The sequence below is a fragment of the Labrys sp. KB_33_2 genome (assembly GCF_052114505.1).
Classification (GTDB): Bacteria; Pseudomonadota; Alphaproteobacteria; order Rhizobiales; family Labraceae; genus Labrys.
Window position 1 is genome coordinate 55,799 of the sequence record NZ_JBFREW010000020.1, and the last position, 54,262, is coordinate 110,060.

A 54,262-nucleotide genomic window follows, 5' to 3' on the forward strand; every position below is an offset into this window, starting at 1 on the left:
GAACGCTACGATTCAGTGGCCAGCCCCATCGGGCAGGCCAGCAGTTCCTCGCCCACCTTCTCGGCCTATACCTTGCAGGCCACGCAGAACGCCCTGCAGAAATATAGCGAGATCGCTGCCCAGGGCGGTTGGCCGCAAGTGACCGGCAAGGGCCGCCTCCAGCTCGGCTCGCGCAGCCCCGACGTCGTCTCGCTGCGCCAGCGCCTGATCGCCTCGGGCGATCTGGCGCCCTCCCTCGGTGGCTCGCCCGTCTTCGATTCCTATCTCGACGGCGCGGCGAAGCGCTTCCAATCGCGCCACGGCATCCTGTCCAGCGGCGTCATCGGCGACACCTCGCGCGCCGCTCTCGCCATTCCGATCGATGTGCGCATCAAGCAGCTTCAGATGAACATCGTGCGCCTGCGCTCGATGGGCAATCTGGGCAACCGCTACATCATGATGAATATTCCGGCGACCGAGCTGGAAGCGGTCAACAATGGCGCGGTCGAGCAGCGTCACTCCACGGTGATCGGCAAGCCCGATCGGCCTTCACCGATCTTGTCGACCGTGGTGCAGAACATCAATTTCAACCCGTATTGGACGGTGCCGCTCTCCATCATCAAGAAGGACCTGATCCCTCTGATGCAGAAGGAGCCGAGCTATCTGGCTGATCACCACATCCGCATCTTTACGCCGCAGGGCCAGGAGATCACGCCCGAGCAGATCAACTGGAACACGGACGAAGCCACGCGCATGCGCTTCAGGCAGGATCCGGGCTTCGGCAATTCGCTCGGCCAGGTGCGCATCAATATTGCCAACCAGTATGGCGTCTACATGCACGACACGCCCTACAAGTCGGTGTTCGGTTCCGATTACCGCTTCGATTCTTCGGGCTGTGCTCGCGTGCAGGACGTCCGCGAACTGGTGGCCTGGATCTTGTCGGGCACGGAATATACCCGCGACCGCATCGACGAGGTGATCCGTTCGGGCGCGCAGACGACCGTGAACCCGACCGCCAAGGTGCCGGTTTTCTGGGCCTACATTACCGCTTGGGCGACGCCGGAAGGCTTGGTCGAGTTCCGCGATGACATCTACAACAAGGACGGCTTCGCCTCGCTTTCCGTGGTCACCAAGGAAGAGCAGGGCTGATCGGGGAACGCACTTTCAACCTCTTGAGATTTGCAACGCCGCAGCCTGTCTGCGGCGTTGTTGCGTTTCAGGCCCACCTCTCCAGCTCTGACGCAACTTTGGTCGCTTGCAGACATGACTTTGCGACGTAAGTCCGTTATGTCGTCTGCCTCTTCTCCAACGAGGCCCGCCAACGATGAATGACGCCCGCTCCGCTTCTCTGTCGAACAGCTTCTTCGCCGCCGATCTCAAGTCTGCCGATCCGGAGCTGGCGCGGACCATCGATCTCGAATTGGGCCGCCTGCGCGACCATATCGAGCTGATCGCCTCCGAGAACATCGTCTCGAAGGCGGTCCTGGAAGCCCAGGGCTCGATCATGACCAACAAATATGCGGAGGGTTATCCAGGCCGCCGCTATTATGGCGGTTGCGAATTCGTCGACATGGCCGAGAATCTGGCGATCGAGCGCGTCAAGAAACTGTTCGGCTGCGCCTATGCCAACGTCCAGCCCAATTCCGGCAGCCAGGCCAATCAGGGCGTGTTCCTGGCGCTGATGAAGCCGGGCGACACCTTCATGGGCCTGAACCTCAATGCCGGCGGCCATCTCACCCATGGCTCGGCCGTCAATATGTCCGGCCGCTGGTTCAATGTGGTGCCCTACAATGTGCGTCCCGAGGACCAGCGCGTCGATATGGACGAGGTCGAGCGCCTCGCCCATGAGCACAAGCCCAAACTGATCATCGCCGGCGGTTCGGGCTATGCCCGCCATTGGGACTTCGCCCGCTTCCGTCAGATCGCCGATGCGGTGGGCGCTTATTTCTTCGTGGACATGGCCCATTTCGCCGGCCTGGTTGCCGGCGATGCGCATCCTTCCCCATTCCCGCACGCGCATGTGGCGACCTCGACCACCCACAAGACCCTGCGCGGGCCGCGTGGCGGCATCATCCTCACCAATGACGAGGAGATCGCCAAGAAGGTAAACTCGGCGGTGTTCCCCGGCCTGCAGGGCGGGCCGCTGATGCATGTCATCGCTGCCAAGGCCGTCGCCTTCGGCGAGGCGCTGCGCCCCGAGTTCAAGGCTTATGCAAAACAGGTAGTGGAGAATGCCGCTGCGTTGGCCGCCAATCTCAAGGGCAACGGCTTCGACATCGTCTCGGGCGGCACCGACAACCATCTGATGCTGGTCGACCTCAGGCCCAAGAACCTGACCGGCAATTTTGCCGAGAAGGCGATGGAGCGGGCCCACATCACCTGCAACAAGAACGGCATCCCCTATGACCCGCAGAAGCCGATGGTGACCTCGGGCATCCGCCTGGGCACCCCCGCAGCTACCTCGCGCGGCTTTGGCGTCAAGGAATTCCAGGAAGTCGGTGATCTCATCACCGAGGCGCTGGAAGGCCTGGCCAAGAACGGAGCCGACAACAATGGCGCGGTGGAAGAAGCTGTGCGCACTAAGGTCAACAAGCTGACGGGCCGTTTCCCGATCTACTGATCGCTGCCGGGAGCGCGGACAGCCTGTCCGCTTCCTGGAAACATATCGTGTGCGGTATAGGAAGTGCGGACATCGCGACATGCGAGCATGTCGTCGAGATGTCCGCGCTCCCGGGAATAATTCATGAAATGCCCTTATTGCGGCGCGCCCGACACGCAGGTGAAGGACAGTCGCCCCACCGATGACGGAACCTCGATCCGCCGCCGCCGCGTCTGTTCCGATTGCGGCGGGCGGTTTACCACCTTCGAACGTGTGCAACTGCGTGAACTGACGGTGGTGAAGCGTTCGGGCCGCAAGGTCACCTTCGACCGCGACAAGCTTTCGCGCTCGATCAGCACGGCCTTGCGCAAGCGGCCTGTTGACGAAGAACGCGTCGAACGGCTGGTCAATGGCCTGGTGCGCCAGATCGAGAGTCTCGGCGAGAGCGAGATCACATCCGAACAGATCGGCCGCATCGTGATGAAGGGGCTCAAGGCCCTCGACGACGTTGCCTATGTGCGTTTTGCCTCCGTCTATCGCAATTTCAGCGAGGCCAAGGATTTCACCGCCGTCCTGGATGAATTGAGCATCGAGGATGAGACGCGGGCAGACGAAGCGTGAGTTCGACCGGCAGGTGACGGCATGGCCGTGCTTTGCTTGCATGACGCGTGCGGCAAGCCTATCTGCTGTTTCGAACAATCAATGCCGGTTTGATGACGTCCCGTGACTATTGCCCTGCCCAATCCCGCCATCGACTCCTTGCGGCGTGACGAGCGCTTCATGCGGGCGGCGCTGGCGCTGGGGCGGCGGGGTCTCGGCAATACCTGGCCCAACCCAGCCGTCGGCTGCGTGATCGTCAGGCGGGTCGGTGACACCGATGTCATCGTCGGCCGGGGCTGGACCCAGCCGGGCGGACGGCCGCATGCGGAGACCCAGGCGCTGGCCGAGGCGGGGCCTTTGGCCAAGGGGGCCACGGCCTATGTCACCCTCGAGCCCTGTTCGCATTACGGACGCACCGGCCCCTGCGCCGATGCCCTGGCGCGAGGCGGTATTGCGCGTGTCGTCGGCGCTTTGCGCGATCCGGACCCGCGCGTGGGAGGGCGTGGCTTCGACATGCTCCGGCGCTATGGGCTCGAAGTCCGTGAGGGGGTGCTGGCCGAGGAAGCCTTTCAGGCCCATGTCGGGCACATCACGCGCGTGACCTTCGGCCGGCCCGGGGTCACCGTGAAGATCGCCGTATCCGCGGATGGCAAGCTGGCCGGTCCCGGTGGACGGCCGGTGCGCATCACCGGTGAGGAGGCGAGCGCCCATGTCCACATGATGCGGGCCCAGAGCGATGCCATCGCCGTCGGCATCGGCACCGTGCTGGCCGATGATCCGATGCTCACCGTGAGATTGCCCGGCATGGCCGCCCAGTCGCCGGTAAGGATCGTCTTCGATTCAAAGCTCCGGCTCCCGCTCGCCTCGCGACTGGTGCAGACGGCGCGCCAGGTACCCGTATGGGTGCTGGCCCGTGCCGATGCACCGGTTGCACCGGAACGGACCCTGGTCGAGACGGGCGTTGAGGTGATGCGGATCGGCTGCTCGGCCTTGCCGCCCGGCGAGGGGGCATCCCTCGATCTCGGCGAGGCCTTGCGCCTGCTCGGCACACGCGGCGTCACGCGCCTCCTGGTGGAGGCCGGGCCCCGGCTGGCGGCCGGACTGGTCGAGGCCGATCTCGTCGAGGAATTCGTGCAGTTCACCTCGCCCGAACCGATCGGCGAGGGGGTAGTAGCTCTGACACCACAGCTTCAGGCGAAAATCGACGGGCAATTGCCCAATCTCGCCGCACGCATGGTCGGACATGATACGATGACCATTCAACGCAGAAACTGAAGGCCCACCATGTTCACCGGCATCATCACCGACATAGGCGAGATCGTCGCGCTGGAGGATCACGGTTCCGCCAAGCGCATCACGTTCGCCTGCTCCTATCCTTCTGACACCATGACGGTAGGGGCCTCCATGGCGGTGGCCGGCATCTGTTTCACTTTGACCAGCCTGGCGCTGCGGCCGGGCGGCGATACGCTCTTCACCGTCGATGCTTCTTCCGAAACGATCGGGCGCACCACGCTGGCCTCCTGGCGCGTGGGCCACAAGCTCAATCTCGAGCGGGCGCTCCGGATCGGGGACGAACTCGGCGGGCATATCGTTTCCGGGCATGTGGACGGGGTCGCCACCGTGCTGGATCGCAAGGACCAGGACGGCACCTCGCAATTCACTTTCCGCGCCCCTGGCGATCTGGCGCGCTTCATCGCCCAGAAGGGGTCGCTGGCGCTCGACGGTACCTCCTTGACCGTCAACAGGGTAGACGGGCAGGATTTCGGCGTGATGATGATCCCCCATACGCTGTGCGTTACCACCTGGGGGCAGGTGCGGGCGGGGGACGAGATCAATATCGAGATCGATACCATGGCGCGCTATGCCGCGCGGCTGGCGGATGTCGGCACGGAGCGCTGGAGCGATCGCGCGGAAGGCTGAGACAGGCTCCGCGCCGCCATGCTTTGCGGTCACATCCCTCCTGCTCAAAACCGGCTTCCCCTTTTCGGCATGATGCTCTAGAGCAAAGCGCGTTCATGACTGAACGCTTGTTTACTCTAGTTTTTCGTTCCGACACGCCTTTGCGATTCGAGACGCTTCCGTCTCATCGCAAAACGCTCTAGGAACGCCGTCAATCCAGTTGTTTTCGGGCAGTCTTCCCTAGGCCTGCCTTTTCCTCCGAGACGAGATTTCCCATGGCCGGTCCCAGGCGTGTATCCAGTTCTTCCGCTCCTTCCTTCGAGAACACCGACTCCGGCCTTGGTGGCCCGCTGCCACCGCATATCCTGATCGTCGAGGCCCGGTACTACGAAGAAATCGCCGACGGCCTGCTCACCGGCGCAACCGGCGCCATCAAGGCGGCCGGCGGCAGCTTCGACGTGCTCACCGTGCCGGGCGCCCTGGAAATTCCCTCAGCCATCGTGATGGCTCTCGATGCCGCCGTGCAGCGCGGCCGGGCCTATGACGGCGCGGTGGCCCTCGGCTGCGTGGTGCGCGGCGAGACCACCCATTATGACATCGTGGCCGGCGAAAGCTCGCGCGCCTTGATGGACATCTCGGTGCAACGTGCCCTGCCGCTCGGAAACGGCATCCTCACTGTCGAGAATGATGAGCAGGCCCGGGTCCGCGCCAGTATTGCTGAAATGAACAAGGGCGGCGGCGCGGCCGATGCGGCCTTGCACATGGTTGCCCTGAAACGCCGCCTGCATGGGGTGGAGGCATGAGCCGGGCCCAGAAACGCTCCGCTGCGCGCCTTGCCAGCGTGCAGGCGCTCTACCAGATGGACATCCGCGGCAGTAGTGTCGTCGAGGTGCTGGCAGAGTTCGAAAACCATTGGATCGGCCAGGAAATCGACGGCGTTGAATATTCGCCTGCCGAGGAGAGCTTCTTTCGCGACATCGTCGGCGGTGTCGTGCGTGAACAGCGCGATATCGATCCCAAGGTCGACCAGGCCCTCGCCGATGGCTGGCCGCTCAAGCGGGTGGATGCCATTCTGCGCGCCATCCTGCGCGCCGGCGTCTATGAACTGCTGCACCGCAAGGACATTCCGCCGAAGGTGACGATCTCCGAATATGTCAGTGTCGCGCATGCCTTCCTCGACCGCGAGGAGGCCGGCATGGTCAATGCCGTGCTCGACAAGATCGCCAGGGCCGAACGCAACGACCATCTCCAGGCTTCCTGATCCAGAGCAAAACGCGTTCATGACTGGACGCTTATTTGCTCTAGTGCCAGGTTTCCAAGCCAATCCAACGGATTGGCTGAAATGTCTTTGCGATTCTAGCGGACTCCGTCAAATCGCAAAACGCGAAGCAGAGTTTCCCGGCGGGGCCCACGGACGGGCCTCGCCGGGAAACTCTGCAAATGTTTGATATCTTGCGGATTCCTCTTGATCGAGCCACGGGCACGATCAAGAGGAATCCGCTTGGGGGTGCTCGCATGACGCGGCTCACCGAAGACCAGTTGATCAGCCGTTTCTTCGCCCCGCTCGCGACCCATCCCGGCGCACGCGGACTGACCGATGACGCGGCGACGCTGAGCGTACCGGCGGGGGCGCATCTGGTTGTCACCACCGATGCGCTGGTCGCCGACATTCATTTTCTTGCCGATGACGATCCCGATCTCATCGCGCGCAAGGCCTTGCGCGTGAATCTCTCCGACCTAGCCGCCAAGGGAGCGCAGCCCTATGCCTATACGCTCTGCCTGGCTTTGCCGCCCGGCTGGCGCGAGGACTGGCTGGTTCGTTTTGCGGAGGGACTGGCGGTGGATGGCCTGGAATTCTCCTTCGCTCTGCTGGGAGGCGACACCGTCAAGACCACGGGGCCGTTGACGATCGCCGTCAACGCCTTTGGCCTGGTGCCCTCCGATCACATTCCCCGCCGGGACGGTGCACGACCGGGCGACACCCTGTATGTCAGCGGCTCCATCGGCGATGGGGCTCTGGGCCTGCTGGCGCGCCGCGGAGCCCAAGCCTTGGCGGGGTTGTCGGAGCTGGAGCGCGATTATTTGGCCAGGCGCTACCTCCTGCCACAGCCGCGCACGGCGTTGGCGCCGGCGGTGCTCTCTCATGCATCGGCCTCGATGGATATTTCGGATGGCCTCGTCGGCGATCTCGCCAAGCTGCTGCGGGCTTCCGGGGCGTCAGCCGATCTCGAACTCGGTGCCGTGCCGCTTTCACCGGCCGCTCAGGCGGCATGCAAGCTCGACTCGGGCCTGCTGGAAACGGCCCTCACGGGGGGCGACGATTACGAGATCCTCTGTGCAGTGCCTTTCGAACAGCGCGTCGCCTTCGAGGCGGCAGCACAGGAGTCCGGCGTGCCGGTCACGCCGATCGGTACGGTGACATCAGGCCACCGCGCCCCGAGATGGCTCGACGACGAGGGTGAGGAACTTCACTTTGCCCGGGGCAGCTTCAGCCACTTCTGAAGCCGCCGGAGAGATAAGTTAGGCCGGGCTCCCTCTCGCGATTCGAGAGAGGGATGGACCCTATTTTCATTCTCACTTTGCCGTCAGAGCCTTGGCGAGATCTTCAGGCAGGGTCAGACGATAGGCCAGCACCAGGGTGTCGTTGGTGAGACCGGCATCATAGCTCTGGCCCTTCATCACCCCCTTGCGGGTGAGAAAGTCGTTGTCGTTGCCGACGAACAGGAAAGCGTCGTTCGGAGCGGCCGGATCGAGGGCCGGCACCAGCGTCATGGCTTCCCACTTCTCCGACAGCGTGAGATCATTGGATTTGGTGTTGTCGATGTTGAGGCCGAACTTGCCGAGCTGGGTGGCGTTCAAGAGGTTGACCAGTACCTGCGAGCGGGCAGGGGTGATGGCAGTGTCCAGGGCGTTGCGCTCATCCTTGGCGGGCGCGATCGGCTTGGTGCCGGTTTCATAGTCCGTGCCCGCGAGGTTGCTGGCGCCGCTGGTGTCGACCACCAGGATGGCCTTGAACATTTCGGGGTTTTTGCAGTCGCAGCCATGGCCGGCGCCATCACGCGCCAGTAGCAGGAAGCGATGATCGTCGAGCGCTACCATCTCGCTCTGGGCCGCGGTGCTGTCGATCTTGCCGTCGCCCTTCTTGGAATAGACCGGAAGCTCGATCGCATAGACGGCCTTGGGGGTCTTGGGTAGCGGGTCGGAGGCCACGTCGTAGACATAGATGCGCGTGGTGGCGCGGTTCGCCTGGTTCTTGCTGGCGGAGCTGTCCTGCAGCGTGCCGCTCTGTAGCACGGCATAGAGTGTCTTGCCGTCCGGTGTCAGCGAGATTGCTTCCAGGCCCTGATTGTTGCGCCGGCCGGTATCGGGCGCGTCCATCGAGGTGAAGTTGATCTTGCCCTTCTTGGTGGGAGTGAGTGCCGGCCCGGGCGGGATGAGGCCCTTCAGCCTGCCGTCGGCACCGAACAGATAGACAGCCGCTGCATATTCGTCCCCGACATAGAAGCTGCCGTCGGAGCGGTAGGCGATCGACTCGGCGTCGAAGGACAGGGAGCCGGCGCCAAGCGCTCCGGCCGGCGGCACGGGCAGGGTATAGCCATTCATCTCGACGGTGTTGTCGGCGGGATCGGCGCCTGTCGTCGGCTTGCCGTCGAGGCCGGTGAGGAAGACGCCCTTGTCGTCGAGTGGCTTGAGTTCGATCTGCTCCTGCGAGGTCGCCGCAGTGGGCAGAGTGGGGCCGGAATAGGGCGTGAAGGCTAAATCAAAGGCGAGGACACGGCCCTGATAATCGAAGAACAGGCCCTTGTCGGGATTGTTGTAGCCACGGTCCGGCAGGGACCGAAGCTGGCCCTTATAGCCGTTGGCGGTCTTGCTCCAGCTCTTGGGATCGATCGTCATGGAGGAGAAGGAACCGAGCGTATCGCCCTTTTCGTCCTTGAGGTCGGCGCTCAGCCGGCCGACGCCGACCAGACCGTGATTGACGAAGCTGCCGCCGGCGAAATCGATCTTCTCCTCGCCCGGGGCGGAGGAAACGAAAGGTTCCTTGACGACGAGTGGCTCGGCCACGGCCAGCGTCGGCAGAACCGAGAGGGTGGTGAGGAGGACGGTCCGGAGAAGGCGCATGAAAATCTCGCTCGGTGGCCAGAACGCCGGCGCGCCAAGAGAAAACGCGCCTTTATTCTCGGTCTTTGTTGTTTCAATGCGTCTTCGCGATTTCGGCGAGGGAGCCAAATCGCAAGACGCGTCAGCGTGGACTTCCTTGGCAAGAGCCGATGACAGGGGCGTGACAGTTTTCCGGCGGGTGACGCACCAGGAGGTTCTTCGAAAGAAACCTGGGATCTTTGAAAGAACTTGCCGCCAACGCACTGCGTCGGTTGCGCTGCCCGTGTGATTTTGGCAGCATCGCGGCAATCCGGACAATCAAACGGCTCCGGTGGGAGGATTCGCCGCACCTGCAATATCCTGGCCTTCGATACGAAGGGCAGGCGTGGTTCGTTCGTGCGATTTGTTCAGCGGCTTGTGAGAGTAAAGAACAAGGAAAATATAGTCCATGCTTTCTCTGTGGGTCATTATTGCGTGCGGGGCGCTTTCCCTCGTTTACGGAGTCTGGGCATTCCAGTCGGTGATGGCGCAGCCTGCCGGCAATGCCCGGATGCAGGAAATCGCCGGTTACGTGCGCGAAGGCGCGCAGGCTTACCTCAGGCGCCAATACATCACCATTTCCGGTGTCGGTATCATCATCTTTGCCCTGGTTGCCTATTTCCTTTCGATCCCGAGTGCCATCGGCTTCCTGATCGGCGCGGTGCTCTCGGGGCTTGCAGGCTTCATCGGCATGAACATGTCGGTGAGGGCCAATGTCCGCACGGCACAAGCCGCGATGAACTCGCTGGGGCAGGGGCTCGAAGTCGCCTTCAAGGCCGGCGCGGTCACCGGCATGCTGGTAGCCGGTCTCGCCTTGCTGGGTGTCTCTGTCTACTACTATGTGCTGACCGGGCCGATGCAGCTCTCCTTCGCTGATCCCAAGCAGGCGCGCGAGATCATCGATTCGCTGGTGTCTCTCGGCTTCGGCGCCTCGCTGATCTCGATCTTCGCCCGTCTGGGCGGTGGTATCTTCACCAAGGGCGCCGATGTCGGCGGCGATCTCGTCGGCAAGGTCGAGGCCGGCATTCCCGAGGATGATCCGCGTAACCCTGCCACCATCGCCGACAATGTCGGCGACAATGTCGGCGATTGTGCCGGCATGGCCGCCGACCTGTTCGAAACCTATGCGGTCACCGTGGTCGCCACCATGGTGCTGGCGGCGATCCTGTTCGCCGGCACACCGGTGCTCTCCAATGTACTGCTCTATCCGCTCGGCATCGGCGCGGCCTGCATCGTCACCTCGATCATCGGCACCTTCTTCGTCAAGCTCGGTGCCAACCAGTCGATCATGGGCGCACTCTACAAGGGCTTCATCGCTTCGGCGGTACTGTCGGTCGGGGGCCTGGCCGTTGCCACGCATTTCCTCATCGGCTGGGGATCGATCGGCACCATCGCTGGGCATGACGTCACCGGCACCGCTCTGTTCGCCTGCGGCATCGTCGGCCTGCTGGTAACCGGCCTGATCGTCTGGATCACTGAATATTACACGGGCATCGGCTATCGGCCGGTGCGCCAGATCTCGCAGGCCTCTGTCACGGGGCACGGCACCAACGTCATCCAGGGCCTTGCCGTCTCGCTCGAGGCGACGGCGCTGCCGACCATCGTGATCGTCGCGGGCATCATCGCGACCTACTCGCTGGCCGGCCTGTTTGGCACCGCCATCGCGGTGACGACGATGATCGGCCTCGCCGGCATGGTGGTGGCACTCGACGCCTTCGGCCCCGTTACCGACAATGCCGGCGGCATAGCCGAAATGGCCGGCCTGCCCAAGGAAGTCCGCAAGTCGACGGATGCACTCGACGCCGTCGGCAATACCACCAAGGCCGTGACCAAGGGCTATGCCATCGGTTCGGCCGGCCTCGGCGCCCTGGTGCTGTTCGCCGCCTATACCTCGGACTTGACCTACTTCGCCGCGAACTCGACACAGTATCCCTATTTTGCCGGGGTGCAGCCGAACTTCTCGCTGGCCAATCCCTATGTGGTGGTCGGCCTGCTGCTCGGCGGCCTGATCCCTTATCTGTTCGGTGGTATCGCCATGACTGCCGTGGGCAAGGCAGCCTCGGCCATCGTCGAGGAGGTTCGGCGTCAGTTCCGCGAGAAGCCTGGTATCATGCAGGGTACCGACAAGCCGGATTACGGCAAGGCGGTTGATCTTCTGACCCGCGCTGCCATCAAGGAGATGCTGGTCCCCTCGTTGCTGCCGGTGCTCTCCCCGATCGTGATCTATTTCCTGGTTCTGTGGATCACCGGCTCGAAGTCCGACGCCTTCGCTGCCGTGGGCGCCATGCTGCTCGGCGTGATCGTCACCGGCCTGTTCGTCGCGATCTCGATGACGGCGGGCGGCGGTGCCTGGGACAATGCCAAGAAGTCCTTCGAGGATGGCTTCATCGACGCCAACGGCACCAAGCACCTCAAGGGCTCCGAAGCCCACAAGGCCTCGGTGACCGGCGATACGGTCGGGGATCCCTACAAGGATACGGCTGGTCCCGCCGTCAATCCGGCGATCAAGATCACCAACATCGTCGCGCTGCTCCTGCTCGCCATCCTGGCCCATCACTGAGTTTTTGCGATAGATTATGGTCGTGTGGGGGAGGGCATTGCCCTCCCTCATTCGTTTTGAAATGGCCGAAGCCGCGGCCAGAATGGTTCTGACCGATGATCGAGACGCGTCTCCTGCACCAGTTCGTCGTCCTCGCCGAGGAACTGCATTTCCATCGCGCCGCCGAACGCCTGCATATGGCCCAGCCGCCGCTCAGCCAGGCCGTGCGCAAGCTGGAGGAGAAGGTCGGCGCACGTCTGTTCACACGCAGCAATCGGCATGTCGCCTTGACCGAGGCGGGGGTCGCGTTCCTGGAGACGGCGAAAGCGTGCCTGGCAAACCTGGAGCAGGGGGCTTTGCGGGCACGCCGGATCGAGGCGGGGCTGACCGGCCGGCTTGCCATCACCTTTGTCGGCACGGCCCGTCGTGACCTGGTTCCGTTGGCACTGCGGACGTTCCGCTCCCGTTTCCCGGATGTGGAACTCATTCTGCGCGAGGCGACAACGGCCAAGCAGATCGAGACCTTGCGAGGCAAGCAAGCCGATATCGGCTTCATGCGCTGGCCGGGGGTTCCTGCCGACGATATCCATTTTGAGCGAATCGAGCGCGAGCCGGTCCTGGCTGCCTTGCCCGACGATCATCCCCTTGCGACTGGTGCGGCGATAAGGCTGGAGCAATTGGCCGGGGAAGGCTTCATCATGACCCCTCGCAACGAGGGGGTGAGCTTTCACGACCAACTGATCGCCTTATGTCGCCACGAGGGATTCGAGCCGCGCATTACCCAGGAAGCCTGCGAAATGCAGACCGTCGTCGGCCTGGTTGCAGGCGGCCTCGGGGTCGCGCTGGTGCCGGCCTCGGCCTGTCAGGAGAACCGCAAGGGGGTGGTTTTTTGTCCGATCATCACTGCCGCACCGGATGAATTGAGCTATATGGACATGATTCTCGGTTGGCGGGCCGATATTGCCTCGCCGATCCGCGATAGCTTCGTTGAAGTTGTCAGGCAGGTGGCAAAGCTTGATACTCAAGAGGTATCAATCGCTCATCTATAATATATTTTACATTGATCGCCGAGTGACCAAAATCGCTTCCGAGTTGAGTTGGAGCGGTTGCCATGAATCTTCAGACCACGGACCGACGTGATGTCCTGAAATTTGCGACGGCTGCCGTAGCGACGGCCTTTGCCCTCCAGACCGGCTCCAGTGATGCCCGAAGGAGCAAGAATTCGATGATCTATCAATTGCGCATCTACGAGATATTCGAGCACAACAAGGCGGCTTTTCATGCCCGCTTTCGCGACCATGCCATCCGCATCATGAAGACCTATGGCTTTGACTTCGTCTCGCTGTGGGAGACAGCCACGCCAGAGCGGACGGAATTTGTCTACCTGCTGCGTTGGCCGGATGCTGCGACCATGAAAGCGAGCTGGGACCGCTTCATGGCCGATCAGGAGTGGCAGCGTATCAAGGATGAAACCGCGGCGCGTGACGGCAAGATGGTGGGCGCTATCGAAGACCGCGCCATGCAGGCTGTCGATTACGCACCCCAGATCTGAGGGGCTGAAATCGTCCGGGAACGCAGGCGTCTTCGCCTGCCTTCTCAGTGCCCCCAATGGGCCGTCGGCGAACGCCTTTTTATGTTGGTTGACACGATGAGGAGAACGCGCAAGCTGGATCGGGGTTGAGCCGAGACAATCCGGGAGGCTCCTCGATATGCGAGGGCTGCCTGGCTGGCCGCGACCCGCGACGATCCAAATGGGATACATAGGAGCGGAGGGACATATGGCCCGCAAGCGCGACGTTCCTGGCATCAGGCCGTATGACAGCCCCGCCGGCGGCTGGGGCGCACTCAAGGCTACGGCAGCGGCCGTGCGCACGCAGATGGAAGTGCTCGAAGCGCCGCTGACCTTCTTGCGGATGAACCAGCCGGAGGGTTTCGACTGTCCCGGCTGTGCCTGGCCGGACAAGGAGCACAGCTCGACTTTCCAGTTTTGCGAGAACGGCGCCAAGGCCGTGACCTGGGAGGCGACGAGCAAGCGCGTTACGCCTGAATTCTTCGCCGATCACACGGTGACTGAACTCCTGGGCTGGAGCGACTATCACCTCGAGAACGAGGGCCGCCTTACCCACCCGATGGCCTATGATTCGGAGACGGACACCTATCAGCCGATCGAGTGGGACGATGCTTTCGCGCGTATCGCCGCTGCATTGCACGCTCTGCCCGATCCGAACATGGCGGAATTCTATACCTCCGGCCGCGCCTCCAACGAGGCCGCTTTCCTGTTTCAGCTCTTCGCCCGCGAATTCGGCAGCAACAATTTCCCCGATTGTTCCAACATGTGCCACGAGGCCACCAGCGTCGGCCTGCCGCAATCGATCGGCATCGGCAAGGGCACGGTCTCGCTGGAGGATTTCGACCATTGCGAGCTGATCCTCTCGCTCGGGCACAATCCGGGTACCAACCATCCGCGCATGATGGGAACGTTGCATGAATGTTCGCGGCGTGGCGTGCCGATCGTCGTGTTCAACCCGCTGAAGGAACGGGCGCTAGAGCGTTTCGCCGACCCCCAGAATGCCATCGAGATGGGAACCTTCGGTTCCACGCGGATCGCCTCTTCCTACTATCAGGTCAAGGTCGGCGCGGACGCCGCAGCCCTCAAGGGGGTCATGAAGGCCTTGGTCGAGATGGACGAGGCCTCGGGTAACCAGGTGCTCGACCACGACTTTATCGCCGCCCACACCCGCGGCTTTGCCGAGTTCTCCGCCGATCTGAAGGCGACGTCCTGGGACGCCATCGAGGCCATCAGCGGTTTCGGCAAAGCCCAGCTCGGTGACGTTGCCGAGGCCTATGCCCGTTCCAATGCTACCATTGTCGCCTATGGCATGGGCATCACGCAGCACAATCGGGGAACCGCCAACGTCCAGCAGATCGCGAACCTCCTCCTGCTGAAAGGCAATTTCGGCAAGCCGGGAGCCGGCATCTGCCCCTTGCGCGGCCATTCCAACGTGCAGGGCAACCGCACGGTCGGCATTACCGAAAGACCCAACACACCGTTGTTCGAGGGCATCGAACGTACCTTTGGCTTCAAGCCGCCGACGCATCACGGCCATGATGCGGTGGCCACCATGGAAGCGATCGACGCCGGCAGCTCGAAAGTCCTGATCTGTCTGGGCGGCAATTTTGCCGTCGCCATGCCGGACCCTGAACGCTGTCACGCCGCCATGCGCAAGCTCGACCTTGCCGTGCATCTCGACACCAAGCTGAACCGCTCGCAACTGCTCGTCGGCAAGCAGTCGATCATCCTGCCGGTGCTGGGACGGACCGAGCGCGACATGCAGGCGAGCGGACCCCAGGCCGTCACGGTGGAGGATTCGATGTCGATGGTGCATGCCTCGCGTGGCAGATTGCCGCCGGCATCGGAGCATCTTCGCTCCGAGACGGCCATCGTCGCCGGTATGGCCATGGCGACGCTGCCCAACAGCAAGGTCTATTGGGCCGAGATGGTCGCCGATTACGATCTCATCCGTGACGCCATCGAGAATGTCCTGCCGGATTTCAAGGACTACAACCAGCGCATTCGCATCCCCGGCGGCTTCCGCCTGCCCCTACCGCCGACTGAGCGCATCTGGCCGACCCCGTCGGGCAAGGCCGAGTTCCTGCCCTTCAAGGGGTTGGAAGAGGACCCAGCCAGCGCCGATACCAGCATCCTCAAGCTGGCGACCATACGCAGCCATGACCAGTACAACACCACGATCTATGGCTTGAACGACCGCTATCGCGGTGTGTTCGGCCGGCGCGACGTGTTGTTCGTGAACGCGGATGATCTATCCCGATTGGGCCTGGAGCATGGCGATCTCGTCGAGGTCGAGACAGCGCTGCCGTCGGGCGAACCTCGGCGCCTCAGCCTCACGGCCATTGCCTATGATATCGCCCGTGGCTCGGTCGCGGCCTATTATCCCGAAGCCAATGGGCTGGTGCCTCTCGACTACAAGGATGAGGAAAGCGGTACGCCCTCCTACAAATCCGTGCCGGTGCGGATCCGGAAGGCAAGCTGATCGGCAGAAGGCTCCCCGATCGGATACTCACCCTGCCTTTGCAGCTCCAACGCACAGGCCGTCGACGAAGACGTCGACGAGCCGCTGTACCGCTTCCAGCCAACCGGGATGGTCGCGCATGTAGCACATGCCCACCAGGGCCCGCAGCAGGTCTTCCGGCGCGACGTCCGTCCGCATCTGGCCTGCGGCAATGGCGCGGTCCAGGAGGGCGCCGAGCGCCTTGGTCAGGCGATCGAAGGAATAGGCATAGAGTTCGGATGGTGCATAGGCGGCGAGCGCCAAGGCCGTCAGCATGCCTTTCTTGGTGGCGACCAGCTGGACATTGGCATGCAGCCAGCGGCGGACGGCATCGACCGGCTCCATCTCGTCCTTCAGCTGCTCCGCCAATTCGCTCAGATGGTCCACCTCTTGCCGGTAAACCGCCTCGAACAGTGATTCGCGGGTAGGAAAATGGCGGTAGAGCGTGCCGATGCCGACTTCCGCCTGCCTCGCGACCGCTTCCAGGCTCGCCCCGGATCCCCCCAAGCTGAAGACGGTCTTGGCGGCCGCCAGCAGCCGCTCTCGATTGCGGATCGCATCGGCGCGCGGTCTGCGGCTTGTTTTCTCGGTTCGCTCCACCATCTGAATTCAGTCAGCCTGCCTCTTGCAAAACGGAGGATCCCTCCGTATAAATACAGCATGAGCATCAAATCAGACAGATGCTTTCCAATCAAATCGATGCCCGATCCCGTTGGGCACCCCATTTGCATCCGGCCGCCCAGATTGTGTCTCGCGGCTTGAAGCCCGGAGTTCGATCCATCCGGATCGCGCTCCTCCGGAGACTCTGAAGAGACAAGCGCTTTTCGATCCGAGGAATCGGCCACACCCAAAAGCGCTTTGCTCTTGGCAGCCTCGACAGCCAGAAATCAGTCGATTGGAGCAGTGTATGACTTTCTCCATTAGCCTCACCGTGAACGGTGAGCAACGTCACGTCGAACTCGACGATCCCAGGGTGACGCTTCTCGACCTCCTGCGGGAGCGCCTCGATCTCACCGGCACCAAGAAGGGCTGCGACCGCGGGCAATGCGGCGCCTGCACCATTCTAGTCGATGGCCGCCGTATCAATTCCTGCCTGGCACTTGCCGTCAGCCATGATGGTGCGGAGATCGAAACCATCGAAGGCGTAGCACAGGGCGACCATCTTCACCCCATGCAGGCGGCCTTCATCACCCATGATGGTTTTCAATGCGGCTTCTGCACGCCAGGCCAGATCATGAGCGCGATCGGCCTGATCCGCGAGGGCCAGGCCGGGGAGGATCCCGAGCGTATCCGCGAGGGCATGAGCGGCAATCTGTGCCGCTGTTCCGCCTATGCCGGTATCACCGAGGCCGTTCTGGAAGCCCACCATGTCCTCGCCGAGAGCGGACGGAGGAAATCGGCATGAAGAGCTTTGATTATGTGAGGCCGGCGACGATCGCCGATGCGGTTGCGGCGGCCTCCCAGCCTGGCGCTGCCTTTCTTGCCGCCGGCACCAATCTCCTCGACCTGATGAAGACCGGCGTGAGCCGTCCCGACCGGCTCGTCGACGTCACCCGCCTGCCGGATCTCGGACGGATCGACTGGCTTCCCGACGGTGGTGTGCGGATCGGTGCGCTGGTGCGCAATGCCGACCTTGCCCATGATCCGGCTTTCGCAAAAACCTATCCTGCGGTCGCCGAGGCTCTGCTGTCGGGCGCATCCGGGCAGTTGCGCAATGCGGCTACGGTCGGCGGCAATCTGATGCAGCGCACGCGCTGTGCCTATTTCTTCGACGTTACCGGCGCCTGCAACAAGCGCGCGCCGGGTTCCGGTTGTGATGCCCATGGCGGCGAGAATCGCCTGCACGCGATATTGGGCTGGAGCGAGGCCTGCATTGCCACGCATCCATCCGACTTCTGCGTGCCGCTGGCGGCTCTTGGCGCGGTGGTGGAAATCGAGGGCAAGGCAGGGGCTCGCGAGATCTTGCTTGCGGATCTGCATCGCCTGCCGGGTGAAGCGCCGGAGCGCGATACCGCCCTCGACGCCGGCGATCTGATCGTGGCAGTGCGGCTGCCCGCCGATGCCGCCCTCTTTGCCGCCCATGCACGCTATCTCAAGGTTCGCGAGCGGACGTCCTATGCCTTTGCCGTGGTGTCGGCGGCGGCAGCCTTGCGCCTCAAGGACGGTGTGATCGAAGCGGCTCGGCTGGCGCTTGGCGGCGTCGCGGCAAAGCCGTGGCGCTCCAGCGAAGCCGAGGCGATCCTGGTCGGCTCGGCGCCGGACGAAGCCACCTTCCAACGCGCGGCACAGGCGGCTCTCGCCGAAGCGAAGCCCTCGGGCGACAATGAATTCAAGATCGAACTGGCGCTCCGCACGCTCGTGCGCGCCTTGGCCGAAGCGGCCGCCGGCACGCCGGATCGCGTTCCTGCTCTGCCAGGTTCTCCCTTCTCAACGCAGCCCGGAGCACGCCGAGATGCCTGAACCCGTCACGCCCGACCTCAAGCTCAATCGTGCTCCGGCCCATGTCCGGCACGGTTCCAATATCGGCCAACCCCTGACGCGCCGCGATGGCGTCCTCAAGGTCACCGGGGCCGCGCGCTATGCGGCCGACAATCATCCTGCCGGAATGCTCTATGCCGTAACGGCTGTGGCGCAGATTGCCCGCGGCCGGGTTGCCTTTCTCGACATCCAAGCCGCCAAGGCCCATCCGGGCGTGGTGGAGGTGATGACATCAGACCACAAGCCCCCCTTGGCGCAGGATCCGGATGCCAAGGACCATCCCTTCATGTTCCGGCTCGATCTCCTGCAGAACGATCGCGTGCGCTATGCTGGCCAGCCGATCGCAGTGGTGATCGCGCAATCGCTGGAAGCGGCTACGGAAGGCGCCGCGCTGCTGGCGCCGCGCTACGAGGCCGAGACGGCGCGAGTTGGGCTCGACGGCGACAGTTTCGTGCCGTCGGCCGTGGGCGTCGGCAATCCGTCGCAAGCCGTTCATGGTGATGTCGAGGCCGGCTTTGCCAAGGCGGACAGCCAAGTGGAAGCCGTCTACGAAACCCCTGCCCAGTATCACAATCCGATCGAGCCGCATGCCATCGTCGCGCATTGGCAGGGCGACACCCTGTCGATCGATACGCCCAGCCAGGGCATGGCGATGGCGCAGGGCCGCATTGCCGGGCTTTTCGGCATAGCGCCCGACAAGATCCACATCCGCAGCCCGTTTCTCGGCGGCGGCTTCGGCTGCAAAGGGCTCGTTTCCGGTCCCCAGATCCTGGGGATCATGGCCGCCCGCCTGGTCGGCCGGCCGGTGAAGCTCGTGCTGAGGCGCGATCAGATGTACGGGCCGGTGGGTCATCGGGCCCCGACCCGCCAGACCTTGCGACTCGGAGTTGCCAAAGACGGGACGCTGACGGCGCTGGTCCATCACGCCCTGACGGCCTCGTCGACCTTCGACGATTTCTTCGAGCCAGCGGCCGGTGCCTCGCATGCGCTTTATGCCAGTCCCGCCATCGCCACCACCTATGACGCCGTGCGGACGGATACGGGAACGCCGCTGTTCATGCGTGCGCCCGGCGAGGCCTCCGGCTCCATTGCCCTGGAAAGCGCGATGGACGAGGCGGCCTGGGCAAGCGGTATCGATCCGCTCGAGTTTCGGCTCAGGAACTATGCGGAGATCGAGCCAACCACTGGCAAGCCCTTCTCCTCCAAGGCCCTGCGCGAATGCTATGCCGAAGGCGCCAAGCGCTTCGGCTGGGCCGGTCGGCCGCTTGCTGCCCGCCAGATGCGCGATGAGGCCGGCTTTCTCGTCGGCTGGGGCATGGGCACAGCGATCTTCCCGGCCTTGATGTTCCAGGCCGAGGCGCGGGCCGTGATCCGGCAAGACGGTTCCGGCCTGATGGAAACCGGCGCCCATGACATGGGGCAGGGCGCCTGGACTGCCCTGGCCCAGATCGCCGCCGATGGCCTGGGGCTCGATCTCGATCGCGTGGAATTCCGCGCCGGCACCTCGGACCTGCCGGATGCGGGCATCGCAGGTGGCTCAGCGCATACGGCCACGGCCGGCTCTGCGATTCATGAGGCTGGCGCGGCGGTAATCGCCAGGCTGGCCGAACTGGCTGTAGGCGATGAGCGCTCGCCGCTGTTCGGGGCCGGCAATGCCGGTGTGATCGCCCGCGAGGGGCGGCTCTTCCGCCGCGACGACGAGAGCCGCAGCGAGAGCTATGGCGACATCCTCGTCCGGGCGGGGCTGTCGGAGATCGAGGCTCGGGGGCGCAGCAGCGCCGATCCGGCGTCGCAGGCCAATTATGCCATGCATGCCCATGGCGCAGTTTTCGCCGAGGTCAAGGTCGATCCCGATCTCGGACAGGTACGTGTCAGCCGCCTCGTCGGCGCCTTTGCCGCGGGCCGGATCGTCAATCCGCATCTGGTTCGCAGCCAATATCTGGGGGGCATGATCTGGGGCGTGTCCTTCGCCTTGCACGAGCATGCGGTTGTTGACCACCGTTCGGGGCGGATCATGAATGCGGATCTCGCCGAATACCACGTGCCCGTCAATGCCGACGTGCCGTCCCTGGAGGCCATCCTGGTCGAGGAGCACGACCCGCATGTGAATGCGCTCGGCATCAAGGGCGTCGGCGAGATCGGCGTCACGGGTACGGCGGGCGCGGTGGCGAATGCCGTCTGGCATGCGACCGGCAAGCGCGTGAGGAGCTTCCCGATCGCCATCGAGGAGTTGTTGTGATCGGGGCTGGGTAACGGCTCGCAGCACCGTGGGCAGTTACGTGGCTCAGTGATAGGTGGCGGGGCGTCTGCCCGCCACCGCTACCACTCAATCAGACCCGGTCGCAGAGCATCTCCCGAGCGGCGTTGTGGCCTGGGGCGCCCGTGACGCCGCCGCCGGGATGGGTGCCGGAGCCGCAGATATAGAGCCCCTTCACGGGCGTGCGGTAATCGCCATAGCCAAGCATGGGCCGGGCCGAGAACAACTGATCGAGCGACAATGTACCGTGGAAGATGTCGCCGCCGACGAGGCCGAACACCCGTTCGAGATCGAGCGGCGTCAGCACCTGGCGTCCAAGCACGCTCTGCTTGAAGCCGGGCGCGTAGCGTTCGACCGTGTCGATCATCAGGTCGGCGACTTCCTCGCGATGAGCATCCCAGCTTTCGCCGTTCGGCAGTTGCGGTGCCACATATTGGCAGAACAGGCTGGCGACGTGCTGGCTCCGGGGCGCAAGCGTATCATCGAGGGTGGAGGGGATCAGCATCTCGACGATGGGCTGCCGGCTCCAGCCATGGCGGCGGGCCTCGAGAAAGGCATCTTCCATGTAGTCGAGGCTCGGCCCGATGATGATGCCGGCAGTGTGGTGGACACCTTGTTCGCGTCCCGGCAGGGCGGTGAAATCAGGCAGCTCGGAGAGCGCCACGTTCATGCGCAGCACGCCCGAGCCGCATTTGAAGCGTCTGATACGCTGCAGGAAGTCGGCCGGTACGGCGTCTTCGGGCACGATCTTGTCGAAGAGCAGGCGCGGTCCGATATTGGCGGCGACGGCTTTGGCGCGGATGACGCGGCCATCTTCCAGCTCGACACCGGCCGTAACGCCCTTTTCGACGATGAGCCGGTGGACCGGGGCGTCCGTCTCGATCTCGGCGCCGGCCTCGCGGGCAGCCTTGGCCATGGCCTGGGTGATGGCGCCCATGCCGCCGATGGCGTGGCCCCAGGCGCCCTTCTTGCCGTTCACCTCGCCGAAGACGTGATGCAGCAGCACATAGGCCGAGCCCGGCGTCGAGGGGGCGGCATAGGACCCGACGATGGAATCGAAGCCGAACAGCACCTTGGCCTCGGGGCTCTCGAACCAGCCGTCGAGATAATCGCTCGCCGATTTGGTGAAGAGGTCGAGCAGGACGCGGCGATGGTGCATGTCGAGCTTGGACAGGCGGTGGCCAAGCTTGCCGGCGCGCAATAATTCCGGCAGCGAGCCGAACCAGCCGTCATCGGAGACGTTGGGCGGCGTCTCCAGGATGAGATCGCGCAGCACGTCGGCGATGGTGTCGATCTCGTCGCAATAGGCCGGGAAGCGGGCGGCGTCCTTCTCACTGAACTTGGCGATCTCGGTCTGGGTGCGGCCCTCACCGGAAAGGATGTAGCGCCCGTCGGGGAAGGGAAAGAAATTGGAGGCCTGGCGCTCGACCACCTTGAGGCCGTGGCGTTCCAGCTCCATGTCCCGGATGACCTTGGGATTGAGCAGGCTCACCGTGTAGGAGGCCACCGAATTGCGAAAGCCCGGATGGAACTCCTCCGTCACCGCGGCGCCGCCGACAACGGAGCGGCGCTCCAGCACCTTCACCCTTCGGCCGGCCCGTGCGAGGTAATAGGCGCAGGTCAGGCCGTTGTGGCCACCGCCGATGATGACCGCGTCATAGGGAGCGTTCGCGCTGCGGACCGCGGGCGTAGATGCGTCAGCCAATTCTTCGAAGCCTTTTTGTTGTGACGCTGCGGCTGGGACCGCGGGCGTCTCGTCCGCTCGTTCTTATGCGGCATGCGCAACGCTTCCAAGGGCCGGTCGTCGCAATCGACGAACACATGGCTGCGGCGTCCATGGTCCCGGGCGCCATGCCGTTCCGGTTTCCTAGAGCAAAGCGCGTTTAGACGGAAACGCTTGTTTGATCTAGCTCTTTGGTTCCAAGCCAATCCAATGGATTGGCTTGAGCGTCTTTGCGATTCTTGGCGTGACCGCCAAATCGCAAAACGCTTTAACCGCGCGCGGCTTCGAGTATGTGCTTGCACTCGCCGAGTTCCAGCAGCACCGTCTGCAGCCGCCGGCGACGTTCGTCGCTCAGCGACAATCCGCTGCCGCTTTCTGCGCGAGTGGCCGGGGGCGGTGCAGGGCGCGGCTCGGCTCGCATGGGCGGGCCTGCGAGAGACGACAGCGGCAGCGAGGCCTGGGCCGGTGGTGACTCATAGGTTTCGGGCTCGTCGTCGAAAATTGGCTCGACTCGATCGTCGGCCTCATCGTAATCGCCCGCGGGATCAGCGGGCGCAGCGGCCTCCGCTTCGGGCCATTCGGCCCGCTCGCGGCGACGCTCTTCCTCGTCCGCCCGTGGGATCACGGCGACGGGCGGCACATAATCCTCGTTCTGGGCTCGGCCGATCTCGATCACATGCCGATTGCCGCGCTCCTTGAGGATGCGCTGGACACCCTTGATGGTGTAGCCCTCGCCATAGAGATAGTAGCGAATGCCCTTGAGCAGATCGATGTCATCGGGGCGATAATAGCGACGCCCCCCGCCGCGCTTCAGCGGCTTGATCTGGCTGAAACGGGTTTCCCAGAAGCGCAGGACGTGCTGGGGCAGGTCTAGATCTTCGGCGACCTCGCTGATCGTGCGAAACGCGTCAGGTGCTTTTTCCATGCTGCCGGACTCCCGAGCGGAAAGCGGCGAATCGTGCCTTTCCCCTATCACTCGTCCGATTCTGTGATGAAAGACAAGCGTTTATCACTTGTTTCCAACCCAAAACTTCACCGAGTGGTAGCGTGAAACCGTCAGAGGGAAGGGGATGGCCGCTGTCAGCGGGCGAGAGCAGCTACGATCGCCGGCTGATTTCAGGGGTGCCTGAACATGAAACCGGCCTTGGCCGGCGAACCAGAACGTGCTGCTCGCAGAGTATCGGACAGAACAGTCCAATACCGGTTTGGCTGGCTCATGCCAATAGGGTGCCTATTCGTCCACGATGCCGTCGACATTCTCGCCATTGATCTGGGCCTTGAGAATGTTGGAAGGCTTGAAAACCATGACGCGGCGTGGGGAGATCGGCACTTCCTTGCCGGTCTTTGGATTGCGGCCGATGCGCTCGCCCTTCGAGCGGACGACGAAGGAGCCGAAGGATGACAGCTTCACCGTCTCGCCCCGCTCGAGGCAACTGGAGATTTCATGCAGGACCATCTCGACCAGTTCCGATGACTCGGTCCGCGACAGGCCTACTTTCTGGTAAACCGCTTCGCAAAGATCTGCTCTTGTGACGGTATTTCCCGCCATCGCTTTCATGCCCCACGTTGGACAGGCGCCATGGAGAGGCCACCTGTCTGTTATCCGTTCGATGCAACCCGGAACTGCGGGAAGCCTGTCCCGCCACGAATCCGCCCCGCAAATCATCCTAGCAGGGCCGGCACTGAAGTCCCGACTCTATGTCACTGAAAACGCGAAGCTATTGACGAAATCGGTCAAGGTCAACCACCAATCGAAACCGGTGTTCGCTTCCGCCTCTCTCAGGCAACCGTCAAATTCGTCAGACTACCAGCGGATCAGGGCTGCGCCCCAGGTGAAGCCGCCGCCCATGGCTTCGAGCAGGACAAGGTCGCCCCGCTTGATGCGCCCGTCCTTGACCGCGGTATCGAGCGCCAGGGGAATCGAGGCGGACGAGGTGTTGGCGTGCTCGGCCACGGTGAGCACGACCTTCTCCGGCGGCAAGCCGAGCTTCTCGGCGGTGGCATGGATGATGCGGGCATTGGCCTGGTGCGGCACGAACCAGTCCACGGCGTCATAGGCCAGGCCGAGATCATCCATGGTGTCGATGATGATCTGCGGCACCATGCCGACGGCGAGCTTGAAGACCTCCTTGCCGTCCATGCGCAGCTTGCCGACGGTGCCAGTGGTGGAGGCGCCGCCATCGACGTAGAGCTTGGACTTGTGGCGCCCGTCCGAGCGCAGCTTGGTCGCCAGCACACCCTGGTCGTGGATCGAACCGTCATTCATGGTGGCTTCGACCACCACGGCGCCTGCACCGTCGCCGAACAGCACGCAGGTGGTACGATCCGACCAGTCCAGAATGCGCGAATAGGTCTCGGCACCGATGACGAGCGCATGCTTGGCCGAGCCGGAGCGAAGGAAATTGTCGGCGATGGAAAGACCGTAGACGAAGCCGGTGCACACCGCCTGAACGTCGAAGGCAGCGCCGCCGGTCATGCCGATATTGGCCTGCACGGTGGTGGCCGTGGCGGGGAAGGTGTTGTCGGGCGTCGATRTCGCCAGCACGATCAGGTCGATGTCGGAGCCCTTCAGGCCGGCATCGGCCAAAGCGCGCTCGGCGGCTTTGGTGGCGAGATGCGAGGTGAATTCGCCCTCGGCCGCCTGATGGCGCGCGCGGATGCCAGTGCGCTGTACGATCCATTCGTCGGTGGTGTCGACGTGCTTCGACAGTTCCTCATTGGTAACGCGCTTTTCGGGCAGGTAGGAGCCGATGCCTCGGATGACGGAACGAATCGTCGCCATTATGCCGCGTCCGGATTGCTGGCAGCGACCATCACGGCACGATGATCAAAGCTCAGGCTTTCGGTGATTTTCTTCATGAGATCTTGCTTCACCATATCATAGGCCAGATCGATGGCAGCCGCGTAGCCTTCGGCATTGGCGCCGCCGTGGCTCTTGATCACGATGCCGTTCAGGCCAAGAAAGACCCCGCCATTGACACGGTTGGGGTCGAGTTTATCGCGCAGGGCCTGAAAGGCGCCGCGGGCAAAGAGATAGCCGATGCGCGCCATCAAGGTGCGCGACATGGCCGAACGCAGATAGGAGGCGATCTGCTTGGCCGTGCCTTCCGCGGTCTTGAGAGCGATATTGCCGGCAAAGCCCTCGGTCACCACCACGTCGACGGTGCCCTTGCCGAGATCGTCCCCCTCGACGAAACCGTGATAGGTCAGATCGGGCAGGCTGGTCTCGCGCAGGATACGGCCGGCTTCGCGCACCATTTCGAGGCCCTTGACCTCCTCGACGCCGACATTGAGCAAGCCAACCGTGGGTCGCTCTACGCCCAGCACGATACGGGCCATGGCCGCCCCCATCACCGCCATGTCGATCAGGGCGTTGGAGTCGGCTCCGATGGAGGCGCCGACGTCGAGGACGATCGATTCGCCCCGCAAGGTCGGCCACAGAGCGGCGATGGCGGGGCGGTCGATTTCGGCGAGCGTGCGCAGGCAGAAGCGCGCCATCGCCATCAACGCGCCGGTATTGCCGGCCGAGACGGTGGCGTCGGCCTCGTCCTTGTTGATGGCGTCGATGGCCAGCCACATCGAGGATTTCTTGCGGCCATAGCGCAGGGCATGGCTCGGCTTGTCATCCATGCGGATGGCGACATCGGTGTGATGGACGCTGGAAACGGCTTGAAGGCGCGGATGGGCCGTCAGCAACGGGGCGATGGTGGCCTCGTCGCCATAGAATGAGAAGCTCAGATCGGGATGGCGGGTGAGCGCCAGCTCGGCGGCTGGAATCACGACCGTGGGGCCGTGGTCGCCCCCCATCGCGTCGAGAGCGATACGAATTTTCGAAGCCCGATTATCGGAAGCCATGAAGTGTTCGGTTGCCCTGTTGCGTCTGGCCGCTTCGCACGGCGGGGAGGCGCTGCGTTTTGCAGCAAAAGACCATGCACCACAAGAGTGTAGCGAAGGTTGACGGCCGGAATTTAGGCTCGTCAAAGATGTAGAAGCCTTCGACTGACCGATTCTCACGTCAAAATCATGGTGATGACGGCCCGAAACGCAAGAAATTGCCGAAGCTTCGCCAAGCCCGTCAGTGTGCCAGCCGGAACGAGCCGCTGGCCGCAGCCTGGCGGACGGCCACGAGCGTGTCGGACGGGGATTGCCCGGCGGTCGGGATGACGTGGCGCTCGAGCGGCCCCAGCGAGGAGAACTGCTCGTGCAGGGCAGTGATCGGTTCGGGATCGCTGAGCGTGTCGCCGCCGCGAAGGCGGCAGCGTTCGATGGCGGCCGAGAGCGGCGGGCGCAGCACCACATAATGCAGCGGTGGGGCGAGTGTTCTGAAGGGCGGCAGGAACCAGGGGCCGATGATGCCGTCCACGATCACGAAATAGCCGCCGCTGGTATAGGCTTCCGCGGTACGTGCGAGCACGTCGATCACGACTTCGTTCTGCCGATGCGCCTGCGGGAGATAAGGCGGGATCGCTCCATTCTTGATGAAGTGCCAGAAATCGTCGGCATGCAGATGCACCGCGGGTGCACCGGGCTCGGCGGCCAGGGCACGGGCAGTGGTGGTTTTTCCCGATCCCGGAGGCCCGGTGAGAATGAGGATCTGGCCAGCGAGATCAGGCATGGTTCAGGCAAGGGGAGGAAATGGCGTTCAAAGCGTTCTGGACCAGGCACGAGAGGAGTGCAAGGTTTTCGAACTCTGCATTGAAGGTCGTCGGCCTTGCTGGGCGGAAGGCAGTTCCGGGGAGCGCGCTGAAAAGCGTCAGCACTCCACCGCATTGACCGCGAGGCCGCCCTGCGAGGTTTCCTTGTATTTGGACTGCATGTCCGCGCCGGTGATGCGCATGGTGGTGATCACCTGATCGAGGCTGACCTTATGGGTGCCGTCGCCGCGCAAGGCGAGGGATGCGGCGGCAATCGCTTTGTTGGCACCGAAGGCATTGCGTTCGATGCAGGGAATCTGTACCAGGCCGCCGATCGGGTCACAGGTCATGCCCAGATGATGCTCCATGCCGATCTCGGCGGCATTCTCGACCTGGGCGATATTGCCGCCGAGCGCGGCGGCAAGGCCCCCCGCAGCCATCGAGGCGGCAACTCCGACTTCACCCTGGCAGCCGACCTCGGCACCGGAGATCGAGGCATTCATCTTGAACAACATGCCGATTGCGGCAGCTGTGAGCAGGAACTCGTCGGCGCCGGCTTCCGAATAGTCACAGAAATCCCGGTAATAGCGCAGCACTGCCGGCACGATGCCCGCCGCGCCGTTGGTAGGCGCCGTCACCACGCGCCCGCCGGCGGCGTTCTCCTCATTCACGGCGATGGCGAAGAGGGAGACCCAGTCCATCATCTCATGGGGGGCACGGACATTGCGGCCGATATCGGTGAGCAGGCGGTCATGCAGGGCCTTGGCCCGGCGCTTCACGCGCAATCCGCCTGGCAATTCGCCCTCCTGGCGCATGCCGCGGTCGATGGCCGCATCCATCACGACGCGGATTCCGGCGAGCCGCTCGCGCACGGTGGCTTCTGGTTGGTTCGCCATCTCATTGGCGAGAACGATGCCGCCGATGGTCAGGTCGTGTTCGCTGCCCAGGCGCAGCAAGTCTGCACCACTGCGGAAGGGGTAGGGGACCTCCGTCGTCTCGCGCGCCGTGGCACCTTCACCCTCTGCCAGCACGAAGCCGCCGCCGATGGAATAGTAGAATTCTGTGGCGAGGGCGGTGCCGCCCTCGTTCCAAGCCGTGAAGGATAGGGTGTTGGGGTGTCCCTTGGGCGGGGTCTTGCGGTCGAAGACGATGTCGCGGTTGCGCTCGAAGCTCATGGCCCGGCGCCCACCGAGCGCGAGCATGCCCTTGCTGGTGGCGTCTTCGACGATCGCGGCGACGGTCTCGGGATCGACGGTTTCCGGTTCCTCGCCAGCGAGGCCCAGGATCACCGCGATATCGCTGGCATGCCCGTGCCCGGTCCAGGCCAGCGAGCCGTAGAGCACCGTTTCGACGCGGTGGGTATGGATGAAATGGCCCTGCTTGCGCAGCGACTGCACGAAGCGATTGGCGGCGCGCATGGGGCCGACAGTGTGCGAGGACGAGGGTCCGATGCCGATTTTGAAGATGTCGAAGACACTGATCATCGGCTCTGAGTTCCCCACCAACCGGCTACTGTTGGATCGCAACAATCGGAACGCGCCATCGCCACAGGGAGCGTAACAAATATTACACCAACTTTCATTGCACAGGAAACTTGCGCGAAGGGGCTCGAATTGCTACCCCAAAACCGACGCCGGTTTAGCTCAGCTGGTAGAGCAACCGCCTTGTAAGCGGTAGGTCATCCGTTCAAGTCGGATAACCGGCACCAAAAACGCCTTTAAAATCAATGGTTTATGAGGCGTTTCGGTTTCCGGCGATACCGTTTTGTCGGATCGGGCGGTAGGAAATCCGACAAAACGTCTATTTTTGTTCCTGAAGTTTAGTGGCTTTTGGCCGCCAAAAGTCGTGCCGGGAAGCCTGTACGGCCGCCTCGCTCAGCTATCCTTGCGTGTCGCCCGCCGCTTTTGGGCGACCTTGATCAGCTGTTTTTCGGTCGCTTTCACATAGGTCGGCAGCACGTTGGACTTCTGGCGCGACTGGGCGCGGATCTCGGCGTCGGTCAGTTCGGCATCTCCGCCCTCGGTCAAGCCACCATGGCGGAAGGAGCGGAACGACAGCTCCTCGCGCAGGCCGGCAGCCAGGATGAGCTTCTTCACATGCTTGCGGAAATCGTCGATCCGCTCATTGGTCATCCATGGCCGGTGCGCCTTGAGCCTGCGGTCGATCCTGTCGCGCAGGATCAGTGGGCCTCCGCCGATTCGGTCGGCGACCATGCGATCCATGCGGGCCATCAGCTCGGGATAGAGCGGGGCGCCATTGCTATCGAACAGGGGGATCCATACCAGCTCGTTCGTCTTGTTGTGAATGACCTGAGCATGGCCCGGGCGGTGCTTCGGCCGATAGTCGTCTCGGGTCAGGCGCATCATGATGTCATCCATGCGCTGCCACCACTCCCAGGCGATCATCGCGGCCGTGGCGACCGAATGGCTGCCGACCTTGTCGCAGTAGGCGATAAAGGCGCGATACTCTTCATAGGTCGCGGTCGGCGTCGTCTCGTGCTCCTCCTTCAATCCCATTTTCGAAAAAGGATTGGCGGCCGGCACGACCTTTGGATTGCGGCGCTGGGCGACAAACCAGGCGCGCCGGCAAGATTTCATGGCGTGGTTGACGGTCGTGCGCCGCTCGCGTCTGACGGGCGACCCTTTCTCGTCGAGGACCGGCCTGCCGTCAGCATCGAGGACTTCGACATAGAGCAGGGCCTCATGAAGGCGATCCGTCACGCCCGTATGGATATCGGCGAGGGGGAGCGCGCCGAGACGGCGGCCATCCTTCAGCGTGTAGTTTCCGACCATGCCGAAGCCGTATTCGTGGTTCTCCTTCTGCGAGCGGGAAAGCTTGAGGTATTTGTCGCTCGATTTGTAGTCGGTCACCAGCCAGTCGAAAGTGCCTTGGGTGGCGCGCGCCGGCACGATGTCGGTGGCCCCTTGCGTACGCCAGGAATCGAAGGCGGCGATCAATAGGGCAGCGCGCTCGCGCATCGCGGCAAAGTCTGAGGGCAGGGTTTCATTGTCGAGCCTGCACGGGCCTCGAGGATCGTCGGCGGCCGGTTGCCGTGCCCAGGTCGGCACCTCGAAGTAATAGGTCAGGGCGCCGCTCTTCATCCGCCTGGCGCGGACATATTTCGGCAACGCCGTCTTCGATTGCTTGGGCACGTCAGATGAGGTCCGCGACATCGATGGTTGCCTTATGATTGGCCGGGCCACCACGCTTGGCAAGCCAATCGTCGCAGAGGCTGCGGTACCAGAGCGGCGAGCGGCCGCGACGGTCATGCGGTCGCGGCGCGACACCCTTCACGACGCCGCGGCGCAGCTCGGCCGTGTCGTGGAAGCCGAGATAGCCAGCCGCCTGCTCGGCGCGCAGCACTGCCGGCCAGTTTGCGGGGAATTCGGCGGGAACGGTGCGGGGCGCAGACATGGTTAGGCGGCCTCCGCCTTGCGCTTTGCGGCTTTGCGCTTCAACCGTTCGGCATGACGGATCTCGACGTCAAACTCATAGAGCGACTGTTCGCCCGCTGCCACGGCTCGGCCGAGGTCTGTCAGGATGAAGTAGGCGCTTCCGCTCGGATGGATACCGCCGTCCAGAAGGGGATCGCGTTCAAACAGGCCGGCATCTGCAAGCCGGCACAATTGCTGATCATCGGCGGCCGTGAAGAAATGATCTCGCCAGCCCGCCTTCGGACCTGTCCCGCCATAGGCGTGAGAAATCACACTCAGATCGTGCTGCGACAGTTCCGACGCGAGAGGATGACGATCGGGCAGTGCGACGTCCCACGCTGGCTCCCTTGCATAGGAGATTCCCAGCCCCAAGAAGCCTCGGAAGGTGATGCTCCAGCAATCAGCCAGGCGGCTGTACAACTGGGAGCGAGCGGATACTGTGTCCGGGGCGTAAATCGGGCCCTTACGCTGGCAATCATCCAGCATTTGATAGGTGTAGGCCTTGCGGATGCGCGTCATAGTTAGGCAGCCTCCACCGTTTCGCAGGTGATCGCGCGCCTGGCGGCATCGCGGCGTTTCTGGTTGAGCTTGTGTGTCACCATCTCGGTATGGACGACGCAGAGGCGGCGCCGGCAGAGGTGATCGAGTTGCTTGCGTGGCGGGATCGGCCCGTGTTCCACGACGAAGTAGGCGATATGCGGCGCGACGGTTCCGCCATCCAGGCTCATTCGGCCGTAGCCGGCGCCGCGGCCGTTCTCGCCGGAGGTCGGCCCCGTCCAGAGTCTACAGGGCGTCGTCAGGCCAAGGCCAGGCGGAGGCGGTACCTCGACCGTGCGGGCCAGGATCTTGGCGCGGATGCGGTCGCGGCGGGAATTCATGGAGCGTCGCCTTGGCGGTCGAGACGCTCGATTTCGGCCAGGATCAGAGCGCCGGCTTTGACGAGGTCGCGACGCCTGTCAGTTGGCTTGAACCATGAACGATCCCATGGCCACTTGTATTGCATCAGGCCTTCGTGGACGTCCCCCATGTAGTAGCTTTGGAGAGCGTTCCGATAATCCGTCGCGTCGCCGCCAGCGACGACAGCATAGATGCCAGCCGCGCGCGCCATCTCGCCCTTGGCATGGCTATCATCGTGCTCGGGTGTCCAGCCTTCGACATCGACCTGCCGGCGGCGCTCGGCTAGAACGTCCTGCGCGGCTTGGCTCGCTGCATCGTCGGGGGCGGGTGGGGTGGTGCAGTGGCAACAATCCTCGCAGCAGCCATCCACGGTGCATTGCACGCAGAAGTCCTTGCACACCACCTCCCCCGAGTGCTCGCCTTCCTGGCTGGCGAGGTCGCTAGGTGCGACGGGAAGGGCAGAGCCGGTCGGTTTGGCTGCCTGCTTTGCCCGAATCGCATCGACCTTCGTCCAGATGCGGGCAAGCTCGGCCTCGCCGGCCGCGTGCATATCGATGCCGCGCGCCAGGCAGCGGGCGGCCAGGGTGACCATGACGCCGCCCGTCTCCTGCACGGGCTCACCTTTCGGCCGGTCGTAGACATAGCGTGTCAGCGCCGCGATGCGTTCGGGCGGATAGTCTCCGGACTGCAGAAGCTCCAACACCTCCTCAAGCAGGCGATCGTCCCGCTCCAGCGTATCGGCGGAGATCTTCTCGCCGAAGCATGCGAGCATCCAGGGCTGTACCCGATCCTGAAACGGCGTGGCCATGTCGTTGATTGCGCCGGTCAAGAAGTAGCGGATGGGGAACGCGCCTTCGTCACGGGCGCGCGCAAAATCCTTGCCGACATTGCAGCGGCGCCCTTGGGCATCGATGCAAATGGTCCCGATCTCTTCACCGACGGAACCCATGAAGCCGGTCAGCGCCCGGCTGGCGTGATCAACCCAATCATTGAATGTGTCGAATTGGCCGAGCCATTGAGGCTCGAAGCCACGAAGAGGCGTCGGGTTAAGCCAAGGGCGTGCGCGTTCTCTGCTCATCGTGCGCCCTCCGGCTGAGAGGAATCGACCGGCAGGCGCTCGAAGCGGCCGTCGGTGAATTCGAGGAAGTGGCGGACCCAGATCCGGCCGTCGGCCTCGCCGCGGTAGATCTTGACGCGGTCGCCCTCGATCAGCGGGCGGGCTGCCTGCACCTGGCCGTTGCCGATCTCGACATAGGTCGAGCCGCGCTTGAGGTGGCGCCAGCGCGGCCCCTGGCCGCCGTGGCGCAGCGCGACCTGCAGCTCGCGAAGCAATCGGATCGGAACGGGCAGTTTCCAGTCAGGTTCCAAGCCCGTCGCGAGCGGCAAGGTGCTAGCCATCGGCTCGCCGTTCTCACGATCGGCGGCTTCGAGGATCTCGACAAGGGCGCGTGCGGTATTGGTGATGTCGGACATGTCAGTGCTCCTTGCCGAGGTCGACGCCGACGACGTAGGTCTTGCTGCCAGAGCCTTCGAGGGCGTTCAGTTCGTTGATGAGACGATCGATTTCGCCGCGCAGCTTGATGGCGCGATCGGCGCGCGCCTTGGCGTCGGCCTTGTCGGCGGCTTCGGCTGCCTCGATCAGTTCGGCGGCGATGTCGCGGGCTTCGGCGACGGACATGTGGTGTGAGGCGAGGTTTGTCGCACCGGCTGGATCCGGCGTCCTGACATTGAGCACGACTGTCGTGCCGACAGCCTTGGCGAGGTAGCTAGCCATGATCACGTCCCCACCGGCATGAGGATGAACTGCGCCGGGACGCCTGCGCGCGCCTCGATCAGGATCGCGGCGCTGGCATCGACGAAGCGCAGGGTGACGGTGTCGGCCTCCATTGCGCCGAGGATGTCGAGCAAATAGCGGGTGCGGCAAGCGAAGGTGAAGCCTTCCGGGCCGTCCCATTCGGCCTCGATCTCGTCGGTGGCGTCGCCGCCGTCAGCGCCCTGTGAGGACAGCACGGCCTGCGCCGGCTGCATGGCAAAGGCGATGCCGCGCCGGCTTTCGGGGGTGACGGCCGCGATGCGATCGATGGCGGTGACGAGGGCCTGCTTTTCAGCGATCAGGTGGTAGGGAGAATCGCGCGGGACAATGCGCTGATAGTCGGGATAGTTGCCTTCGACTAGCTTCGAGACGATGGTGGTATCGCCCTGGCTGATGCGTATCTTGGCCTTGGAGGCCTCCACCTCGCAGTGCTCGCCGGCCTTGGCCTGGCCGAGCAGACGGATCGCCTCATTGATCAGCTTGGGCGGCAGGATGACGCCCGGCATCTTCTCGGCATAGTTCGGTAGGGCGATCTGGTCGCGCGCCAGGCGATGGCCGTCCGTGGCGACGGCGCGCAGCAGGGCGACACCGTCATCGTCGACGACATGGAAGTAGGTGCCGGCGAGAAAGGGCCGATCCTTTCCGGTGTTCTGCGCAAAGGCCGTGGTGTCGAGGATCCGCGCGAGATCCTTGCACGGCGCACGAAAGGCGCACTCGCCCGACATCTCGGCCAGCGTCAGCGGGAAGTCGGCGCCGGGAAGGGTCGGCAGGGTGAAGCGGGCCTTGCCGGAGCGGATGACGACATTGGTCTCGCTGAAGGCGAGGCTCACCTGAGCACCCTCGGGGATGCGCCGGATGAGATCATGCAGCTGGGCGCCGGGGATGGTGGAGGCGAAGTTCTCCACCAGCTGCAGCCCGTCGACGGGCACGGCGACCTCGGCCCAGATGTCCATGTCCGTCGCCGCGATGCCGGCCTTGCCGCTCATGGCTTCCTGGCCGCCGAGGCTGCGAAACAGGATGTTGCCGAGGATCGGGATGGTGCTCTTGCGCTCGACGACCTTGTTCACGGTCTGCAACGCAGGCCATAGGGCATCGCGCTCGAAAACGAGTGTGTGAGAAGCTGTCATGTCAGGGCTTTCGATCCCGACCGGCGCGCGGCTATTCGCTGCCCGGTCGGCGGTTGAAACGGGCTGTCAGATCACTCCATGCCAAGGGCTTGGAGGTAGAGCTCGAGGATGGCGTCCGCCTCGGCGCGCTCGGCGGCGGGCAGCTTGCGGAGGGAGACGATCTTGCGGAGGATGGTCGCATCGAAGCCATTGGCCTTGGCCTCGCCATAGACTTCCTTGATGTCGCCGCTGATCTCCGCCTTATCTTCCTCGAGGCGCTCGATACGCTCGATGATGGATTTCAGCTGGTCGGCGGCGACGGAGGTTGCGTCAGTCATGGTCGATTACCTTTGGAGCTTGCTAACGGCATCGTGCAGCCCGCTGAGGGCGGGGATCGCGCGTTCAAGGTGAATGAGGGCTTCGAAGAGGTCGCCGCGGCGAAGGCGGGCGACAGCCTCGAACAGTTCCGGATCCTCGGAAGCGTTGTCACCGAGGACGGTGGCCAGGGTGGGATTTTCACCGGCGATCACGTCGCCAGCATCGCCCCAGGCGCAGAATTCGATGTCGCGCGATTTCAGCTCTTCGAAGATGTCGTCATCATCGGCCGCTTCGAGCATGACTTCGCCGTCATGGGGATCGTCGAGGAAGGTGTCGATCTCGTCCTTGAGGGTTTCGAGTTTCCCAACGAGACTTTTCAAGGTCTGATGGCGTGGCTTGGCGCCGGCTGAAGGGGGGGCAGGCACGTTCATGGCCGGTTCATCCTCGCCTTGAGGGAAGGGGCAGCGGCGAGGGCGGCCGGGAGGTGCTGCTCGATCTCGTCGCTGGTGAAGGTGGCGCGGCTCAGGATGTCGCGCAGGCGCTCGATATCGTCGGTCTGCTTGACGATGATGTACTGCGCGATCTCATAGGCCGTCTGGTGCATCGGCCTGGTCTCAGGCCGCGCTGGCGCGCTCGCCGGGAAAGAGCGGGCTGGTGCGGCAGATGGGGGAGGCGGTGACCTGCTCGATGACGGCGGCGCCGTGCTCTTCGACCTGCTCGGGCGTCCAGCCCTTCGACCAGAAATAGCGCTCGCTGATGCCGTCGAAATCGCCGCGCAGCTCCTCGAAGGCGCGGGCATCCTCGGCCATCCGGTCGCGGATGGCGACGCCGTCGGTCATGTGGTGGCGGGCGCGGGGCCAGATATAGCCGTCATGGGTGGCGCGCTTGGCGTCGAGGGTACGGGAGGCAGGGCGCACGGCGGCGCCGGTAGCAACTGCAGGCATTGGGGTTCTCCATCGCATGGTGGGGCGGGATCGCCGGTTGCGATGGAGAACAGGGATAGTGCCAGATAGTCACATTCGTCAAGAGAAAATGTGACTATCTGGCAAATTAGTGGTTACATCAACGGACGCACTGCTGTCCGCTGTGTCAAATTGTCATGTTTCCTCTATGGCTTAGTGGCCTTGCGCAGTATCCTCCTGCGCGCGCTCGCGTCGAGCTTCCGCCATTGGCCGGATCTCACGACTGAAAGCACCTCGGCAACCCAAACAAGCTTTGTGTTTCGGATGGTCGCCGCGTTGTGGCTTTCCAGATCATAGGTTCCTGGCTGCGAGCCTTTGATGACGCGCTTGAGGAAGCGCCGGCCGTCCTCTGTCTCGACGGCGGCTTCCCAGCCGATGATCTCGTCAGGATGATTGCCGAAGCGCCAGACGATGATGACGTCGCCAGGGTCGTAACGCGGCCACATGCTTTCACCGACTACTTCGAGCGCGATCGCGTCTTCCGGCACTGGAAAATGCACTTCGATCTCATAAAGGCCATTGCCTTCCGGGATCTGCTCAAACTCAGACAGGATTTCCGCCCCCGCGCCGATCCGCCCCATAACTCGGACGATATTGTGAGCCGGCTCGGCTCCTTCTGGCAAGAGGTCTCCCGGCTTCACGCCGAGCGCCTTCGAAAAGGCAATCATATGCTTCTGGGCGAGATTGCGTCCGCCGCTCTCCAGGCGCGTCACATAGGAAACGGAAAGACCAGTCTCCTCGGCCAGTTTCTCTTGTGTCATGCGTCGCGCCAGGCGGTGCTCGCGTATGCGGTTCGGGATGTTCATGTAGGGATCTTTGCCAAATAGGCAAATTCACGCCATGGCCAAATAGTCACATTTTGACTTGCAATCTTTGTGACTATTTGGCACAAGATGGCCTATGAATGTGCTCCAAAGATATTTTCTTGAGACTGGCGACACGCCGTCGAAGCTGGCGCTTCGGATTGGTCGCTCGCCGAGCACCATTTCCCGCGTCCTTCGCGGAGAACGCTCGGCGAGCACTGATCTCGCGATCGACATAGAGGCCGGCACAAACGGCAAGGTAAGCGCCCGCGATTGCCTAGCCATTCAGCTCGATATGCTTCGCGGACATTCTGGTTCCTCCGCCCTCCCTGTCGTTGACGCGCAGGAGGCACCTGCCACCGAGGCGTCCGCCTCCGCCTCGGTGGCCTTTTCCGTTTCCGAGAGGGCCGCCTGATGACGCACACCGACATCATCGTGGCCGTGGCCTATCTCGTTCCAGTCACCTCGCTCCTGTTGATCCTCCTGCGGATGCGGCATGAGAACGCGCGTCTTTGCGGTGACATTACCGCCAGATTGAGAGAAATCGACAGATTGACGGCCGATCTGCGCCGGGTCCAGGCGCTGAGCCAAGATGGCGTCGCTGTCGACGGCTTCATTTCTACGCTCTCGGCTTCCCTGAATGGGTCGGAGATCAGGAGATGAAGATGAGTAATATCGAGCTGGGCGCCATTGCCGCCCCTCGTTCCGGCAGAGGGAAGATGAAACCCCGGCAACTCCCAACGAGCTTGCCAGCGGCTTGGCTGTTCGTTCCTGACCATTCCCGGAAAGAGATAGGCGGACGCCCCAGGGTCGTCGGCAATCAACGTGCCCTTTGGGGCTGTGGCCTCGATCGTGCAATCGCCGAGAGGGTGAGGGCAGTTGTTCCGGATCGTAATGTGAAGCCGGAAAAACATCCTCCCCGGCGCAGCGACTACCTGAGCGGAGACCGTAGGGTCCTCGCTGCGCAGCTTGCGTCGGTGTTCGTGCCAACTGAAATAAAGGCTGAACCCACTGATGGCGAGTGCCGTCAACGCCAAAAAGTCTGCGCGCTGGAAGGTCGAAAAAAGCCAATCGAAAACAGGTTGCATAGATCATTTCTCGCGTTCCTCGGTCTTGATTGGCATGGATGCGCGGGATTCTCGCGGCTTTTCTTTAGCGTGCGGCCGCTCCGTCTTAGACTCCTCGATCCTCGCCATGGCGGCATCGAACATGCGGAAGAAATTCCGTTCGATCCGCGTCTGTCTGGTCTTCGCCATGTCCGGGCGCCTCCGTTGATCTGACGCCTCAATCCTTCTCACCAGCCGTCTGTTTTCGCACCGAAAAAACACAGGAGTGTTTTTCGTGGACAATCCCGTTTTGCCTGTTGGCATGCTCGAACAATACAAGGCCGCGACGCGGGCCCTGGTGATGGCCTCAGGCGGCCCGGCCGGCGTAAAGGCCGTCCTGGAGGTATCGGACGGCCAGATCTCGCGTTGGCGCGGCGACAGCTATCCCGACCTGATCCCGCTTTGGGCCGTCGCCAAGCTGGAGTTCCACTATCAGGAGCCGGCCTTCACCCGCTTCATGGCGGGGCTCACCGGCCATGTGCTGTCGCCGATCGGCGACGAAGCCGAGCCGCCGCCCGGCACGGCCGAGTTCGTCGGCACGGTGATGGAAGTCGCCGCCGCCAACAACAAGCTGGTGACGAAGACCCTGGAGGCGATGTCCCCGGCGAGCCCGGGCGGCGTGGCGTTCACGCCGAACGAAAAGAGCGAGATCCACGCGAGCCGGGCCGAAGCCGAGCGCGCCGCGACGAAGATGCTGCGCCTGGTGGCGGGAGGCGTGGCATGAGCGATCGCGATCTCCTGTTCCTGACCGTGCTGCCCTTCGCCTTCCCGGTCGCGGTCTTCCTGGCGCTCTGCATCCTCTGGAAGGCTGAAGCCGCTCTCAATCGCGCCCTGCGCAGGTGGAGGCGGATGTGAACGCGCCCGCCTCCTATCGCTCCTTCCTCGAGGCGAAGGCGGTGATCGCGCCGCCGCTCGGCTTCGATGTCCCGCTCGAGGAAATCAACCCGGCGCTGAAGCCGCACACGCGGGCGATCGTGCAATGGGCCGTAGCGGGCGGCCGGCGCGCCATGTTCATGGCCTTCGGCCTGCACAAGACGGTGACGCAGATCGAGGTGTTGCGCCTGATCATGAAGCGCGTCGCCGGGCCGACCCTGATCGTGCTGCCGCTCGGCGTGCGCCAGGAATTCATCCGCGATGCCGCCCTCTATTTCCGGGGCGAGTATGCGGTGACAATCAAGTTCATCCGTCGGGCCGAGGAGATCGACCCCGGCGCGATCAACATCACCAATTACGAGACTGTGCGCGACGGCAAGCTCGACCCGGCCCTGTTCGTCGCCGTCTCGCTCGACGAGGCCTCGATCCTCAGGGGCTTTGGCGGCAGCAAGACCTTCCGCGAATTCATGCGGCTGTTCGAGGGGCGCGTTGCCTACAAGTTCGTGGCGACGGCGACGCCTTCGCCCAATGAGTTCATCGAGCTGCTGGCCTATGCCGCCTTCCTCGAAGTGATGGATGTCGGCCAGGCGAAGACGCGCTTCTTCAAGCGCAATTCGGAGAAGGCCGACACGCTCACCATCCACCCGCACAAGGAGCGGGAGTTCTGGCTGTGGTGCTCGACCTGGGGAATGTTCGTCCAGAAGCCGAGTGATCTCGGCTTTTCGGATGAGGGCTATGCCCTGCCGGAACTGGATCTGCGCTGGCATGAGATCGCATCCGACCACACGGCGGCCGGTGTCGAGAAGGACGGGCAGGGCCGGATGTTCCGCAATGCCGCGATCGGCATCGTCGACGCCAGCCGGGAAAAGCGGGACAGCCTGCCGGCGCGCATCACAGCGCTGATGCGGATCCGAGCCGAGGATCCCGACGCGCATCGGTTGATCTGGCACGATCTGGAAGCCGAGCGGCACGCGATCGAGGCGGCCATTCCCTCCGCCGTCACCGTCTACGGCACGCAGGACCTCGACGACCGGGAGCAGGCGATCATCGCATTTTCCGACGGCAAATTCGCCGAGCTGGCCGCCAAGCCGGTGATCGCCGGATCGGGCTGCAATTTCCAGCGCCATTGCCACTGGGCCGTGTTCCTCGGCATCGGCTTCAAATTCAACGACTTCATCCAAGCCATTCATCGCATTCAGAGATTCGGGCAGACGCACCGGGTGCGGATCGACCTCATCTATACCGAGGCCGAACGCGAGGTGCGTCGCTCGCTGGAGCAGAAATGGGCCCAGCACAAGGAGCTTGTCGCACAGATGACCGCCATCATTCGCGAGTATGGCCTGAACCGGGCCGCCTTCGCGGCCGAGATGACGCGCGCTCTCGGCGTGAAGGAAAGGATCGAGGTCGCGGGGCCGGGCTATCGCCTGGTCAACAATGACTGCGTCGACGAGACCGGCCGCATGCCGGCCGACAGTGTCGCCCTGATCGTGACCTCGATCCCGTTCTCCAACCAATACGAGTACACGCCGAACTATGCCGATTTCGGGCATACCGACGACAATGCGCATTTCTGGCAGCAGATGGACTATCTGGTGCCGAACCTCCTGCGCATCCTGCAGCCGGGGCGGGTGGCGGCCATCCATGTCAAGGATCGCATCACGCCGGGCGGGGTAAACGGGCTCGGCTTCCAGACGGTGGAGCCGTTCTCGGATGAATGCGTCGCCCATTTCCGCCGGCACGGCTTCGCCTTCCTCGGCCGCAAAGTCATCACCACGGATGTGGTTCGGGAGAACAACCAGACCTATCGGCTGGGCTGGAGCGAGCAATGCAAGGATGGCTCCCGCATGGGGCCGGGCATGTCCGAATATCTGCTGCTGTTCCGTAAGCCGCCTTCCGACCTGTCGAACGGCTATGCCGACAAGCCCGTGGCGAAGGCCAAGAAGGAATGGCAGGGCGAAGGCCTCGCCCGCCATTGGGTGAACCCGGAAGGCTATTCGCGCGCTCGCTGGCAGCTCGATGCCCATGCCTTCAGCCGCTCCAGCGGCAACCGGCTGATGAAGCCGGAGGAATATGTGCCGCTGGCCGCCGACATGGTGTTCAAGACCTGGCGCAGCGAGAACCTCGCCGAGATCTATGATTTCGAGCACCACGTGCGCATCGCCGAGACGCTGGAGATCAAGGGACAGCTGCCTTCCGGCTTCATGCTGATGCCGCCGCACTCCTGGCACGACGATGTCTGGACCGATGTCGCCCGCATGGTGACGATGAACACGCTCCAGGCCGGCAAGGGCAAGGAAGGGCATCTGTGCCCGCTGCAGTTCGACATCGTCGACAGGACCATCGCCCAGTTCTCCGAGCCCGGCGAGATGGTGTTCGACCCGTTCGGCGGGCTGATGACCGTGCCTTTCCGCGCGATCAAGCTCGGCCGGCAGGGCAGCGCGAGCGAGCTGAACCCCGGCTATTTCCTCGACGGCTGCAAATATGTGGAAGCGGCCGCGCGCGAGATGGCCATGCCGGACCTATTCTCGGTGCTCGACGCCGAGGCGCGGGGCTCGGCTGGGCAGGAGGCGGCGTGATGTCAGGTTTTGCGCGTGCCGGCGGCAATTTGCTTATCGCGAACCGCTTTCAACCTAGCGGGGCGACTAAACAGTCGTTCAAGAAGCTCTCTTGTAAGGCCTTCCAGCTCTTCTGCCTCAGACGGGGTGTAGGGGTCGACGTCGTGAACTGCATCGTTCCCGTCGAGCAACTGAATGTCCGCCAGATCGGCCAGTTCCGCATCGACCACGCCCGCCGCCGCCATCTCCTTGATGCGTTGCCGGGCTGCCTGATTTGGTTTCACTCCGGTCAGTCTAGCGTCCGTGTCGTATATTTCTTTCGTTGCAACATCGATTGTCTTGCGAAACATAGCGCCAGCCGCTTCGGCGAAGCCTTTCGCCCTACAGGAACACGCTTCTCTGAATATTTCCTCGACGCGCTTGCTCAAAGATGCTGGTGGCGAAGGATAATAAGTGTCGTAGAGCTCGAATGGAGCAGGATCTGCGTTAAATATTCCGTTCTGGGCAGTGAACTGATAGAGATCTTCCTTCTTAAGGCTCATCGAGATCCGCATTATTACGGGTCTTTTGCATGCAACGCACGTAAAAACGGCTTCCTTTGGGGTGTTCCATACGTTCGTAATCTTCAAAAGAGAACGAACCCCACAGCGGGGACAGTCGGCGGAAATAGTGTCGGACACAATTATCTCACTAAGCAAGTGTGGTGGCTGGATAGTCCAGGAACATGCGTTACTACACCAAACATTTCAACACCATATCACCGCATCAACCGGCCTAATCGAATAATCACGACAACAGTGGACTTGATTAGGGGGAGGGCGACGTGAATGTGGCTCTTCATCCCCGGCGCCTCGACTTCATTTCCCTCTGTTCCGGAGGAGGCGGGCTCGATCTCGGATTGGAGCTGGCATGCCGAGGTGCTCGCCCGGTCTGTCTGGTGGAGAGGGAAGCCTTCGCCGTCGCCCACCTGGTCGAAGCGATGCGCCAAGGTCTCATGGCTCCAGCGCCTGTGTGGAGCGATGCCCGAACCTTCCGCGGCCGAGAGTGGCGCGGCCTCGTGGATGGCGTCATTGGCGGCATCCCGTGCCAGCCTCACAGCCTCGCCGGCAAGCGCCTCGGCGAGGAAGACGAGCGCGACCTCTGGAGCACGGCGCGGCGCATCATTGTGCAATCGGGCGCCTGGTTCGCCCTCATCGAGAATGTCGGCGGCATGCTCTCCTCGGGCGGCGCCGAGCGGGTGTGGCGAGACCTTCGCCGACTGGGCTTCGCGGTTGAGGCTGGACTCTTCACGGCGGCAGAGGTTGGCGCGAGCCATCAACGCGAGCGCTTGTTCCTCCTCGCGGTGGCCGGCAATGAGGTGTGGAGACGGGGCGACGAAATCGCTCCCGCGACCCGGCACGCCAACCGGTGGGCGGATCGAGACGGCGGTGGCGAATTGGTCGACGCCTCGTGCGTCCGATGCAGAGAAGGGCGGACCGAACCAGGTTTTCATATCGGGCGGTACGCCTTTGCCAGCGCAAGCGGTTCAGTGGGCAACGCCACGCTCGGAAATGGCGAGGGCCTTGGGCGATCCAAAACACATCACGCCTCGGCGGGGTTCGGGGAATATCGAGGACCAAGTGCTGCGCTGGCCGACGCCGACGTCGTTGAGCTTCGGCAACAGTCACCAGCCGGGCAACAGTCGCTCCTACAACAGGACGATGGAATTGGCCTCTTCCCTCCTGGGCCCGGAGACCTCGACGGTTGGCGAGAGGTCCTTGCCCGAGCGCCGGAGCTTGAACCCTCACTTCGTCGAGTGGCTGATGGGTTGGCCTCCGGGTTGGACGATGCTCGCATCGAACGGCTCCGCATGCTCGGCAACGGCGTTGTGCCGCTGGAAGCTGCTTATGCGGTCCGCACTCTCGCAGCTCGGCTCGCCGCCTCCGGCGCCTCGGCCGCAACTTTCCTTCTTGATATGACGGAGGCGGTGGAATGAGCGTTTCCCGCAGCTTGCGCAGTGATGTGCGTAATCCTGTTCTGGCGCTGCCAAGTGCCGAAGTTCTGCAAACCTTGCCGCCCGAACATCGCGCGGTGATCGCCCGTCTTCTTCGCGAGTTATCTGTCGATGCCCGCGCGAGGGCCAACAAGAGTTGGCGCCAGAACAAGGGGCCGATGGCCGTCTATTGGAAGGCCGTCGGTGTCTATGCCGGCCACCTCTGCCGCGCGATCCGCCCAGCCAGAGCGGTCACTCCCTCACAATCCAAAATTATGGAGCCGGCAGAATGACTGCGCTCGCCATCGATCCATCTGAGATCAAAATCACCGATTACCGCGCCATTCGTGATCGTCTAATGCTTGGGGGAGCGATCCCGAAACCTGTCCTCGATGCCCTTGTGCTGCGCGAGCATGCGGTCGAAGAGCGGGAGGAGAAGGTAGCGCGGGCCGAGGCCGCTTCTGTCGTGCGCGCCAGGGACTTGTCGGCGCGTGAATGGGATCTCGACCGGCGCGAGCGGGCCTTTGCCCTTCGTCTGGGCGAGGAAGCGGCGGCCGAAACGCAGGCTCCTAGCATAGCGAGGCCGCCGCTGAGGACCATTCTCATCGTGGTGGCCCGGCGCTGGGGCGTCGAGGTCGACGATCTCATCGCCACGCGCCGGACGCAAAAGCTGGTGGAGCCGCGCCGGGCCTTCTACGCCATCTCTCGGCAGTTGACCTTGCGCTCCGTCGCCGAGATCGGGCGCATGCTCTCCCGCGACCATACCACGGCGCTCCACCACATCATCCGAGCCGAGCCGATCATGGTCGAGCTGCGCCAGGCGCTGACGGCCGGCACCGGCCTCGATAGCTGGGTCGAGGCCTATTACCGGAAGGTGGCGGGCTGATGGGTGTCGAGCATATCGCATGGGCGATGAAAAAACTTCGTGGCATCGGCGTGCAGGCCAAGGCCGTCCTGTCTGCTCTGGGCAATCATGCCGACGAGAACGGCCGTTGCTGGCCGTCACTGCCTACCATCGCCGCAGATTCGGATCTGTCGGAAAGCACGGTTCGGCGCGTGCTCCGTCAATTGTGCAACGCTGGTGCCCTCACCACGGAGAAGCGCTTTTCGGCAAGCGGCCGGCAGCAGTCGAACACCTACGTGATCAATCTCGACTGGCGCGGACCTCTCCGTCCGGAGCCCGCCACGGGCCACGAGAATGGATCTGAGGAGGGGTGTCAGCCTGACACCCCTAGCCCTGTCAACCTGACACCCACCCCTGTCACTGCTGACACCCCTAGGGGTGTCACTGCTGACACCCCCACTACGTTGAACCACCACTCAGAATCTCCAGGGAAGAAAGAAGAAGAAGCGCGCGAGCGTGAAATCATTTTCCAGAAACTTGTGAAGATCTTCGATCCCGGTCCGACCGAGAGCCTCCAGCGGGGACGGCTGGAGCTTGCGGCCTTGTCTGCCGATGAGATCGAGCAGGCGGCACGGCATGCGCCAGCCTTCGTCTCGGCCGTCGCCGCCGAGCGTCGCAAGCGGCCCAGCATCGCGATCTACCTCAAGGAGCGGCGCTGGGAGGCGGTTGCCCTGAACGCGGCGAAGCGGCCTTCGGAACGGACGGGCGGCCGGGTGTTCGTCCGCCGCGACAGCGAGGTCTGGGATCTCTGGGCCAAGTACCTTGGCAAGGATGCCCGCACCCTGCCGACCCTGCATTCCCGCGAATATGGCTGCCTCGGCTGGTATTTCGGCCCGACGCTCTATCCGCCGAAGCAAGCGAGCCAAAACCAGGGAGACGCGGCATGAGCGAGCCGGTTGTAACGCACTGGCACGTTGTCTATGTCGCCGTTGGCGGTGGAGGCTTGGCCCCGTTGCGGGACGGCGATGATCATCCGGCTGACGCCAAGCGGCGCACGATGGTTGAGGTCTCGCTGGAGCGGCGAGGCTTCGCAACCTTCCGGCCGCAATACAGGCTGGAGCGGATGAAGCGTCGGCGTGTACTCACGCCGAAGGGCCGCGTCACTGAGGAGGTCAAGGTCGGCAGTTGGCGCGATCTCTTTCCGCGGTATCTGTTCATCGGTATGCGTGGCGCGCTGTCCTGTTGGGATATTCGCCAAGTCGAGGGTGTCGACGCGATCCTCTACAGCGATGGCGCTCCCGCCGTGTTTCAGCCGGAGCAGGTCGAGGACGTGATGATGGCTGTGGATGCCGGTCTGTTCGACCAGCTGATCGGCAAGGAAGCCGTCTTCGTTGCCGGCCAGCATGTCCAGATCATCGGGGCCTTGCCGGGCAAGATCGTTGACAAGCAGAGCGTCAAGGAGGGCGGCAAGGTCGCTGTCGCAATCGAGCTGTTCGGACGCGAGTATTTCGCGCGGGTACCTCTTGACAAACTCAAGGCCGCGAGTTAGCCCTCGATACAGGATGAGCCCTCTACCGCTGTGCGTATGCCGCGTGTTATGGCCCCAGGTGATGGGATAGCCGCTTCACCACGATGGATGTTTATGGCCCGGAGCGCAAGCTGCCGGGCTTTTTCATATCCAGAGGTATGGCCAAGCTCACAGCTCCGAAGCCCTCGCTTCGCTCGCCGCCTCCGCTCCTCTCCACGCCGCCCAAGATCGCCGAGCGCTTCTATCTCACGAAGGAGTGGCGCGACCTCGTGGCGTCGATCAAGCGCGAGCGTGGCCCCTACTGCGAGGCCGTGCTGCCCAGCGGGCAGGTCTGCCGCTCCGGCAATCGGATCATCGGCGACCATATCCACGAGCGTCGCGATGGCGGCGCCGATCTAGATCGCAACAATGTGCGCCTGCTCTGCTTCCCCTGCCATCAGGCGAAGACAGCAGCCGCACGCAAGGCCAGGGCAAGAGGGCAGCTATGAGGCGCACCGGCAAGACGCTAGCAATGGTACGTGCATTGGACGAGCGCGGAGCCGTGATCGTCGCGCACAGCGGACCATCTCGTCAGTACATCGAGCGCATGGTGCGTGTTGTCCGCCCCGACATAATGGACCGTGTGAAGGTGGTCACAATCAGCCACCAATCTTACATGCGCGCCCTCGACGGTGTGATGGCGCCGATCTGGATCGACCATGCTGTGCACGACGCCCTCCCTCTTGGCTCCCTGCATCGGGAGATCTGTGCTCGGGCAGACGCTGCAAATGCACGGTGGCCAACGTACCCGAGGCCATTCTGATGATAGTCGGCGTGGTAGAGGGCGCGACCCGCATCATCGGGAAGTCGCAAGGTTACATCGGCCTGCCGCTTCGCGATGAGCTGGTCGACTGCACGGTCAATGGCGAGCGCACGCCCGCCATGGTCTCGGCCTGGTTCCCCATGCCCGACGAGCTGGCCCGCCTCAACGCAAGCGCGCCCGTCCACCTCCGCATCCTCGGCGAGGCGCATCCGCCCGTCGCGGTCGAGGTCGGCGAGGTGCCGGCCGACTCGGACCCGACCCCCTGACGCTGCGGCAGGGGGGGTATCGAAAGTCTGGAAGGCCGCCAGGCCCCGTACCGCCGTCCCTCTCATTTGGAGATTTTTTTCTCGTGGCAGAGAATTTCGATCTGCTTGGCGACCCCATTCCTGAGAACTGGGGCAAGCGGGGCCGCCCGCAGCATATCGCCACGCAGAAAAACCGTAGCAAAGTCATGATGTTACTGGCGATGGGCTGGAGCGTTGAGCGTATCGCCCAGGCTCTCGGCATCACGGCGCCCACGCTGCGCAAGAATTATTTTCGGGAGCTGAAGGTGAGGGAGGATGCCCGCGCCCGCCTCGATGGCGCGCTGGCTGATCGCCTCTGGACCAAGGCCATGGGCGGAAGCGTGGCGGCCCTGAAGGAATTCCGAAAGCTGATGGAGCGCAACGATCTGATGCTTGGCCAGCATCAGTTCTACCATCCGCAACCGGAGCAGAAGAAGAAAGACCCCAAGCTTGGCAAGAAGGAGCAGGCCGCGCTCGATGCCGAGACGGCTGGTCAGGATACCGGCTGGGGTGACGATCTCAGGCTGAACTGATGGCATGGCGCACGGCCTGCCCGGACTGGGAAGATCGGATCGTCGCCGGCCTGCCACTCATTCCGGATCTTCCTCTGTTCGAAGATCAGGCGTCGAAGGCGCTGCGCATCTTCAAGCGTCTGCGCGTTCCCGACATCATCGGCACGCCAACCTATGGCGAGGCCTGCGGCAAATGGGTCTTCGACTTCGTCCGCGCGCTGTTCGGCTCTTACGACCAGGCCGCGCAGCGGCGGATGATCCGCGAATTCTTCTTGATGATCCCGAAGAAGAACGGGAAATCGAGCATTGCGGCGGCTCTCATGGTGACGGCCGCCATCATGAACAAGCGGCCGGAGGCTGAACTTCTCCTGATCGCACCGACGAAGAAGATTGCCGAAATCGCCTTCAAGCAGGCGGCCGGCATTATCCGGCTCGATCCCGAACTGTCGAAGATCTTCCATCCCCAATCCCATCAGCGCACGATCACGCATCGGATCTCGCTGGCGGTGATCGCGATCAAAGCCGCCGACGCCGACGTGATTACGGGCTCCAAGGCCACCTATATCCTGATCGATGAAACGCATGTGTTCGCCAAGAAGTCGAAGGCGGCGGACATCTTCGTCGAGATCCGCGGTTCCTTGGCCGCGCGTCCCGACGGGTTCATGCTGCAGATCACGACGCAGTCGAAAGACCCGCCCTCGGGCGTGTTCAAGGATGAGCTCTCGATCGCCCGCCAAGTGCGGGCCGGCGTTCTCGATCTGCCTCTTCTCGCCGTTCTCTATGAGTTGCCAGTGGGGCTCAGCAAGGATGGTGGTTGGCAGGATCCGAAGACCTGGGGACTGGTCAATCCGAATCTCAACCGCTCGGTTGATGAGGCCTTTCTTCGCGACGAGTTGACCAAAGCTAAGACCGGTGGGGCAGAGAAGCTCGCGCTTCTGGCCTCTCAGCACTTCAATGTCGAGATCGGCATTGGCCAACATGGAGACCGCTGGCGCGGCGTCGATTACTGGCTGGGCGCTGCGATCGAGGGGTTGACCCTCGACGATCTTCTTGCCCGAAGCGAGGTAGTTGTCGCCGGCATCGACGGTGGCGGCCTCGACGATCTCCTCGGCCTCGCAGTCATAGGCCGCGATCGCGAAACGCGCGATTGGCTGCTGTGGAACCATGCATGGGGCCATAGCGAGATTTACGAGCTGCGTGAGGAAATCGTGCCGAAGCTGAGGGACCTCGAAAAAGAGGGAACCTTCACGCTCTGCGAGCATGCCACGCAGGATATCCTCGAAGTCGCAGACGTGATCGAGCGCCTGCAGCAGTCGGGCCTTCTTCCAGAGGCGAACGGGGTCGGGTTCGACCCGTTCGGCGTCGCGGCGATGGTCGACGAATTGGCTGCGCGCGGCGTTCACACGGCCGAACATGGCGGGCCGGTTGTCGCTGTCAGTCAGGGCTTCCGACTGTCGTCGGCCGTGTGGGGCATGGAGCGTAAGCTCAAGGATGGCACGCTCTGGCATTGCGGCCAGGATCTCATGACCTGGTGCGTGGCAAACGCAAAGGTCGAACAGAAGGGCAATGCCGTCCTGATCACCAAAGAGACGGCAGGCAAGGCCAAGATCGACCCGCTGATCGCCACCTTCAACGCCTTCACGCTGATGGCCCGTAATCCGGAAGCCGCCAGCGGAAATGTCGACAGTTTCATTGCGAGCTTGGGGTGACACCGTGAAGCTACTCAACTGGCTGCGCCGCAAGGATGACATTGTCGAGCGGCCGCGGCTGACACAGCCGGAAACCTGGGATCTGCCTTCCTCCCATTCGGGGGAGCAAGTCGGCACCTCCTCGGCGCTCGGCCTGTCGGCGGTTTGGGCTTGCGTCAATCTGCTGGCGGGTTCGATCGGGTCTCTTCCGCTCAATGTCTATCGGTCGGATGCGGCCGGGAACCGGGTCATTGCGAAGGATCATCCGCTCTATCGCGTTCTGCACGATGCGCCGAACACCTATCAAACTGCGCTCGATTTCTGGGAGTTCATGAGCGCGAGCGTCGAGCTGCGCGGTAATGCCTATGCGAAAATCATGCGATCGGCTGGCGGTGTCTCCTCCCTGATGCCGATGCAACCTGATGCCGTCTCGGTTCGAAAAGCCTCCAGGGGCAAGCTCGAATATAGCTGGTCTCTCGATGGCGAGAGCGGTGTCTCGGGCGGGGCCGACATTCTGCATATTCGCGGGTTTGGAGGATCGCCTCGAGGCGGCCTGTCGACCTTGACCTATGCCCGCCAGTCTCTCGGCCTGGCGCTGGCAATCGATCGGGCGGCGTCCTCGACTTTCAAAAACGGGTTGCGTCCGTCGGGTGTACTGAAGTTCGCGAAGTTTCTGACCGATCCGCAGCGCGCCGTCGTTGAGGAAAAGCTCGCCGAGAAGTTTGCCGGTGCAGTCAACGCCGGCCGACCTTTCGTGCTGGAGGGCGGCACAGAATGGCAGTCACTGGCTATCGATCCAGAAGACGCTCAGATGCTGCAATCTCGCGGTTTCGGCGTCGAGGATATCTGCCGCTGGTTCGGCGTGCCGCCCTTCATGATCGGCCACACAGAGAAGTCGACCAGTTGGGGCACTGGGCTTGAGCAGCAGGTGCTCGGCTTCGTCAAGTTCACCTTGCGCCGCCGCCTTCGTCGGATCGAGGCAGCTGTTATGCAGCAGTTGCTGTCGCCGGAGGATCGCGGGGCCGGCGTGACAATCGAATTCAATATCGAAGGCCTGTTGCGCGGCGACAGCATGGGCAGGGCGAATTTCTACCGGCTGATGACGTCCATCGGTGCGATGACCATCAACGAGGTCCGCGCCCTCGAAAACCTGCCTCCGGTGGAGGGCGGCGACGTCCCTCGCATGCAAATTCAGAACGTTCCAATCACCGAGGCCGGCATCGGTCACAACGGCGGTCCGCCGCTGGAGGGCAATCCATGAAGACCAAGGATTTCGCGCTGCAGGTCAAGGATCTGGGCGATGATGGCACCTTCGAGGGCTATGGCTCGATCTTCGGCAATGTCGACAGCTACGGCGAGAAGGTGCTGCCGGGTGCGTTCATCGATAGCCTGACGCGCCACAAGCGCGAGGGGTCGAGCGTTCTGATGCTCTGGCAGCACAATCCCAATGAGCCGATCGGCGTTTGGGATGACCTCGCTGAGGATGCCAAGGGCCTTTGGGGCAAAGGGCAGCTGATCCTCGAGGTGCAGAAGGCGCGTGAAGTCCACGCGCTGATGAAGCGCAAGGCGATCGGCGGTCTCTCGATCGGTTACCGCGAACAGGATACCGACCAGGAGGGCAATGTCCGCCTCCTCAAGAAGCTCGATCTCTACGAGATCTCGCCCGTGTCATTCCCGGCCAATCGCCGGGCGCGCATCGAGAGCATCAAATCGGAACGCATGGACGAATTCGCCCGCCGCTTGCGCGATGGCGATCCCATGCCGGTGAAGGATTTCGAGGATATCCTGCGTGAGGCAGGCATCCCGAAGAGCATGGCCGTTCAGATCGCCTCTGTCGGTTATGCCAAGGCCATTCGGAGAGAGTCCGAGGGCGAGAAGGCGAACGATGCTGCCGCGTTCCTCAAGGCGTTGCGCGGCTAATCTCCCTCGAAAAGGAAACTCCGATGAAGATGTATTTCGTAACGTCGACCGCGGCGGTGATGATGGCTGCCGGCAGCATTGCTCGCCTGGCTTCCGGCTTCGGCCCGCGTATCTGCTTCGAAGCGCCGGATCTCGGTAACAAGTCGGTCGCCGAACTCGCTGCAGAGATCAAGACCGAGCATAAGCAGGCGATCGATGCCGTGAAGGCTATCGCGGAGGAGGCAATCGGCAAGGCCAAGTCCGGCGAGGCGCTGGCAACCTCGATGAAGGAAAAGGCCGACGAAGCGCTGACCAAGATGAACGGCTTGACCGAGCGTGTCGCGCAGATGGAGCAGAAGCTCGATGCCGCCGATCTCGGCGGAACTGATGCCGAGAAGTCCATCGGCGAGCAGTTTGTCGAGAGCGAGGGTTTCAAGTCCTTCCAGGATAGTGGCTTCTCCAAGCAGGCCCGCGGCGCCGACATGCGGATCAAGGCGACCCTCACCTCGGCGATCAGCAACGCCGCGGGCTCTGTCGGCGCGGCGATCGATGCGACGCGCCTGCCCGGCATCCTGGCGTTGCCGCAGCGCCGCCTGACCGTGCGCGATCTGATCTCTCCCGGCCGCATGGACGGCAACACGCTGGAGTATGTGAAGGAGACCGGCTTCACCAACAGCGCGGCGCCGGTCGCTGAAGGCGCGACCAAGCCGGAATCGGACATCAAGTTCGCGTTGAGCACCACCAGCGCCAAGGTGATCGCGCACTGGATGAAGGCGTCGAAGCAGGTGCTCGACGACATCAGCCAGATCCGCTCGATCATCGATCAGCGCCTGTTCTATGGCCTTGGCTTCGTCGAGGAAAACCAGCTCCTTAATGGCGACGGCACTGGCCAGAACCTGAACGGCATCATCCCGCAGGCGACGGCATTCGCCGTGCCGGGCGGGGCCACGATGCCCGCCACGCCGACCAGCATCGATATCCTTCGTATCGCCATGCTGCAGGCAGTGCTGGCCGAATATCCCGCGACCGGCCATGTCCTGAACCCGATCGACTGGACGAGCATCGAGCTCACGAAGGACGGCGAGGGGCGCTACATCATCGGCAATCCTCAGGGGACGCTCTCCCCGACGCTCTGGGGGCTGCCCGTGGTGACGACCCAGGCGATGACCGTCGGCAAGTTCCTGACCGGCGCGTTCAAGCTCGGCGCTCAGCTCTTCGATCGCTGGGATGCGCGCGTGGAAACCGGCTACGTCAATGACGACTTCATCAAGAACCTGGTGACGATCCTCGCCGAGGAGCGCCTCGCTTTGGCCGTGTATCGGCCGGAGTCCTTCGTGTTCGGCAATGTCGCTCCGCCTGCTGGTCCCTGATTAGGTCGGCTGATCAAGGCGGGCGGCTTCGGCCGCCCGCTCTATGAGCCGAAGGAGGAAGCCATGAAATTCGCAGTCAATCGCCAGCATCAGGGCGACAAGTTCTATATGCCAGGGGACGAGCGCGAGGCCGATCCGGCCGATGTCGCCCATCTTGTTCGGAGCGGTGTGCTCTCCAAGGCCGAACCGGCCCCGAAGAACAAGGCGGAGGTCCCGCTCGCCAACAAGAGCCAGAAGGCCGGAGCCTGATTATGCGGCTTTCCGTCGTGACGCCGGCAGCGGAGCCGGGCATCACGGTTGACGACGCGAAGCGCCATCTTCGCGTCGAGCATACCGAGGATGACACCTATATCGCCGGGTTGATCGAGGCGGCTTTCGTCTGGATCGATGCGCCCGACGGCTGGCTCGGCCGGGCCGTGCGCGAGCAGGGCTTCGAAGCCCGCTTCGCCGGCTTCTGCCAGCGTCTCGGCGGCTATCGGGTGCCATGGCTGTCCCTGCCGTTGCTCCCGGTCTCGGCTGTCACGTCGGTGATTTATCTCGACGACCGCGGCAATGAACAGCCGCTCGCGCCGGCCGACTACCGTTTTGCCGATACCGAGCTACGCCCGGCGCCTGGCAAGTCCTGGCCGGTCACGCTCGATGGCCCGGATACCGTGCGCGTCCGCTTCACGGCGGGCTATGCGGATATTCCGGCGCCCATCCGGCAGGCCGTGCTGCTTCTCGTCGGGCAGTGGTATGTCGCGCGTGAGGCTGTTGGGAAGAGCGACCAGGCCGAGCTGCCATTCGCCGTCTCGAATCTCCTCTCGCCCTATCGCGTCTGGACGGTCTGATGCTCGGCGCCGGCAAGAGAAATCACCGCATCCGCTTCGAGCGCCAGGCGGCGCATGACGACGGCTACGGCAATGTCACGCAGGGCTGGGAGGATCCGCTCGACCTTGGCTCGCGCTGGTGCGGGCTGTTGCTGCCGCCGCGGTTCGGGGCCGAGCCGGTCGAGGCCGGGCGGCCCCAGGCCAGCCAGCGGGCTGTCATCACGGTGCTGCGGGACGGCTTGACGACGACGGTCACCGAGGCCGATCGGGCCGTGTTCGTCGCCGGTCCCTATAAGGGACAGGTCGCGCAGATCCGTGCGGCGCGGCCGCGCACCGACAATGCCGAGATCGAGTTCGATCTTGAGATGGGAGTGGCGATCTGATGCCTCGCGTCGTCTTCATCGCCGATTTCGACTATCGGCCGAACCCACGCATCTGCGTCGCCTACAAGGCCGGCCATGCGCTCCTCATCCCTCGCGCCCATGCTGATGCCGCCCGAGCGGCCGGAGTTCTCGACTATGGCGATGAAAAATCGGGACAGGTTGCTGAAGAAGCTCGCCAGGATCAAGGACAAGCCCCGGGTGGCGATGCGCAAGGCGCTGCAGCAAAGCGCCGAGGAGATCGTCGCGCTGCAGAAGCGCCTGGCGCCGAAGCGGACGGGAGCCCTCGCCAATAGCATCGGCTACAGCTTCGGCGGCCACGTGCCCGACAATGCCAATGTGCGCGGCGTCGGGGGCGGGCAGGGCAGCGATCCGGATCTCACGGCGGTGATCCATGCGGGCGACAAGGATGCGTATTACGCGGCGTTCGTCGAGTTCGGCACCGCCCCGCATGAAGCGGGCGGGATGTTCGAGGGAGCGCAAAACCCGGGCACGCCGGCCCAGCCCTTCTTCTATCCCGCCTACCGGGCCCTGCGGAAGCGGGCAAAATCCCGCGTCTCACGCGCCGCGTCCAAGGCCATAAAGGAGGGGGCGAATGGCTGATCCTTCCCTCGCGCTGCAGGGCGTGATCTATCCCCGTCTCCAGGCTGATTGCCCCTCGGTTTCCGGCCGGGTCTATGATCGGCCGCCGCAGGCGGTGGTATTTCCCTATATCGGCCTGGGCGAAGTCCAGATAGTCGACGACAGCGCCGACTGCATCGACGGTGTCGAGGCCTTCATCACCCTGCATGTCTGGTCGCGGGCCGTCGGCCAGGTCGAGGCGAAGCGGATCGCGAGCGAGATTCATTCCAGCCTCAACGGCGCCGAACTCGACCTCGGCTCGGCCTGGCAATTCCACCTGATCGAGCATCGCAGCACCAACTATCTCAGCGATCCAGACGGCGTCACCACGCATGCCGTCATCACCTTCCGCGCCCTGATCGACGCGCGTTGATCCCATCCCTATCGCAACGCCGGCCGGGCCGGCTTTTCACAGGAGGCCATGATGGCTCGTCCCACGACTACTCCCTATGGCAAGGGCCGTCTGCTGATCGGCGATGGCGCGACCCCCGAAGTGTTTACAGCACCCTGTGGCTTCACGCAGATGAGCATCACGGTCGACAAGTCGACGAGCGATACGGTCGTTCCGGATTGCGATGATCCCGATGCTGCCGTGTGGACCGACAAGGGCGTCCAGTCCATGTCGTGGTCGTCGCAGATGCAGGGGGTTCTCGCCAAGGAAAGTTGGTCGCTCTATCGGCAGGCGACCTTCTCCTCGGCCTCGCGGAACATCCGCTATGAAATCGAAGGCATGGGAACTGGCCCCACCACGCCCGATCTTCTGCTTGC

The 54,262-nt window shown here is 63.3% G+C and carries 63 protein-coding genes and 1 tRNA gene (2 of these 64 cut by a window edge); 41 read left to right on the plus strand and 23 right to left on the minus strand.

What is annotated here, in order from left to right:
* The 8 genes from AB4037_RS28925 to thiL form a co-directional block, all read left to right on the plus strand.
* Positions 1-1,128, plus strand: partial view of a L,D-transpeptidase family protein gene (locus AB4037_RS28925; protein WP_434955828.1) — the 3' portion only. The gene continues 117 nt to the left of window position 1, outside the view; 1,128 of the gene's 1,245 nt are visible here — the last part of the coding sequence; its start codon lies off the left edge, out of view; its stop codon occupies positions 1,126-1,128.
* Positions 1,129-1,303: 175 nt separating this feature from the next.
* The gene (gene glyA, locus AB4037_RS28930; protein ID WP_434955829.1) at positions 1,304-2,599 is read left to right on the plus strand and encodes a serine hydroxymethyltransferase; all 1,296 of its coding nucleotides are present in this window, start codon (positions 1,304-1,306) and stop codon (positions 2,597-2,599) included.
* Positions 2,600-2,722: 123 nt separating this feature from the next.
* Positions 2,723-3,199: a transcriptional regulator NrdR gene (gene nrdR, locus AB4037_RS28935; RefSeq protein ID WP_434955830.1), complete on the plus strand. Its 477-nt coding sequence runs from the start codon at positions 2,723-2,725 to the stop codon at positions 3,197-3,199.
* A gap of 102 nt (positions 3,200-3,301) precedes the next feature.
* Positions 3,302-4,453, plus strand: a complete 1,152-nt coding sequence (gene ribD, locus AB4037_RS28940; RefSeq protein WP_441773835.1) for a bifunctional diaminohydroxyphosphoribosylaminopyrimidine deaminase/5-amino-6-(5-phosphoribosylamino)uracil reductase RibD — start codon at positions 3,302-3,304, stop codon at positions 4,451-4,453.
* A 9-nt stretch (positions 4,454-4,462) separates the two neighbouring features.
* Positions 4,463-5,098, plus strand: a complete 636-nt coding sequence (locus AB4037_RS28945) for a riboflavin synthase (RefSeq protein WP_441773836.1) — start codon at positions 4,463-4,465, stop codon at positions 5,096-5,098.
* Between the two features lie 254 nt (positions 5,099-5,352).
* Entirely contained in the window at positions 5,353-5,880 is a 528-nt protein-coding gene (locus AB4037_RS28950) for a 6,7-dimethyl-8-ribityllumazine synthase (RefSeq protein WP_434955833.1), read from the plus strand.
* Entirely contained in the window at positions 5,877-6,338 is a 462-nt protein-coding gene (gene nusB / locus AB4037_RS28955) for a transcription antitermination factor NusB (RefSeq protein WP_441773837.1), read from the plus strand. Before AB4037_RS28950 ends, nusB begins: the two co-directional genes overlap by 4 nt.
* Positions 6,339-6,592: 254 nt before the next feature.
* Positions 6,593-7,579 (plus strand): thiamine-phosphate kinase, encoded by a 987-nt coding sequence (gene thiL, locus AB4037_RS28960; protein ID WP_441773838.1) that lies wholly within the window; start codon positions 6,593-6,595, stop codon positions 7,577-7,579.
* Positions 7,580-7,651: 72 nt separating this feature from the next.
* On the opposite strand, the gene AB4037_RS28965 is transcribed toward thiL, so the two are convergent.
* On the minus strand, positions 7,652-9,199 hold the full coding sequence (locus AB4037_RS28965; RefSeq protein ID WP_441773839.1) for an esterase-like activity of phytase family protein: 1,548 nt from the start codon (positions 9,197-9,199) through the stop codon (positions 7,652-7,654).
* Between AB4037_RS28965 and AB4037_RS28970 the strand changes: the two genes are divergently transcribed.
* From AB4037_RS28970 to AB4037_RS28990, 5 genes are all read left to right on the plus strand, one after another.
* Positions 9,198-9,467 carry a hypothetical protein gene (locus tag AB4037_RS28970; RefSeq protein WP_441773840.1) on the plus strand — a complete coding sequence of 90 codons (270 nt, stop codon included), beginning with the start codon at positions 9,198-9,200 and terminating at the stop codon, positions 9,465-9,467. The two genes, AB4037_RS28965 and AB4037_RS28970, sit on opposite strands and share 2 nt — an antisense overlap.
* A 159-nt stretch (positions 9,468-9,626) precedes the next feature.
* The gene (locus AB4037_RS28975) at positions 9,627-11,777 is read left to right on the plus strand and encodes a sodium-translocating pyrophosphatase (RefSeq protein ID WP_434955838.1); all 2,151 of its coding nucleotides are present in this window, start codon (positions 9,627-9,629) and stop codon (positions 11,775-11,777) included.
* A 95-nt stretch (positions 11,778-11,872) separates the two neighbouring features.
* Positions 11,873-12,805, plus strand: a complete 933-nt coding sequence (locus AB4037_RS28980) for a LysR substrate-binding domain-containing protein (RefSeq protein ID WP_434955839.1) — start codon at positions 11,873-11,875, stop codon at positions 12,803-12,805.
* Between the two features lie 62 nt (positions 12,806-12,867).
* Positions 12,868-13,308 (plus strand): NIPSNAP family protein, encoded by a 441-nt coding sequence (locus AB4037_RS28985; RefSeq protein ID WP_434955840.1) that lies wholly within the window; start codon positions 12,868-12,870, stop codon positions 13,306-13,308.
* Between the two features lie 226 nt (positions 13,309-13,534).
* The gene (locus AB4037_RS28990; protein WP_441773841.1) at positions 13,535-15,808 is read left to right on the plus strand and encodes an FdhF/YdeP family oxidoreductase; all 2,274 of its coding nucleotides are present in this window, start codon (positions 13,535-13,537) and stop codon (positions 15,806-15,808) included.
* A gap of 27 nt (positions 15,809-15,835) precedes the next feature.
* On the opposite strand, the gene AB4037_RS28995 is transcribed toward AB4037_RS28990, so the two are convergent.
* Positions 15,836-16,429: a TetR/AcrR family transcriptional regulator gene (locus AB4037_RS28995; protein ID WP_434955842.1), complete on the minus strand. Its 594-nt coding sequence runs from the start codon at positions 16,427-16,429 to the stop codon at positions 15,836-15,838.
* A 304-nt stretch (positions 16,430-16,733) separates the two neighbouring features.
* Between AB4037_RS28995 and AB4037_RS29000 the strand changes: the two genes are divergently transcribed.
* Genes AB4037_RS29000 through AB4037_RS29010 form a run of 3 tightly spaced genes read left to right on the plus strand, consistent with a single transcriptional unit; the run spans position 16,734 to position 20,543 of the window.
* Positions 16,734-17,231 carry a (2Fe-2S)-binding protein gene (locus AB4037_RS29000; protein WP_434955843.1) on the plus strand — a complete coding sequence of 166 codons (498 nt, stop codon included), beginning with the start codon at positions 16,734-16,736 and terminating at the stop codon, positions 17,229-17,231.
* The gene (locus tag AB4037_RS29005; protein WP_441773842.1) at positions 17,228-18,286 is read left to right on the plus strand and encodes an FAD binding domain-containing protein; all 1,059 of its coding nucleotides are present in this window, start codon (positions 17,228-17,230) and stop codon (positions 18,284-18,286) included. Before AB4037_RS29000 ends, AB4037_RS29005 begins: the two co-directional genes overlap by 4 nt.
* A complete protein-coding gene (locus tag AB4037_RS29010) occupies positions 18,279-20,543 on the plus strand; it encodes a xanthine dehydrogenase family protein molybdopterin-binding subunit (RefSeq protein WP_441773843.1) in 2,265 nt (754 codons plus the stop codon). The genes AB4037_RS29005 and AB4037_RS29010 overlap by 8 nt, the downstream gene beginning before the upstream one ends.
* 91 nt (positions 20,544-20,634) lie before the next feature.
* Here AB4037_RS29010 and AB4037_RS29015 read toward each other — a convergent pair whose 3' ends face one another.
* The 7 genes from AB4037_RS29015 to AB4037_RS29045 form a co-directional block, all read right to left on the minus strand.
* Positions 20,635-22,266, minus strand: a complete 1,632-nt coding sequence (locus tag AB4037_RS29015; protein WP_441773844.1) for a phytoene desaturase family protein — start codon at positions 22,264-22,266, stop codon at positions 20,635-20,637.
* A 286-nt stretch (positions 22,267-22,552) separates the two neighbouring features.
* The gene (locus AB4037_RS29020; protein WP_441773845.1) at positions 22,553-23,209 is read right to left on the minus strand and encodes a MerR family transcriptional regulator; all 657 of its coding nucleotides are present in this window, start codon (positions 23,207-23,209) and stop codon (positions 22,553-22,555) included.
* A 306-nt stretch (positions 23,210-23,515) separates the two neighbouring features.
* Positions 23,516-23,833 (minus strand): integration host factor subunit alpha, encoded by a 318-nt coding sequence (locus AB4037_RS29025; RefSeq protein WP_434955848.1) that lies wholly within the window; start codon positions 23,831-23,833, stop codon positions 23,516-23,518.
* A gap of 255 nt (positions 23,834-24,088) precedes the next feature.
* On the minus strand, positions 24,089-25,066 hold the full coding sequence (locus AB4037_RS29030) for a beta-ketoacyl-ACP synthase III (protein WP_441773846.1): 978 nt from the start codon (positions 25,064-25,066) through the stop codon (positions 24,089-24,091).
* Positions 25,066-26,139 carry a phosphate acyltransferase PlsX gene (plsX, locus tag AB4037_RS29035; protein ID WP_434955850.1) on the minus strand — a complete coding sequence of 358 codons (1,074 nt, stop codon included), beginning with the start codon at positions 26,137-26,139 and terminating at the stop codon, positions 25,066-25,068. Before plsX ends, AB4037_RS29030 begins: the two co-directional genes overlap by 1 nt.
* 220 nt (positions 26,140-26,359) lie before the next feature.
* The gene (locus AB4037_RS29040) at positions 26,360-26,899 is read right to left on the minus strand and encodes an ATP-binding protein (RefSeq protein ID WP_441773847.1); all 540 of its coding nucleotides are present in this window, start codon (positions 26,897-26,899) and stop codon (positions 26,360-26,362) included.
* A gap of 138 nt (positions 26,900-27,037) precedes the next feature.
* On the minus strand, positions 27,038-28,402 hold the full coding sequence (locus AB4037_RS29045) for an L-serine ammonia-lyase (RefSeq protein WP_434955852.1): 1,365 nt from the start codon (positions 28,400-28,402) through the stop codon (positions 27,038-27,040).
* A gap of 148 nt (positions 28,403-28,550) precedes the next feature.
* On the opposite strand from AB4037_RS29045, the gene AB4037_RS29050 reads away from it, so the two are divergent.
* Positions 28,551-28,626: transfer RNA gene (locus AB4037_RS29050), tRNA-Thr, on the plus strand.
* Positions 28,627-28,792: 166 nt separating this feature from the next.
* Here the strand turns inward: AB4037_RS29050 and AB4037_RS29055 are convergent.
* The 13 genes from AB4037_RS29055 to AB4037_RS29115 all read right to left on the minus strand — a co-directional run bounded on the left by AB4037_RS29055 (position 28,793) and on the right by AB4037_RS29115 (position 36,254).
* On the minus strand, positions 28,793-30,091 hold the full coding sequence (locus tag AB4037_RS29055) for a hypothetical protein (protein WP_441773848.1): 1,299 nt from the start codon (positions 30,089-30,091) through the stop codon (positions 28,793-28,795).
* A complete protein-coding gene (locus AB4037_RS29060; protein ID WP_441773849.1) occupies positions 30,072-30,332 on the minus strand; it encodes a helix-turn-helix transcriptional regulator in 261 nt (86 codons plus the stop codon). Before AB4037_RS29060 ends, AB4037_RS29055 begins: the two co-directional genes overlap by 20 nt.
* A 2-nt stretch (positions 30,333-30,334) precedes the next feature.
* Positions 30,335-30,871, minus strand: coding sequence for a hypothetical protein (locus AB4037_RS29065; RefSeq protein ID WP_441773850.1), 537 nt, complete (start codon positions 30,869-30,871; stop codon positions 30,335-30,337).
* Positions 30,872-30,873: 2 nt separating this feature from the next.
* A complete protein-coding gene (locus AB4037_RS29070) occupies positions 30,874-31,230 on the minus strand; it encodes an HNH endonuclease (protein WP_441773851.1) in 357 nt (118 codons plus the stop codon).
* The gene (locus AB4037_RS29075; protein ID WP_441773852.1) at positions 31,227-32,198 is read right to left on the minus strand and encodes a hypothetical protein; all 972 of its coding nucleotides are present in this window, start codon (positions 32,196-32,198) and stop codon (positions 31,227-31,229) included. Before AB4037_RS29075 ends, AB4037_RS29070 begins: the two co-directional genes overlap by 4 nt.
* A gap of 125 nt (positions 32,199-32,323) precedes the next feature.
* The gene (locus AB4037_RS29080) at positions 32,324-32,722 is read right to left on the minus strand and encodes a hypothetical protein (RefSeq protein ID WP_441773853.1); all 399 of its coding nucleotides are present in this window, start codon (positions 32,720-32,722) and stop codon (positions 32,324-32,326) included.
* A 1-nt stretch (position 32,723) separates the two neighbouring features.
* Entirely contained in the window at positions 32,724-33,023 is a 300-nt protein-coding gene (locus AB4037_RS29085; protein ID WP_441773854.1) for a hypothetical protein, read from the minus strand.
* 2 nt (positions 33,024-33,025) lie between these two features.
* Complete coding sequence (gene dnaN, locus AB4037_RS29090) at positions 33,026-34,189, minus strand: DNA polymerase III subunit beta (RefSeq protein WP_441773855.1); 1,164 nt, start codon at positions 34,187-34,189, stop codon at positions 33,026-33,028.
* Between the two features lie 71 nt (positions 34,190-34,260).
* The gene (locus AB4037_RS29095; RefSeq protein ID WP_441773856.1) at positions 34,261-34,506 is read right to left on the minus strand and encodes a DUF2312 domain-containing protein; all 246 of its coding nucleotides are present in this window, start codon (positions 34,504-34,506) and stop codon (positions 34,261-34,263) included.
* 6 nt (positions 34,507-34,512) lie between these two features.
* Positions 34,513-34,917, minus strand: coding sequence for a hypothetical protein (locus AB4037_RS29100; RefSeq protein WP_441773857.1), 405 nt, complete (start codon positions 34,915-34,917; stop codon positions 34,513-34,515).
* The gene (locus AB4037_RS29105; RefSeq protein ID WP_441773858.1) at positions 34,914-35,090 is read right to left on the minus strand and encodes a hypothetical protein; all 177 of its coding nucleotides are present in this window, start codon (positions 35,088-35,090) and stop codon (positions 34,914-34,916) included. Before AB4037_RS29105 ends, AB4037_RS29100 begins: the two co-directional genes overlap by 4 nt.
* Before the next feature lie 10 nt (positions 35,091-35,100).
* Positions 35,101-35,430 (minus strand): hypothetical protein, encoded by a 330-nt coding sequence (locus AB4037_RS29110; RefSeq protein ID WP_441773859.1) that lies wholly within the window; start codon positions 35,428-35,430, stop codon positions 35,101-35,103.
* 164 nt (positions 35,431-35,594) lie between these two features.
* On the minus strand, positions 35,595-36,254 hold the full coding sequence (locus AB4037_RS29115) for an XRE family transcriptional regulator (RefSeq protein ID WP_441773860.1): 660 nt from the start codon (positions 36,252-36,254) through the stop codon (positions 35,595-35,597).
* Positions 36,255-36,348: 94 nt separating this feature from the next.
* On the opposite strand from AB4037_RS29115, the gene AB4037_RS29120 reads away from it, so the two are divergent.
* The 6 genes from AB4037_RS29120 to AB4037_RS29145 all read left to right on the plus strand — a co-directional run bounded on the left by AB4037_RS29120 (position 36,349) and on the right by AB4037_RS29145 (position 40,806).
* Entirely contained in the window at positions 36,349-36,666 is a 318-nt protein-coding gene (locus tag AB4037_RS29120; protein ID WP_441773861.1) for a helix-turn-helix domain-containing protein, read from the plus strand.
* Positions 36,666-36,914 (plus strand): hypothetical protein, encoded by a 249-nt coding sequence (locus tag AB4037_RS29125; RefSeq protein WP_441773862.1) that lies wholly within the window; start codon positions 36,666-36,668, stop codon positions 36,912-36,914. Before AB4037_RS29120 ends, AB4037_RS29125 begins: the two co-directional genes overlap by 1 nt.
* A 2-nt stretch (positions 36,915-36,916) precedes the next feature.
* Positions 36,917-37,531 carry a hypothetical protein gene (locus tag AB4037_RS29130; protein ID WP_441773863.1) on the plus strand — a complete coding sequence of 205 codons (615 nt, stop codon included), beginning with the start codon at positions 36,917-36,919 and terminating at the stop codon, positions 37,529-37,531.
* A 61-nt stretch (positions 37,532-37,592) separates the two neighbouring features.
* Positions 37,593-38,081, plus strand: a complete 489-nt coding sequence (locus AB4037_RS29135; RefSeq protein ID WP_441773864.1) for a hypothetical protein — start codon at positions 37,593-37,595, stop codon at positions 38,079-38,081.
* On the plus strand, positions 38,078-38,212 hold the full coding sequence (locus AB4037_RS29140; RefSeq protein WP_441773865.1) for a hypothetical protein: 135 nt from the start codon (positions 38,078-38,080) through the stop codon (positions 38,210-38,212). Before AB4037_RS29135 ends, AB4037_RS29140 begins: the two co-directional genes overlap by 4 nt.
* The gene (locus tag AB4037_RS29145) at positions 38,209-40,806 is read left to right on the plus strand and encodes a DNA methyltransferase (protein WP_441773866.1); all 2,598 of its coding nucleotides are present in this window, start codon (positions 38,209-38,211) and stop codon (positions 40,804-40,806) included. The genes AB4037_RS29140 and AB4037_RS29145 overlap by 4 nt, the downstream gene beginning before the upstream one ends.
* A 2-nt stretch (positions 40,807-40,808) precedes the next feature.
* Here AB4037_RS29145 and AB4037_RS29150 read toward each other — a convergent pair whose 3' ends face one another.
* Complete coding sequence (locus AB4037_RS29150) at positions 40,809-41,327, minus strand: DUF4145 domain-containing protein (RefSeq protein ID WP_441773867.1); 519 nt, start codon at positions 41,325-41,327, stop codon at positions 40,809-40,811.
* A 281-nt stretch (positions 41,328-41,608) separates the two neighbouring features.
* On the opposite strand from AB4037_RS29150, the gene AB4037_RS29155 reads away from it, so the two are divergent.
* The 18 genes from AB4037_RS29155 to AB4037_RS29240 form a co-directional block, all read left to right on the plus strand.
* Positions 41,609-42,760: a DNA cytosine methyltransferase gene (locus tag AB4037_RS29155; RefSeq protein ID WP_441773868.1), complete on the plus strand. Its 1,152-nt coding sequence runs from the start codon at positions 41,609-41,611 to the stop codon at positions 42,758-42,760.
* Positions 42,757-43,050, plus strand: coding sequence for a hypothetical protein (locus AB4037_RS29160; protein WP_441773869.1), 294 nt, complete (start codon positions 42,757-42,759; stop codon positions 43,048-43,050). Before AB4037_RS29155 ends, AB4037_RS29160 begins: the two co-directional genes overlap by 4 nt.
* A complete protein-coding gene (locus AB4037_RS29165) occupies positions 43,047-43,643 on the plus strand; it encodes a helix-turn-helix domain-containing protein (protein WP_441773870.1) in 597 nt (198 codons plus the stop codon). The genes AB4037_RS29160 and AB4037_RS29165 overlap by 4 nt, the downstream gene beginning before the upstream one ends.
* Complete coding sequence (locus AB4037_RS29170; protein ID WP_441773871.1) at positions 43,643-44,548, plus strand: helix-turn-helix domain-containing protein; 906 nt, start codon at positions 43,643-43,645, stop codon at positions 44,546-44,548. The genes AB4037_RS29165 and AB4037_RS29170 overlap by 1 nt, the downstream gene beginning before the upstream one ends.
* A complete protein-coding gene (gene nusG, locus AB4037_RS29175; RefSeq protein WP_441773872.1) occupies positions 44,545-45,150 on the plus strand; it encodes a transcription termination/antitermination protein NusG in 606 nt (201 codons plus the stop codon). The genes AB4037_RS29170 and nusG overlap by 4 nt, the downstream gene beginning before the upstream one ends.
* 137 nt (positions 45,151-45,287) lie before the next feature.
* Positions 45,288-45,617 carry an HNH endonuclease gene (locus tag AB4037_RS29180; protein ID WP_441773873.1) on the plus strand — a complete coding sequence of 110 codons (330 nt, stop codon included), beginning with the start codon at positions 45,288-45,290 and terminating at the stop codon, positions 45,615-45,617.
* Positions 45,618-45,903: 286 nt separating this feature from the next.
* A complete protein-coding gene (locus AB4037_RS29185; protein WP_441773874.1) occupies positions 45,904-46,197 on the plus strand; it encodes a hypothetical protein in 294 nt (97 codons plus the stop codon).
* A gap of 83 nt (positions 46,198-46,280) precedes the next feature.
* Positions 46,281-46,748: a helix-turn-helix domain-containing protein gene (locus AB4037_RS29190; RefSeq protein WP_441773875.1), complete on the plus strand. Its 468-nt coding sequence runs from the start codon at positions 46,281-46,283 to the stop codon at positions 46,746-46,748.
* Entirely contained in the window at positions 46,748-48,436 is a 1,689-nt protein-coding gene (locus AB4037_RS29195) for a terminase large subunit (RefSeq protein ID WP_441773876.1), read from the plus strand. The genes AB4037_RS29190 and AB4037_RS29195 overlap by 1 nt, the downstream gene beginning before the upstream one ends.
* 4 nt (positions 48,437-48,440) lie before the next feature.
* Positions 48,441-49,676, plus strand: a complete 1,236-nt coding sequence (locus AB4037_RS29200; RefSeq protein WP_441773877.1) for a phage portal protein — start codon at positions 48,441-48,443, stop codon at positions 49,674-49,676.
* A complete protein-coding gene (locus AB4037_RS29205; RefSeq protein WP_441773878.1) occupies positions 49,673-50,335 on the plus strand; it encodes an HK97 family phage prohead protease in 663 nt (220 codons plus the stop codon). The genes AB4037_RS29200 and AB4037_RS29205 overlap by 4 nt, the downstream gene beginning before the upstream one ends.
* A gap of 23 nt (positions 50,336-50,358) precedes the next feature.
* Entirely contained in the window at positions 50,359-51,684 is a 1,326-nt protein-coding gene (locus AB4037_RS29210) for a phage major capsid protein (protein ID WP_441773879.1), read from the plus strand.
* Between the two features lie 63 nt (positions 51,685-51,747).
* The gene (locus AB4037_RS29215; protein ID WP_441773880.1) at positions 51,748-51,933 is read left to right on the plus strand and encodes a hypothetical protein; all 186 of its coding nucleotides are present in this window, start codon (positions 51,748-51,750) and stop codon (positions 51,931-51,933) included.
* A gap of 2 nt (positions 51,934-51,935) precedes the next feature.
* Positions 51,936-52,514, plus strand: coding sequence for a head-tail connector protein (locus AB4037_RS29220; protein ID WP_441773881.1), 579 nt, complete (start codon positions 51,936-51,938; stop codon positions 52,512-52,514).
* A complete protein-coding gene (locus AB4037_RS29225; protein ID WP_441773882.1) occupies positions 52,514-52,876 on the plus strand; it encodes a phage head completion protein in 363 nt (120 codons plus the stop codon). Before AB4037_RS29220 ends, AB4037_RS29225 begins: the two co-directional genes overlap by 1 nt.
* Before the next feature lie 75 nt (positions 52,877-52,951).
* Entirely contained in the window at positions 52,952-53,476 is a 525-nt protein-coding gene (locus AB4037_RS29230; RefSeq protein ID WP_441773883.1) for an HK97-gp10 family putative phage morphogenesis protein, read from the plus strand.
* Positions 53,469-53,867, plus strand: coding sequence for a DUF3168 domain-containing protein (locus AB4037_RS29235; RefSeq protein WP_441773884.1), 399 nt, complete (start codon positions 53,469-53,471; stop codon positions 53,865-53,867). The genes AB4037_RS29230 and AB4037_RS29235 overlap by 8 nt, the downstream gene beginning before the upstream one ends.
* A gap of 51 nt (positions 53,868-53,918) precedes the next feature.
* On the plus strand, positions 53,919-54,262 hold the 5' portion of the coding sequence (locus AB4037_RS29240) for a phage tail tube protein (protein WP_441773885.1). The gene runs 118 nt beyond the window's last position; the window shows 344 of its 462 coding nt (coding positions 1-344); its start codon is at positions 53,919-53,921; the stop codon falls past the right edge of the window.

Excerpts from the sequence above, each read along its gene's own strand:
- AB4037_RS29215 (WP_441773880.1), top strand. The coding sequence starts at position 51,748 with ATGAAATTCGCAGTCAATCGCCAGCATCAGGGCGACAAGTTCTATATG.
- AB4037_RS29065 (WP_441773850.1), bottom strand. The coding sequence starts at position 30,871 with ATGACGCGCATCCGCAAGGCCTACACCTATCAAATGCTGGATGATTGC.
- AB4037_RS29070 (WP_441773851.1), bottom strand. The coding sequence starts at position 31,230 with ATGAATTCCCGCCGCGACCGCATCCGCGCCAAGATCCTGGCCCGCACG.
- AB4037_RS29020 (WP_441773845.1), bottom strand. The coding sequence starts at position 23,209 with ATGGAAAAAGCACCTGACGCGTTTCGCACGATCAGCGAGGTCGCCGAA.
- AB4037_RS29120 (WP_441773861.1), top strand. The coding sequence starts at position 36,349 with ATGAATGTGCTCCAAAGATATTTTCTTGAGACTGGCGACACGCCGTCG.
- nusB (WP_441773837.1), top strand. The coding sequence starts at position 5,877 with ATGAGCCGGGCCCAGAAACGCTCCGCTGCGCGCCTTGCCAGCGTGCAG.
- AB4037_RS29055 (WP_441773848.1), bottom strand. The coding sequence starts at position 30,091 with ATGTCGCGGACCTCATCTGACGTGCCCAAGCAATCGAAGACGGCGTTG.
- AB4037_RS29230 (WP_441773883.1), top strand. The coding sequence starts at position 52,952 with ATGCGCTCCTCATCCCTCGCGCCCATGCTGATGCCGCCCGAGCGGCCG.
- AB4037_RS28990 (WP_441773841.1), top strand. The coding sequence starts at position 13,535 with ATGGCCCGCAAGCGCGACGTTCCTGGCATCAGGCCGTATGACAGCCCC.
- AB4037_RS28965 (WP_441773839.1), bottom strand. The coding sequence starts at position 9,199 with ATGCGCCTTCTCCGGACCGTCCTCCTCACCACCCTCTCGGTTCTGCCG.
- AB4037_RS29010 (WP_441773843.1), top strand. The coding sequence starts at position 18,279 with ATGCCTGAACCCGTCACGCCCGACCTCAAGCTCAATCGTGCTCCGGCC.
- AB4037_RS28985 (WP_434955840.1), top strand. The coding sequence starts at position 12,868 with ATGAATCTTCAGACCACGGACCGACGTGATGTCCTGAAATTTGCGACG.
- AB4037_RS29110 (WP_441773859.1), bottom strand. The coding sequence starts at position 35,430 with ATGCCTGCAGTTGCTACCGGCGCCGCCGTGCGCCCTGCCTCCCGTACC.
- AB4037_RS29165 (WP_441773870.1), top strand. The coding sequence starts at position 43,047 with ATGACTGCGCTCGCCATCGATCCATCTGAGATCAAAATCACCGATTAC.
- plsX (WP_434955850.1), bottom strand. The coding sequence starts at position 26,139 with ATGGCTTCCGATAATCGGGCTTCGAAAATTCGTATCGCTCTCGACGCG.
- AB4037_RS28980 (WP_434955839.1), top strand. The coding sequence starts at position 11,873 with ATGATCGAGACGCGTCTCCTGCACCAGTTCGTCGTCCTCGCCGAGGAA.
- AB4037_RS29160 (WP_441773869.1), top strand. The coding sequence starts at position 42,757 with ATGAGCGTTTCCCGCAGCTTGCGCAGTGATGTGCGTAATCCTGTTCTG.
- AB4037_RS29025 (WP_434955848.1), bottom strand. The coding sequence starts at position 23,833 with ATGGCGGGAAATACCGTCACAAGAGCAGATCTTTGCGAAGCGGTTTAC.
- AB4037_RS29210 (WP_441773879.1), top strand. The coding sequence starts at position 50,359 with ATGAAGATGTATTTCGTAACGTCGACCGCGGCGGTGATGATGGCTGCC.
- AB4037_RS29130 (WP_441773863.1), top strand. The coding sequence starts at position 36,917 with ATGAGTAATATCGAGCTGGGCGCCATTGCCGCCCCTCGTTCCGGCAGA.
- AB4037_RS29195 (WP_441773876.1), top strand. The coding sequence starts at position 46,748 with ATGGCATGGCGCACGGCCTGCCCGGACTGGGAAGATCGGATCGTCGCC.
- AB4037_RS29105 (WP_441773858.1), bottom strand. The coding sequence starts at position 35,090 with ATGCACCAGACGGCCTATGAGATCGCGCAGTACATCATCGTCAAGCAG.
- AB4037_RS29140 (WP_441773865.1), top strand. The coding sequence starts at position 38,078 with ATGAGCGATCGCGATCTCCTGTTCCTGACCGTGCTGCCCTTCGCCTTC.
- thiL (WP_441773838.1), top strand. The coding sequence starts at position 6,593 with ATGACGCGGCTCACCGAAGACCAGTTGATCAGCCGTTTCTTCGCCCCG.
- AB4037_RS28970 (WP_441773840.1), top strand. The coding sequence starts at position 9,198 with ATGAAAATCTCGCTCGGTGGCCAGAACGCCGGCGCGCCAAGAGAAAAC.
- AB4037_RS29100 (WP_441773857.1), bottom strand. The coding sequence starts at position 34,917 with ATGAACGTGCCTGCCCCCCCTTCAGCCGGCGCCAAGCCACGCCATCAG.
- AB4037_RS29045 (WP_434955852.1), bottom strand. The coding sequence starts at position 28,402 with ATGATCAGTGTCTTCGACATCTTCAAAATCGGCATCGGACCCTCGTCC.
- AB4037_RS28950 (WP_434955833.1), top strand. The coding sequence starts at position 5,353 with ATGGCCGGTCCCAGGCGTGTATCCAGTTCTTCCGCTCCTTCCTTCGAG.
- AB4037_RS29225 (WP_441773882.1), top strand. The coding sequence starts at position 52,514 with ATGCTCGGCGCCGGCAAGAGAAATCACCGCATCCGCTTCGAGCGCCAG.
- AB4037_RS28945 (WP_441773836.1), top strand. The coding sequence starts at position 4,463 with ATGTTCACCGGCATCATCACCGACATAGGCGAGATCGTCGCGCTGGAG.
- AB4037_RS29205 (WP_441773878.1), top strand. The coding sequence starts at position 49,673 with ATGAAGACCAAGGATTTCGCGCTGCAGGTCAAGGATCTGGGCGATGAT.
- AB4037_RS29060 (WP_441773849.1), bottom strand. The coding sequence starts at position 30,332 with ATGTCTGCGCCCCGCACCGTTCCCGCCGAATTCCCCGCAAACTGGCCG.
- AB4037_RS29085 (WP_441773854.1), bottom strand. The coding sequence starts at position 33,023 with ATGGCTAGCTACCTCGCCAAGGCTGTCGGCACGACAGTCGTGCTCAAT.
- AB4037_RS29170 (WP_441773871.1), top strand. The coding sequence starts at position 43,643 with ATGGGTGTCGAGCATATCGCATGGGCGATGAAAAAACTTCGTGGCATC.
- AB4037_RS29220 (WP_441773881.1), top strand. The coding sequence starts at position 51,936 with ATGCGGCTTTCCGTCGTGACGCCGGCAGCGGAGCCGGGCATCACGGTT.
- AB4037_RS29125 (WP_441773862.1), top strand. The coding sequence starts at position 36,666 with ATGACGCACACCGACATCATCGTGGCCGTGGCCTATCTCGTTCCAGTC.
- dnaN (WP_441773855.1), bottom strand. The coding sequence starts at position 34,189 with ATGACAGCTTCTCACACACTCGTTTTCGAGCGCGATGCCCTATGGCCT.
- AB4037_RS29000 (WP_434955843.1), top strand. The coding sequence starts at position 16,734 with ATGACTTTCTCCATTAGCCTCACCGTGAACGGTGAGCAACGTCACGTC.
- AB4037_RS28995 (WP_434955842.1), bottom strand. The coding sequence starts at position 16,429 with ATGGTGGAGCGAACCGAGAAAACAAGCCGCAGACCGCGCGCCGATGCG.
- nrdR (WP_434955830.1), top strand. The coding sequence starts at position 2,723 with ATGAAATGCCCTTATTGCGGCGCGCCCGACACGCAGGTGAAGGACAGT.
- AB4037_RS29080 (WP_441773853.1), bottom strand. The coding sequence starts at position 32,722 with ATGTCCGACATCACCAATACCGCACGCGCCCTTGTCGAGATCCTCGAA.
- AB4037_RS29095 (WP_441773856.1), bottom strand. The coding sequence starts at position 34,506 with ATGACTGACGCAACCTCCGTCGCCGCCGACCAGCTGAAATCCATCATC.
- glyA (WP_434955829.1), top strand. The coding sequence starts at position 1,304 with ATGAATGACGCCCGCTCCGCTTCTCTGTCGAACAGCTTCTTCGCCGCC.
- AB4037_RS28975 (WP_434955838.1), top strand. The coding sequence starts at position 9,627 with ATGCTTTCTCTGTGGGTCATTATTGCGTGCGGGGCGCTTTCCCTCGTT.
- nusG (WP_441773872.1), top strand. The coding sequence starts at position 44,545 with ATGAGCGAGCCGGTTGTAACGCACTGGCACGTTGTCTATGTCGCCGTT.
- AB4037_RS29115 (WP_441773860.1), bottom strand. The coding sequence starts at position 36,254 with ATGAACATCCCGAACCGCATACGCGAGCACCGCCTGGCGCGACGCATG.
- AB4037_RS29180 (WP_441773873.1), top strand. The coding sequence starts at position 45,288 with ATGGCCAAGCTCACAGCTCCGAAGCCCTCGCTTCGCTCGCCGCCTCCG.
- AB4037_RS29005 (WP_441773842.1), top strand. The coding sequence starts at position 17,228 with ATGAAGAGCTTTGATTATGTGAGGCCGGCGACGATCGCCGATGCGGTT.
- AB4037_RS29040 (WP_441773847.1), bottom strand. The coding sequence starts at position 26,899 with ATGCCTGATCTCGCTGGCCAGATCCTCATTCTCACCGGGCCTCCGGGA.
- AB4037_RS29075 (WP_441773852.1), bottom strand. The coding sequence starts at position 32,198 with ATGGGTTCCGTCGGTGAAGAGATCGGGACCATTTGCATCGATGCCCAA.
- AB4037_RS29235 (WP_441773884.1), top strand. The coding sequence starts at position 53,469 with ATGGCTGATCCTTCCCTCGCGCTGCAGGGCGTGATCTATCCCCGTCTC.
- AB4037_RS29150 (WP_441773867.1), bottom strand. The coding sequence starts at position 41,327 with ATGAGCCTTAAGAAGGAAGATCTCTATCAGTTCACTGCCCAGAACGGA.